The 57,671-nt window shown below is 72.8% G+C and carries 35 protein-coding genes (1 of these 35 running past the window's edge); 23 read left to right on the top strand and 12 right to left on the bottom strand.

Annotated features, from left to right (window positions below):
• On the bottom strand, window positions 1-1,233 hold the 5' portion of the coding sequence (locus BL253_RS29980; RefSeq protein ID WP_076820672.1) for an NtaA/DmoA family FMN-dependent monooxygenase. It extends 153 nt beyond the left edge of the window; only the first 1,233 of its 1,386 coding nucleotides appear in the window; it begins with the start codon at window positions 1,231-1,233; its stop codon lies off the left edge, out of view.
• 194 nt (window positions 1,234-1,427) lie between these two features.
• Window positions 1,428-5,402, bottom strand: a complete 3,975-nt coding sequence (locus BL253_RS29975; RefSeq protein WP_076820671.1) for a sacsin N-terminal ATP-binding-like domain-containing protein — start codon at window positions 5,400-5,402, stop codon at window positions 1,428-1,430.
• 137 nt (window positions 5,403-5,539) lie between these two features.
• On the opposite strand from BL253_RS29975, the gene BL253_RS29970 reads away from it, so the two are divergent.
• From BL253_RS29970 to purM, 3 genes are all read left to right on the top strand, one after another.
• Window positions 5,540-6,385 carry a sterol carrier family protein gene (locus tag BL253_RS29970; protein WP_076820670.1) on the top strand — a complete coding sequence of 282 codons (846 nt, stop codon included), beginning with the start codon at window positions 5,540-5,542 and terminating at the stop codon, window positions 6,383-6,385.
• Between the two features lie 317 nt (window positions 6,386-6,702).
• The gene (purF, locus tag BL253_RS29965; RefSeq protein WP_076820669.1) at window positions 6,703-8,469 is read left to right on the top strand and encodes an amidophosphoribosyltransferase; all 1,767 of its coding nucleotides are present in this window, start codon (window positions 6,703-6,705) and stop codon (window positions 8,467-8,469) included.
• Window positions 8,466-9,656, top strand: a complete 1,191-nt coding sequence (purM, locus tag BL253_RS29960) for a phosphoribosylformylglycinamidine cyclo-ligase (RefSeq protein ID WP_081438830.1) — start codon at window positions 8,466-8,468, stop codon at window positions 9,654-9,656. The genes purF and purM overlap by 4 nt, the downstream gene beginning before the upstream one ends.
• Before the next feature lie 389 nt (window positions 9,657-10,045).
• Here the strand turns inward: purM and BL253_RS29955 are convergent, their stop codons facing one another.
• Together BL253_RS29955 and BL253_RS29950 are read right to left on the bottom strand one after the other, a co-directional pair.
• Complete coding sequence (locus BL253_RS29955; protein WP_076820668.1) at window positions 10,046-10,261, bottom strand: DUF3073 domain-containing protein; 216 nt, start codon at window positions 10,259-10,261, stop codon at window positions 10,046-10,048.
• Window positions 10,262-10,550: 289 nt separating this feature from the next.
• Window positions 10,551-11,672: a Glu/Leu/Phe/Val family dehydrogenase gene (locus tag BL253_RS29950; protein ID WP_076820667.1), complete on the bottom strand. Its 1,122-nt coding sequence runs from the start codon at window positions 11,670-11,672 to the stop codon at window positions 10,551-10,553.
• A 135-nt stretch (window positions 11,673-11,807) separates the two neighbouring features.
• Between BL253_RS29950 and BL253_RS29945 the strand changes: the two genes are divergently transcribed.
• The 3 genes from BL253_RS29945 to BL253_RS29935 all read left to right on the top strand — a co-directional run bounded on the left by BL253_RS29945 (window position 11,808) and on the right by BL253_RS29935 (window position 14,994).
• Window positions 11,808-12,638, top strand: coding sequence for a DUF8083 family protein (locus BL253_RS29945; RefSeq protein ID WP_076820666.1), 831 nt, complete (start codon window positions 11,808-11,810; stop codon window positions 12,636-12,638).
• Between the two features lie 151 nt (window positions 12,639-12,789).
• Complete coding sequence (gene bldC / locus BL253_RS29940; RefSeq protein ID WP_076820665.1) at window positions 12,790-12,996, top strand: developmental transcriptional regulator BldC; 207 nt, start codon at window positions 12,790-12,792, stop codon at window positions 12,994-12,996.
• 603 nt (window positions 12,997-13,599) lie between these two features.
• The gene (locus tag BL253_RS29935; protein ID WP_076820664.1) at window positions 13,600-14,994 is read left to right on the top strand and encodes an EAL domain-containing protein; all 1,395 of its coding nucleotides are present in this window, start codon (window positions 13,600-13,602) and stop codon (window positions 14,992-14,994) included.
• Window positions 14,995-15,045: 51 nt separating this feature from the next.
• Here BL253_RS29935 and BL253_RS29930 read toward each other — a convergent pair whose 3' ends face one another.
• The 4 genes from BL253_RS29930 to BL253_RS29915 all read right to left on the bottom strand — a co-directional run bounded on the left by BL253_RS29930 (window position 15,046) and on the right by BL253_RS29915 (window position 24,220).
• A complete protein-coding gene (locus tag BL253_RS29930; protein WP_076820680.1) occupies window positions 15,046-15,618 on the bottom strand; it encodes a hypothetical protein in 573 nt (190 codons plus the stop codon).
• A gap of 113 nt (window positions 15,619-15,731) precedes the next feature.
• Window positions 15,732-19,970 (bottom strand): serine/threonine-protein kinase, encoded by a 4,239-nt coding sequence (locus BL253_RS29925; RefSeq protein WP_076820663.1) that lies wholly within the window; start codon window positions 19,968-19,970, stop codon window positions 15,732-15,734.
• A 469-nt stretch (window positions 19,971-20,439) separates the two neighbouring features.
• A complete protein-coding gene (locus BL253_RS29920) occupies window positions 20,440-21,459 on the bottom strand; it encodes an LLM class flavin-dependent oxidoreductase (protein ID WP_076820662.1) in 1,020 nt (339 codons plus the stop codon).
• 685 nt (window positions 21,460-22,144) lie between these two features.
• Window positions 22,145-24,220: a hypothetical protein gene (locus BL253_RS29915; RefSeq protein WP_076820661.1), complete on the bottom strand. Its 2,076-nt coding sequence runs from the start codon at window positions 24,218-24,220 to the stop codon at window positions 22,145-22,147.
• A gap of 594 nt (window positions 24,221-24,814) precedes the next feature.
• On the opposite strand from BL253_RS29915, the gene grpE reads away from it, so the two are divergent.
• From grpE to BL253_RS29880, 8 genes are all read left to right on the top strand, one after another.
• Window positions 24,815-25,360 (top strand): nucleotide exchange factor GrpE, encoded by a 546-nt coding sequence (grpE, locus tag BL253_RS29910; protein ID WP_076820660.1) that lies wholly within the window; start codon window positions 24,815-24,817, stop codon window positions 25,358-25,360.
• Between the two features lie 113 nt (window positions 25,361-25,473).
• The gene (locus BL253_RS29905) at window positions 25,474-27,090 is read left to right on the top strand and encodes an Hsp70 family protein (RefSeq protein WP_076820659.1); all 1,617 of its coding nucleotides are present in this window, start codon (window positions 25,474-25,476) and stop codon (window positions 27,088-27,090) included.
• A 139-nt stretch (window positions 27,091-27,229) separates the two neighbouring features.
• On the top strand, window positions 27,230-29,899 hold the full coding sequence (locus BL253_RS29900; RefSeq protein WP_076820658.1) for a fibronectin type III domain-containing protein: 2,670 nt from the start codon (window positions 27,230-27,232) through the stop codon (window positions 29,897-29,899).
• A 3-nt stretch (window positions 29,900-29,902) separates the two neighbouring features.
• Entirely contained in the window at window positions 29,903-31,090 is a 1,188-nt protein-coding gene (locus BL253_RS29895; RefSeq protein WP_076820657.1) for a TRAFAC clade GTPase domain-containing protein, read from the top strand.
• Window positions 31,091-31,107: 17 nt separating this feature from the next.
• Window positions 31,108-33,747, top strand: a complete 2,640-nt coding sequence (locus BL253_RS29890; RefSeq protein ID WP_076820656.1) for a GTPase-associated protein 1-related protein — start codon at window positions 31,108-31,110, stop codon at window positions 33,745-33,747.
• 70 nt (window positions 33,748-33,817) lie between these two features.
• Window positions 33,818-35,416 carry a TRAFAC clade GTPase domain-containing protein gene (locus BL253_RS29885; protein ID WP_076820655.1) on the top strand — a complete coding sequence of 533 codons (1,599 nt, stop codon included), beginning with the start codon at window positions 33,818-33,820 and terminating at the stop codon, window positions 35,414-35,416.
• Between the two features lie 56 nt (window positions 35,417-35,472).
• On the top strand, window positions 35,473-35,619 hold the full coding sequence (locus tag BL253_RS42530; RefSeq protein WP_158230449.1) for a hypothetical protein: 147 nt from the start codon (window positions 35,473-35,475) through the stop codon (window positions 35,617-35,619).
• A gap of 121 nt (window positions 35,620-35,740) precedes the next feature.
• On the top strand, window positions 35,741-36,502 hold the full coding sequence (locus BL253_RS29880; protein WP_131831610.1) for a VWA domain-containing protein: 762 nt from the start codon (window positions 35,741-35,743) through the stop codon (window positions 36,500-36,502).
• A gap of 222 nt (window positions 36,503-36,724) precedes the next feature.
• Here the strand turns inward: BL253_RS29880 and BL253_RS29875 are convergent, their stop codons facing one another.
• Window positions 36,725-37,117, bottom strand: coding sequence for a hypothetical protein (locus BL253_RS29875; RefSeq protein WP_131831609.1), 393 nt, complete (start codon window positions 37,115-37,117; stop codon window positions 36,725-36,727).
• A gap of 274 nt (window positions 37,118-37,391) precedes the next feature.
• Entirely contained in the window at window positions 37,392-41,882 is a 4,491-nt protein-coding gene (locus BL253_RS29865) for a CHAT domain-containing protein (protein ID WP_131831608.1), read from the bottom strand.
• A gap of 508 nt (window positions 41,883-42,390) precedes the next feature.
• Here BL253_RS29865 and BL253_RS29860 point away from each other — a divergent pair.
• The 8 genes from BL253_RS29860 to BL253_RS29825 all read left to right on the top strand — a co-directional run bounded on the left by BL253_RS29860 (window position 42,391) and on the right by BL253_RS29825 (window position 51,731).
• A complete protein-coding gene (locus BL253_RS29860; protein ID WP_076820650.1) occupies window positions 42,391-43,239 on the top strand; it encodes a hypothetical protein in 849 nt (282 codons plus the stop codon).
• On the top strand, window positions 43,236-44,945 hold the full coding sequence (locus tag BL253_RS29855; RefSeq protein WP_076820649.1) for a hypothetical protein: 1,710 nt from the start codon (window positions 43,236-43,238) through the stop codon (window positions 44,943-44,945). Before BL253_RS29860 ends, BL253_RS29855 begins: the two co-directional genes overlap by 4 nt.
• A gap of 86 nt (window positions 44,946-45,031) precedes the next feature.
• On the top strand, window positions 45,032-45,667 hold the full coding sequence (locus tag BL253_RS29850) for a DinB family protein (protein ID WP_241835275.1): 636 nt from the start codon (window positions 45,032-45,034) through the stop codon (window positions 45,665-45,667).
• Between the two features lie 98 nt (window positions 45,668-45,765).
• Window positions 45,766-46,707 carry a hypothetical protein gene (locus BL253_RS29845; RefSeq protein ID WP_158230448.1) on the top strand — a complete coding sequence of 314 codons (942 nt, stop codon included), beginning with the start codon at window positions 45,766-45,768 and terminating at the stop codon, window positions 46,705-46,707.
• Window positions 46,704-49,244 carry an FtsK/SpoIIIE domain-containing protein gene (locus BL253_RS29840; RefSeq protein ID WP_076820646.1) on the top strand — a complete coding sequence of 847 codons (2,541 nt, stop codon included), beginning with the start codon at window positions 46,704-46,706 and terminating at the stop codon, window positions 49,242-49,244. Before BL253_RS29845 ends, BL253_RS29840 begins: the two co-directional genes overlap by 4 nt.
• Window positions 49,245-49,281: 37 nt before the next feature.
• Window positions 49,282-50,013, top strand: a complete 732-nt coding sequence (locus BL253_RS29835; protein ID WP_076820645.1) for a hypothetical protein — start codon at window positions 49,282-49,284, stop codon at window positions 50,011-50,013.
• Window positions 50,014-50,039: 26 nt separating this feature from the next.
• Complete coding sequence (locus tag BL253_RS29830; protein WP_076820644.1) at window positions 50,040-50,975, top strand: hypothetical protein; 936 nt, start codon at window positions 50,040-50,042, stop codon at window positions 50,973-50,975.
• Window positions 50,976-50,993: 18 nt separating this feature from the next.
• Entirely contained in the window at window positions 50,994-51,731 is a 738-nt protein-coding gene (locus BL253_RS29825) for a hypothetical protein (RefSeq protein WP_076820643.1), read from the top strand.
• A gap of 73 nt (window positions 51,732-51,804) precedes the next feature.
• Here the strand turns inward: BL253_RS29825 and BL253_RS29820 are convergent, their stop codons facing one another.
• The gene (locus BL253_RS29820) at window positions 51,805-55,977 is read right to left on the bottom strand and encodes a CHAT domain-containing protein (RefSeq protein ID WP_076820642.1); all 4,173 of its coding nucleotides are present in this window, start codon (window positions 55,975-55,977) and stop codon (window positions 51,805-51,807) included.
• Window positions 55,978-56,455: 478 nt separating this feature from the next.
• Between BL253_RS29820 and BL253_RS29815 the strand changes: the two genes are divergently transcribed.
• Window positions 56,456-57,163, top strand: a complete 708-nt coding sequence (locus tag BL253_RS29815; protein ID WP_241835276.1) for a hypothetical protein — start codon at window positions 56,456-56,458, stop codon at window positions 57,161-57,163.
• Between the two features lie 92 nt (window positions 57,164-57,255).
• Here BL253_RS29815 and BL253_RS29810 read toward each other — a convergent pair.
• A partial coding sequence (locus tag BL253_RS29810; protein ID WP_158230447.1) for a transposase occupies window positions 57,256-57,671 on the bottom strand: 416 nt, incomplete at its 5' end.

The following is a 57,671-nucleotide window of genomic DNA, read 5'->3' as shown; positions in this document are numbered from 1 at the left end:
CCCGCCCGGGGTGACATGCGGGACGAGGATGAAACCGTCGGACGCGTCCGCCTGGACCAGGTCGTTGATCGCCCTCGCCACGGTCGCCGGTGAGCCGACGAACGTCTGCCGGCCGGTCACCTCGATGATCAGCTCACGGCTGGTGAGGTTCTTGGCCTCCGCGAGCGCCCGCCACTGGTTGGCGATGGCGACCGGGTCGCGGAACATCCGCACGCTCGCCCGGCCGCGCGCGACGGTGTTCTCGCCGACGACGGGGTCGGCCGTGGGCAGGGGGCCGTCCGGGTCGTGGCTGGACAGGTCGCGGTTCCACAGCTGCTCGAGGAACTTGATGGCCGTCTGACCGCTGACCTGGCTGAGCCGGACCTCGTGGGCCAGCTCGGCCGCCTCGGCGTCGGTGTCGCCCAGCACGAAGGTCGCCGCGGGCAGCACCAGCAGCGAGTCGCGCGCGCGTCCATAGCGGGCGAGGCGTCCCTTCACGTCGGCGTAGAACGCCTGCCCCGCCTCGAGGGTGGCGTGACCGGTGAAGATCGCGTCGGCGCTGGCGGCGGCGAACTCGCGACCCTCCTCGGAGTCACCGGCCTGGAAGATGACCGGGCGTCCCTGCGGTCCGCGCGGCACGTTGAAGTGGCCGGAGATGTCGAAGTACGCGTCCTCGTGGCGGAACGCGCCTGGCAGCGGCCGGCTCAGGAACCGCCCCGCCTCCCGGTCGGCGACGATCTCGTCGCCCGTCCAGGAGTCGAACAGCTCGAGCGCCGTCGTCAGGAACGCCTTCGCCCGGGCGTAGCGCTCCTCCTGCGGTAGGTAGCCGCCCCGGCGGAAGTTCTCGCCGGTGAACGCGTCCCAGGAGGTGACGACGTTCCAGGCCGTGCGGCCGCCGGAGAGGTGATCCAGGCTGGCGAACTGCCGGGCGACCTCGTAGGGCTCGTTGAAGGTCGAGTTGATCGTGCCGGTCAGGCCGATGCGCTCGGTGACGGCGGCGAGCGCGGCCAGCACGGTGAACGTGTCCGGCCGGCCGACGACGTCAAGGTCGTAGATCAGCCCGTTCTGCTCGCGCAGCCGCAGCCCCTCGGCCAGGAAGAAGAAGTCGAACTTGCCGCGCTCGGCGGTCTGCGCGAAGTGGCGGAACGAGGCGAAATCGATGTGGCTGCCGGCAGCCGGGTCACTCCACACGGTGGTGTTGTTCACGCCGGGAAAGTGGGCCGCCAGGTGGACCTGCTTGATCGGCTTGCTCATCGTGGGCCTCTCTCGGTGACTTGCCTTCTCGACGTCAACGATCGGAATGAGGGGTATTTAGTCCACGGAACGCCGCGCGCCTGACAGTCAGGATCGCCCAGTCGGGCCGCTCCGTCGCGGATTCCGCCGGAACGGCGCCGCGCCGGGTGCGTTCCGTGGCCAGGTCGGAGCATCCACGTCGAGGGCGGGCTCCGTCACGAACTGGGCGGGGCGCTCCACAGAGGGGCGATCGCCTCGTCGTCGAGGTCGTCCTCGGCGTCGCGGAAGGCCGTGCCGTCGGGGTCGCGCAGGGCGGCCGCCAGGGCGTGCCGGCGGTGCCAGGTGCCGGCCCGCCAGGCGAGCGCGCGGGCGAGCGCGTCGGTGCCGGCCTCGGCGTCGACATGGATCTCGCCGCCGATGCCGCCGACCACCCGCCAGGGCGTGTGCGTCGGTCGACCGGCGAGGTCGGCGACCACCAGCCGGGCGTGCTCGACGTATGGCGTGCCGTCCGGGGCCTGCCGCTCGGCCGTGTTGTAGGGGCCATCGAGCACCGGGCAGTCCGCGGACGCCGACGCGAGCGGCACCCCGAGCACGCGGCCGATCTCGGCCGCCCGGTCGAGTGGCACCCGCAGCGGTTCAGCGTCACCGAGCAGCGTGAGCAGGTCCGGGGCGTCCAGGACGACGGCGTCGCGGGCGGGGACGACGCCCCGCGGGGTGCGTACCGTCAGCGGCGGGTCCAGCCGGCCGTCGGCGAGCCCACCGCCCGGCTCCCCGTCCGGGCCGGCGGCGAGCCGGGTCACGGCGGTCACCGCGGCGACGTAGAGCGCCCTCGCGGACGGCCACGGAACGTCCCGGTCGACGTCGCCGAGCCGGTCGAGCAGGTCGAGCACACCGGCGACGTCGCCGAGGACGTCGCTCAGGGTCAGGCGGCAGCCGAGCGCGCGCAGCAGCTCGGCGTCCACTCCGGGCAGCGGGGCCGCCGGGGCGAACAGCCCCGCGAGCAGCGGATCGGCGCCGGGCAACCGCAGCTCCGCCGGTGGCAGCCGGACCGTGCCGCCGCGGCCGCCGTCAAAGCCGAAGCCCTCCCGGGCATACCGGTGCCGGTCGTCGTAGTCGTCCTCGCCAGCGCCGCTGCCGCTGCCGGCGTCGGCCGCCGCGTCGATGTCCCGCGGGCTCGCGACCGGCAGCAGCGCGTGCCGGGCGAGCCACCAACGGGTGTATGACGGCTCGTCGTCGAGCACGACGCCGCGCAGCGGCGGCTGGGCGAGCTCGGCGAGCGCCTCCGGCCAGGCGGCCGGATCCACCAGCTCCAGGTCGCGCACCGCGGCGAAGCTGGAGAGCACCACCGGAACGCCGCGGCCGCCCGCGCGGGCCGCCGCGGCCCGCGCCGGCGCGAGCGCCGGCGACTCGACAGCCTCCTCGACCCAGGTGTCGCTGTCGTCGAGGTCGAGCAGCACGGGCTCGTCCGGGTCGAGCGTCACGTCGCTCGCGTAGAGGACGCCGAACGTGCGCAGCACGCCGACGGCCTCCAGCACGCCCGTCGACCAGGCGTCGGCGATCTCCGGAGCCAGGATGCCGAAAGGCGTGTCACCCGCGACCAGGCGGTCCAGCGGACCGTTCGCGATCAGCAGTTCGGCGGACGGGACGAACTCTCCCTCGGTGTCCGGCAGGAGCAGCTCACCGAGCCAGTCGAGCCCGGCGGCCGTCTCCGCCGGGGTCAGGTCCGCGTCGCGGACCAGCGCCAGCACGGCCGCGGCCAGCGCCAGCAGCTCCTCCGGGTCGTCGTCGGGGTCGGAGTCGACGACCGCCTCGTGCACCGCCGGGTCGCGCAGTACGCCGGCCGGCGTGCCCTCCACCGCCCCGAGGGTGCGCAGCGCGTCCCTGGCCGTGCCGAGGCAGGCGTCCGGATGCACGACCCGCAGCGGCAGGCCGGAGGCGGCGAGCGCCAGCACGTCCAGCCCCTCGGTGGGCAGCAGCACCCCGCGCGGCCCGGTGACCATCCGCACCCGCAGGGCCGGCCGCTCGTCCGCGCCGGCCGCCGCGCCGTCGGGATCGTCGTCGCTGTCGCCGTTGGCGACTGTCGCGACCGGCACCGGCAGGGCGCCGAGGGCGTCCCGGTCCGGCGCCGTGATCAGAGCGGCGTACAGCGACGACCACCAGGCCGGGGGCCTGCGCAGGCCCGCGAGCACGTCGACCAGGCCGGCGCTGTCGAGCCGGCGCACGCCGAGCGCGTCCAGTGCGCGCCGCCAGTGCCGGGCGGCGTAGCGCGCCGGGAGCAGCCCCGAGACGGGGTTCTCCCGGGGATCCTCGGCGCCTGCCCCGGAACCCTCGGCTTCGAGGACGGCGCCGGCGTCGAACTCCGAGTCGGCCAGGTCCTCGCTGGAGGCGACGCCACGGTCGGACACGTCGGCCCCGCCGGTGGCGGGGGAGAGCAGGGCGGTCACGGCGTCGGTGGCCGGGCCGAGGTCGCAGACGACGCATTCCCGGCCGAGTCGGCCGCCTGGCATCATTCCGACCTCGGGCAGCATCCGGGCCACGGCGTCGCGCAGCCGGCCGTCCACGGGACCGGCGGGCAGCCCGGACGGCACCAGCTCCAGCGCCGCCAGCGGGTCCGGCGGGATCACGACCTGCTCGATCGCCGATTTCCCAGATGGGCTTCGCCCGTCCGGCAGGGACCCTGCCGTCGATCGAGCAGGAACCTCTGGGTCGGCGCTGATCGGCGCGGGACCGTGCCTGTCGTCAGTGGTCGGGCTCGACGCCGCGAACATGGCGAACAGGTCCTCGCCGCGGCCTTCGCCGCCGCCGCCCGGCGCGGGCGTGCCGTCGGGCGCCGCGTCGGCGTCGGCGCCTCCCAGGTGGACGGCGAGGGCGACGACCGCCTCGGCGAGGCGGTCGGTCAGCCAGTCGCGCAGGGGCCCCGCGACCGTGTGCCGGCGGGAGGGCTCCAGCGGCAGCTCGACACTGGCCAGTACCGGCAGCGACAGGGGCTCGTCGGTCGGCTGCGGCGCGCGGACCACCTTCGGGACGGCCGCCGGCCAGCCGCGGTCGCGCACCATCGCGCGAGCCGCGTAGCCGGTCCTCGCCCGCTCCTCGACGGGCCTGTCCGCGAGCAGCGCCGGCGGGATCGTGCCCCGGCGCACGCAGCCGCGCCAGCGTTCCCCGTCGAGCAGCGCGATCTCCAGCGCGGCGTCCAGCGGCATGTCCGCGGGGTCGGCCGGGTCGCCGTGGTGGGCGTCGGCGATCGCCGCCGGCGCCTCGCCGACCGACTCGTCGCCCGCGGTGTACTCCCAGTGGCAGGTGTGCGTCTGGATGTCGCCGTCCAGGTCGAGGACGGCCTCGACCAGGCCGGGCAGGACCAGCAGGAGCGTGGGGTCGAAGGCGGCCAGCAGCTCGCGGGCGGTCGCGGCGGCCTCGGCGTCGCGTAGCGGGAGCCGGACGACGGTGTCGTAGCCATCCGGCGGCGGCCGTTCGTCCACCGCGGCGAACGGCAGCCGCAGTATGGGTGCCGCGCCGTCGCGGCGGGCGAGCTCGGCGCGCAGCCCGGCGGCGCCGATCTGGTGGACGGCGGCGACCGTCCAATCCTTGGACCAGCGCACGCCGCGCGCGGACGCCGGCGATACCCCCTCGGACGGGCCTTCCGCCGGGCCTCCCGGAGCCTCGTCACCACTCCCGGCCGCGGCCGGGTTCCGCGAGACGATCGACGGCTCGTCGCTGACCGCGAGCACGGAGGCGAACCCGGCGCCGAACCGGCCGATGGCGCCAGTGTCCCGTTTGGCCGAGGCGCGCAGCGTGCTGAGCGCCTCCACGCCGGCGGCGGTCAGCGGCGCGCCGGTGTTCGCGACCTCCAGGTGGTCGCCCGTGAGCCGGATCAGCACCCGGCCCGCGACCCCGGCGACCGCGGCCGCGTCCACCGCGTTCTGCAGCAGTTCGACGACGAGGCGGTCGCGGTAGGCGCCCAGCGCCGCGTCCTCCTCGGCGTTGGCGTCCTCCCGGAAGCGGGCCGGCGACGCCGCCCAGGCGTCGAGCACCCGCCCCCGGACGGCCGCCGTCCCGAACGGGTCACCGGCCTCCCGACCCGGCGGAGCCGAGCTGGGAGGAACGCCGGGGTTCGCCGGCTGGGCGGCCGGCCCAGCCGCCGCGGCGGAGCCAACCGCCGACTCGTCGGCCGCGTCCAGATGCGTCGCTTCCACTTCTCTATCTTCGCCACTGCCCGGAGCAGGGCTGACATTGGTTCGGCTCCGTCCGGGCGTTCCGCTGGAACGTCACCGATCCAAGCCAGGTAAGTGGACCGGAGCGCCGTCCGCACGGAGTGGGTCAGAATCGGAGTATGGGACGAGCAGGCGGCCGGCCGGACGATCCTCGGCTGACGGAGGCCTTCACCCGGCAGTGGGATCTGATCGTGGCCGGCGTCGATGCGTTGGATGACGCGCGTTTCGCCGCCTCCAGCGCGCTGCCCGGCTGGACGACAGCCGACCTGGTGGCGCACTGCGCCCGATCCGGCGGGGCGCTGGCGCGCGCGCTCATCGACACGTCACCCACCCCGGCGGCCGGCGCCGGTGCTGGCCGAGGGGAGGCCCGCGCGAGCGACGCCAGCGTGGCGAACGCCGTCGAGTATCTGGGCGGGGTCGGTGCCCGTGCCGAGGCGATCGCGGACACCGCCCGCTCGGACGCCGCGGGCATGTCCCCGCATGACCTGCGCTCCCTGCTGCGGTCGGCGGTGGCCGCGTCGCGCGGCGCCCTCATGGCCGCGACCGCTGACCAGCCCTCCGGACAGGCGGCCTGGGACCGGGTGGTGACGTCGCCTGGCGGCCCGATCCGGCTGGGCGACTTCGTCGTGACCAGGTGCGTCGAGGGGGTTGTGCACGGCCTGGACCTCGGGCTCACGCCGGATCGAGAAGCGCTGCGTGTCGTGACGCGCACGCTCGTCGATCTGCTCGCCGCTCGGGCGCCCGGCCGGTCGGTCGAGGTCCGGGTGCCGCCGTTCGCCGCCGCGCAGGTGGTCGAGGGCCCCCGGCATACCCGTGGCACCCCGCCGAACGTCGTCGAGGCCGACCCGGTCGCCTTCGTCGCGGTGGCCGCCGGGCGGCTGGACTGGTCGGCGGCGCTGGCCGACGGCCGTGTCACGGCCAGCGGCGAGCGTTCGGACCTGCGTCCCTACCTCCCGCTCTTGTAGTTCGTCTCTGTAGTTCATCTCACTCTTGCGGCGGCGAGTGACGGCCTTCTGGCTGCTGGGCGGCCGGGCCCGTGTGGGAGCTTGGTGGTACTGCTCACGGGTACGTCCCGAGCGAAATGCCCGCTAACTCGGCTGCTGTTAGCGTGAGTGACGGTGGCTGTCGACGGCGAGTCCATGGCGGGACGGTTCGTCAAGATCCCAGTCAAGGCGGGTTGGCCCGTTGGCTCCCGCGTGGGCGGCCTGGCAGGGTGGCCCGTTGTGTCAGCCCGGGGGCGAGCCCGGATCCCGGACGGTGACAGGCGAGGAGAACTGGTGCCATGACCAAGGGGACGGCCGCCGCTTCCAGCTCGGATGACCCCCGTTCCGCCGGTCAGGACCAGAACTGGGACCTCGAGCTGCGCGACGCCGCCGGGCCTCAGGACGCCTGCGGCGTGTTCGGAATCTGGGCGCCCGGCGAGGATGTCGCGAACCTCACCTATTACGGCCTGTACGCCCTGCAGCACCGCGGCCAGGAGGCGGCCGGCATGGCCGTCGCCGACGGCCGCGCGATCCTGGTGTTCAAGGAGCTGGGGCTGGTCGCCCAGGTGTTCGACGAGCGGACGCTGTCGAGCCTGTCCGGGCACATGGCCGTCGGGCACACCCGCTACTCGACCACCGGCTCGTCCACCTGGGAGAACGCCCAGCCGTCGTACCGCACCGCCCGGCTGGGCGACGGCGTCGCGCTCGCGCACAACGGCAACCTGACCAACATCATGGAGCTGGCCGAGAATCTCGGTGACGACCGGGACGCCGGCATGCACGCCACCACCGACTCCGACCTGATCACCGCGCTGCTGGCCAACCATCCCGGCCCGACGCTGGTGGACGCGGCGCTGGACATCCTGCCCCTCCTGCGCGGCGCGTTCTCGCTGGTCTTCTCGGACGCCTCGACGCTGTACGCCGCCCGTGACACCCACGGCGTCCATCCGCTCGTGCTCGGCCGCCTCGACAGCCGCGCCGACGAACAGGCCTGGGTGGTGGCCAGCGAGACCTGCGCGCTCGACATCGTGGGCGCGACGTTCGTGCGTGAGGTGGAGCCGGGCGAGCTGGTCGTCATCGACGCGGACGGGCCGCGCTCGCTGCGCTTCGCCCCGGCTGACCGGCACGGCTGCCTGTTCGAGTTCGTCTACCTGGCCCGCCCGGACACGACGATCGCCGGCCGCTCGGTGCACGCCACCCGGGTCGAGACCGGGCGGACCCTCGCCCGCGAGGCACCGGTCGACGCCGACCTGGTCATCCCGGTGCCGCAGTCCGGTGTGCCGGCCGCCGTCGGCTACGCGGAGGCGTCCGGCATCCCGTTCGGCGAGGGCCTGGTCAAGAACTCCTACGTCGGGCGGACGTTCATCCAGCCGTCCCAGACGATCCGCCAGCGGGGCATCCGGCTGAAGCTGAACCCGCTGCGCGAGGTGATCGAGGGCCGGCGGCTCGTCGTCGTCGACGACTCGATCGTGCGCGGCAACACCCAGCGCGCGCTGGTGCGGATGCTGCGCGAGGCCGGGGCCGCCGAGGTCCACATCCGCATCTCGTCGCCGCCGGTGCGCTGGCCGTGCTTCTACGGCATCGACTTCGCCACCAGGGCCGAGCTGATCGCCAGCGGTGCAGGGGTGGAGCAGGTGCGGGAGTCGCTCGGCGCGGACTCGCTCGCCTACGTCTCGCTGGACGGCCTGGTCGCCGCGTCCCGGCAGCCGGCGGGCGAGCTGTGCCGGGCGTGCTTCGATGGCATCTACCCGGTGCCGCTGTCCGACTCCGACCGGCTGGGCGGCAAGCACCAGCTGGAGGCGATGGGCAGCGGCGCGGCCACCAGCAAGGCGCTCGCCGAGGCGTTCCGCCGGCAGGTCGTGGCCGGCATGAACGGCGCTGACCCGTCACCCGACGACCTCGACGAGCTGGCCGGCATGGACACGTTCGAGGCCATCGAGGACCTGGCCCGCTTGGACGCGTCGGCATCGGCGGCGGCAGCGTCGCCGGCGGCTCCGGCGATGCCGGCGGGGCGCACGGGTGGTTCGGGTGCCGGTGTCGCGCCCGCCGGGAGCGTCCGGCCGTGACCGCCCCCGTGAGCCCCGGTGGCGGCCGTCCCTCCTCGTCCAGCGGTACCGGTCCGGGCGGCGCCACCGGCGGCGTCTCGTACCAGGCCGCCGGTGTGGACGTCGCGGCCGGCGAGCGGGCCGTCGAGGCGATGCGCGGTCATGTGGCGCGGGCCAGCCGGCCCGAGGTGGTCGGCTCGCTCGGCGGTTTCGCCGGGCTGTTCGCCCTCGACACCAGCCGTTACCGCAAGCCGCTGCTCGCCTCGTCGACCGACGGCGTGGGCACCAAGATCGCCATCGCCCGGGCGCTGGACGTCCACGACACGGTCGGCATCGACCTGGTCGCGATGGTGGTCGACGACCTGGTGGTCTGCGGCGCCGAACCGCTGTTCCTGCTCGACTACATAGCCTGCGGCTCGCTCGATCCCCGTCGGGTGGCGCTGCTGGTCTCCGGTGTCGCGACCGGCTGCGAGCAGGCGGGTTGCGCGCTCGTCGGCGGGGAGACCGCGGAACACCCTGGCCTGATGGGCGCGGACGACTACGACCTGGCCGCGACCGGCATCGGCGTCGTCGAGGCGGACGAGGTTCTCGGGCCCGAGCGGGTCCGGCCAGGGGACGCGCTGATCGCGATGGCGTCGTCCGGGGTGCATTCGAACGGGTTCTCGTTGGTGCGTCACCTGCTGTTCGGCCAGGCTGAGGCGGGCTTTCCCGGCGGGATCGGCCCGGACGGCCTGGCGGCGCTGCGGCGTGAGGAGTCAACGCTCGGCACCACCCTCGGCGCCGCCCTGCTCACCCCGACCCGGATCTACGCGAAGGACTGCCTGGCGCTCGCCGCCCAGACCGAGGTCCATGCGTTCGCGCACATCACCGGCGGCGGGCTGGCCTCGAACCTCGCCCGGGTGATCCCGGCAGGCCTCATGGCCACGCTCGACCGTGCCACCTGGACACCCCCGCCGATCTTCGCGCTGCTCGCGGAGCGCGGTCCGGTGGCGGGCGAGGAGATGGAACGCACCTTCAACCAGGGCATCGGCATGATCGCTGTCGTCGCTCCGGCCGCGGTCGACGACGCCCTCGCGGCCCTCGCGGCCCGAGGCCTCCCCGCGTGGCTCGCCGGCCACGTCACGGCCGCTGACGACCCCGAGCCGGCCGAGACCGGCGTCGCCGGGGACCGCCTGACAGCACGTCTCATCGGAACCCACCCGGCGTAGGTAGGCCTGCCTCGCGCCGTCCAGCGCGCCTGATCGCTACGGCACCAGGCTCATGCCGGGTTCCGGAACGTTCCAGCGGCGGGTGACCGTGCTGGGCGCGGAGGCGCGCCTCGCGGAGGCCTGGCCATGGAGCGAAGCGATCGGGGTCGGGCCGCAGCGAGGTCGCCGGAGTGYCCGTGAGCGTAGGAGGACGGCGTGCGGAGGTCCCTTGGGAGCGAAGCGAGTAAGGGGCCGGAGCGCGCCGCCCGGACGGAGCGAACCGGCAACAACCTTCCCGCCCGGCCCGGGCCGACTACGACCTCGGATCCCGCCTAACGATCCCGTCTGGGAGCGAAGCGAGTAAGGGGCCGGAGCGCGCCGGCCGGACGGAGCGAACCAGAGACAGAGACTCAGCGGTCTCGGTCGTCTTCGTCCTCGTCGAGGTACGCGCTGTAGTCGTCCTCGTCATCCGTGTACGGATCGTCGTCCTCGGTGGTGGTGTCCCGAGTGGTCGATCCAGAGACGCCCAGATCCGCCTTGAGCCGATCCAGATCCATCGACGGYGAGTTGTACTTGAGCTCGCGGGCGACTTTCGTCTGCTTGGCCTTCGCTCGGCCGCGCCCCATGGCTCGACCCCCTCGAACATGACGACGGGGACCCGCCCCGGTGCTCTAACTGTCTCGTGCTTACCGAGACTACAGGGATCGCGGGCCGGTCGGCACGCCAACCCGACAGTTGACTGTGGCGGTCGCTCGAAGGGTCGCTGAGCGCGCCGTTCGGGCCTCGCCTGCCGGACGCTCCGCGCCCGACCTGCCTGGTTTCCGACCCAACGGCGTGACCCGCGTGGCGTCGGAACGGTCGGTCGTACGTGGCCGACGGACGTCGGACGGGCGGTCGCGGCGATCGGCGGCGCGGCTAGGGAAGCAGGATGCGTCGTAGGCGGCCAATCCCCGCGATCCGGCGCTCGGCGAGGGTCACGGCGGCGGCGCCCGGGGTCTGTCCCTCTGCGTCAGCCAGCTCGAAGACGTCGTGAGTCGTCGTGAAGATCCGGGATGCGGCCACCCTGGCCCGCTCGGCCCGGTAGCCCTCGATCTCGTCGGCGACCTGGATCAGGCCGCCGGCGTTCACGACGAAGTCCGGCGCATAGAGGATGCCGGCCTCGGCGAGCAGCTTGTCGATGCCAGGGTGGGCCAGCTGGTTGTTGGCCCCGCCGCAGATCACCCGGGCGCGCAGCCGCCCGACGGCCGCCTCGGTGAGCGCGCCGCCGAGCGCGCACGGCGAGTAGATGTCGGCTGGTGCGCCGATCAACTCGTCCGGATCGGCCACGATCTCGACCTCGGGATGCGCTTCGTGCAGGTGCGCCAGCGCTGCCGGGTTGACGTCGGCCGCGAGCACCTTCGCCCCGTCCTCCAGCAGATGCCCGACGAGCCGGGCGCCTACCTTGCCGACTCCGCTGACCGCGACTGTCCGGCCCTCGAGGCTGGGGCTGCCCCACAGACGCGTGGCACAGGCCCGCATCCCCTCGAAGACGCCGTAGGCCGTCATCACTCCGGAGTCCCCGGACCCGCCATGCGTCGGCGAGCGGCCGACGACCCACCGGGCCTCACGGGCGACGATGTCCATGTCGGTTGGATAGGTGCCGACATCGCAGGCGGTGATGTACCGGCCGCCGAGCGAGGCGACGAACCGTCCGTAGGCGCGCAGCAGGGCCTCGGAGGAGTCCGTGGCAGGGTCGCCGATGATGACGGCCTTGCCGCCGCCGAGGTCGAGGCCGGCACAGGCGGCCTTGTACGCCATCGCCCTGGACAGCGCCAGGGCGTCGGCGAGCGCCGCGGACTCGTCCGGATAGGTGTGGAACCTGGTGCCGCCGAGCGCGGGGCCCAGCGCGGTCGAGTAGATGGCGATGATGGCGCGCAGCCCGGAGGTGGGGTCGGAGCAGAAGACCACCTGTTCGTGCTCGGCGCCGGCGTCGAAGACCGAGGAGATGACCGCCGTCGCCTTGATCAGATTCGACCCGGACGCAGACACCTGTGTCATGGCCGAACCCTACGGCGCGCCGTAACTGTCGGCGCCGTGACGCGGGACCGACCGCCCTACCCCTCGCCGCCTTCGCGCCCTCGTCTGACGGGATAGCCTCGCCTCGGCGGATCGGCCGGGAGGGGGGTTGGAACGGTGCCTGTCGTCTCTCCAGCGGCATACCTGCGGGTCTATGAGCCGCTAGCCGCTTTCTCGCCGGCCGAGCGGGTGCGCTGGCAGCGGTACGCGGCCACGGCTCCGCCGTCACGTCGCGCGGGTGCCCGCAGGGAGCGCATGGTCGCCCTGGTCGCGACCGTGCGCCCGACGTTGGACGTCGCCGGCGAGTCCGCGTTCGTGCAGATGGTCGACGGTCTGATGTTCGTCTGCCCGTGGTCGACGCAGCTGCGGGTGTGGCAGGCGGCGATGGAGTTCCGCGGAGGGATGCCCGAGCGGATCGCCGATGTCTTCCTGCCGCGCCGGATCGTCGACCCGGCGGAGACCGAGCTGGACCGCTGGCGTGCGCGCCGGCCGGAGCTGAAGGTCCATATCCAGACCTCGACGTGGTCGGTGCCCACGTCCTGGTTTCTGCTCTTCGACTCGGCCGAGCGGATGCTGGTCACCGGCGACACGGCCGAGCGCTCCATGGTCTACCGGACCGAGATCGGGCTCGCCCGGCGGCGGATGGCCGAGGCGCTCGAGACGCTGGCGGCCATGCGCGAGACCATGCCGGACGCTTCCGCGGTCGAGGGCGTGACGGAACTGGCTCGATGGCTGGAGACCTTCCACCCGCGCAGCAGGGTCGAGCTGGACTACGACGGTCTGGTCGAGTTGCTCGATGACGAGGTGCTGCGCGGTGACAATTCGGTCGAAGACCTCACTGAGGCGGTCCGGGCGTTACGCCAAGGGCGAACGGACCGGGCGGTAGAGGCGTACGAGCGCGTGCTGGTCAGGTGGCGGCCCTTGCAGACAAGGGAATCCGCGAGCTGATCGACRCCGTTGCTAACGCTGAGTCGCTGCTCGCTTCGGACGAGCTGTGACTAGTCAGCAGATGGTCCCGACGTGCCATGTCCGAAATGCCCCCGAAGGATGCACGATCTGTATGGGACGGAGCGACGCTCTGTGACGGGAGGCCAACACAATGACGACGAGAACGCCGGACGCCGAGCCCCTGCTGACTCCGGCCGAGGTGGCGACGATGTTTCGGGTTGATCCGAAGACTGTCACCCGGTGGGCCAAGGCTGGGAAGCTCACGTCGATCCGCACCCTCGGTGGCCACAGGCGCTACCGGGAGGCGGAGGTTCGGGCCTTGCTGAAGGGGGTCCCCAGCATGGGTAGTGACCTCTAGGCATCGACCGTTTCGGTACATGGTGTCCTGTTTGCCACCCTTCGGGTGGCTTCCCGTGAGCCCGCGTGACAACGGGCGCGCCGTGTACCGACGGGGTGGGTGTCCGGTACGGCACGCCGATCTGCCAGCACCGACGACCCCGGCCGAAGGGCCGGGCCGTCGGGCTATTCGGCGTGACGCACCGGCAATGTGCTCGCCCGTCCCACCGATTCGCCAGACCTCGCCAGGGTTGTCCGGCCAGGTCGACGCTGCCGCTTCAGGCAGACGGATCGGCGGGACCCCGGGGCGCCTGGCAGGTGCCCCGGTGGCCTGCGAATCTCCAGGCGTTCGAGGGGTGCCCGGCCCGGCCTTGACCGGCCGCCGGGCACCCAGCTCCCCGCTCCTGTCCCTGCTTCTGAACGACGCGGTCTGACCCACGCGACCCGCCGGGCCGATCATCGGTCCAGAACGCCGGGCGCGTGCCGGTCAGCTGTTCGGCAAGGCACCACACGGACGACGGGCGGCGCGCCCCAGGCGCGCCGCCCGATCTCGTCTACCGGCCGTTCCTGCCGAGAAGGTGGCCAACCCGGGCACCGGGGGAATGCTGCCTCACGGGGGTGAGCCGTGCCCAGTGAGCGGAGCTGGACGTTCGGGCCGATTCTTGATGTCCCGGCGCCAGACCGCACCATCGCCGACCTGCTGGAGGCAGTCCGGCTCCGGCTGCGGATGGACGCCGCCTGGCTCGCTCGTGCCGAGGATGACCTGCTGGTCATCGAGGCGCTCGACGGCGACGGCGAGTCGTTCGGTGTGATCCCCGGGGCGACCCTCCGCGGCGCCGCCAGCTACTTCGCGCTGGTCCTGGCGGGCGAATGCCCCGACATCATCCGTGATGTCCACGCGCAGATGCCCGCCGAGACGCTGCCGGCCGGCGGTGAGCTGCGGGCCGGCGCGTACGCGGCGGTGCCCGTGTTCGAGCGTGACGGGTCGTTCTACGGGGTGCTCGCGGCGCTGTCCCATACCCCGCGCCCCGATCTGCAGGCACGCGACGGACGGTTCCTGCGCCTGGTCGCGGAGGTGGTCACCGACTCCGTCTCGGATCTGCACCGGGTCTGGGAGCGGCGCACCGCGTTCTGGGACCGGGTCAGCGAGGTCATCGACAGCGGCGGCCCCACCATGGTCTTCCAGCCGATCGTGGACCTCGGGGACGACGGCCGGATCGTGGGCGTGGAGGCGCTGGCGCGTTTCCCGTCCGACGTGACCGAGACCGCCGGCACCGACGAGCCGGACGTGCGGGCCGACGCGGCCGTCCGCGAGGGCCCCCGGACGGACGGGGATGCGCCGGCGGGCGTCTCGGCGGCGGCGCGAGCGGCCACCATGACGGTCCGGGACTGCTCGACCGGCCGGCAGGAACTCGGTGAGGTCGACGTCAGTGAGCCGGAGCAGTGGTTCGCCGGCGCGGCGGCTGTCGGGCTCGGTACCGAGCTGGAGCTCGCCGCCGTGCGTGCCGCGCTCGCCAACCTGCCATTTCTACCGCCGGACGTGTTCATGTCGGTCAACGTCTCCCCAGGCACCGTTGGATCGGAGCTGGTCGAGCTGCTCCAGGACGTCGAGCCGAGCCGGTTGTTGCTGGAGATCACCGAGCACACCCGGATCAAGGAAGACTCGGAGGTGTTCCGCACGCTCGCGGAGCTGCGCGCGCGGGGGGTGAGGATCGGCGCGGACGACGTCGGCTCCGGCTACGCGGGCCTTTCCCGGTTCCTGGCGTTACGACCCGACCTGGTGAAGATGGACCACTACCTCACCCACGGGATCGACGCCGATCCGGCGCGCCGAGCCGTCGCGAACGCCCTCATCCAGGTCGCGGATGAGATCGGCGCCAGTGTGCTCGCGGAGGGCATCGAGACCGAGGCGGAACTCACCACCCTGCGCGCGACCCGCGTCCAGCTCGGTCAGGGCAACCACATCGCGCGGCCGGCGGCGCTGCCCTTGAACCCGCGGCGGGCGCCGAGAGACCCATGACCTCTCGGCGGACCTCCCAGCGGACGTCCCCGAGGCGGGGGACGATGCCGTTCAGACGCCTATCGGCTGGTAGTCGGCCACCCGGACGGTGCCCAGCGCGAGGTCGCCCACTCCCAGGTGAATGCCGTCCAGGGCGATCCAGCCGCCGTCCGTCTCGGCGAACGCCGCCCAGGCCGGCCCGTGCTGGCGGACCCGGAACGGCAGCTCCACGTCATCGACCGGGAGTGGGACCGTCACCCAGTCCTCGGCATCCAGGTTGCCCGACAACCAGCCAGCCAGCTCCAGCTGGTACCGCCACCATTCCTGCCGGTCCGGTGAGTCGGCCGGGAACTCCGGGGCCACCGCGTGCAGCATGCTCTGCTGCGCCCAGCCGATAGCGTCATCGACCACCGTCGGGGCGTGGCGGACCTCGCCGAACCGCATCGCGGGCAGCCGGGGCACCGTCGTCACGATCACTCGCGGCCCCAGGTGGGTCGCGTCGCCATGACCGAGGCAGACCCGCCACACCTGCTCCGAGTGGGGCCGTCGGGTGTCCCACAGCTCCAGCCAGCGTGGCTCGAGGAGGCCAGGCAGCAGACCGAAAACGGGGAAACCGGCGGATAGGGGCAGCAGCAGTCCCGGCATCGCAACAGTGTGCAGCCTGGCCGCCCTGTTCCGGGAGCCGGTCCCGACCGTATTCAGGCCAATCCGTCCCTGGATGTCCGTCACGTCCTCGGTGTATGTGCGCGACACGCGCGTCACTGGCCCCAGGCCAGGACGGTGGGACCGAGGCCGRCCAGGTTGCGGGCGGCCAGAGTGACGCGGAAGTAGGGGTCGGYCGGGCCGGGCGCGGTCCGGGTGTAGCTGTGACCGCTCACGCTGACCGTCTCCGAGGTGACACCGGACGGTCCGGTCCGGTAGATCGTGAGGTCGTAGGTCAGCGAGATCTGGTTCCCACCCACGTTGGCCGGCGTATCCCAGTTGATGATGAGATGGCCATGGCCGTCCGGGATGGACAGCAGTCCTCGCGGCTCGTTGGGTGGCACGCAGCCACGGGCCTTCACCGGCGACGACGTCGGGGAGGAACCGCCTGGGCCGATCGCCTGCACCGTCACGCTGACCTCGGCACATCCGTCGACCGAGACCTGGAAAATGCCCGGCTTGGCCAGGCTGCGCACTCCGCCAGGGTTCGTCGTCACCCGGTAGGACGTCACCGAGCCGCCGTCGAACGGCGCGATGACCGAGACGGTCACGCCAGCGGACACCGACTGCAGCCACAGCCCCGGCACCCCCGGCCGTGCGTTCGCGTCGGGCGGTGCCGCTCCGGCCGCTCCAGCCGGGCCGGTGGCGGCTGCTGGCGGCTGTGCGGCGGAGGCCACCGGCGCCGGAGAGGGGGTACCGGCCGCGGCCGTGCCGCTCGCCCCCGGCGCGCCGACAGCCGGCGCCACGGAGGAGGCGGGTGATGCCGGTACCGCGTCGGCCGTGTCGACCGTCGCGGCGCCGCCGGTCGACCGCAGGGCGAGTGGTACCAGCGTGGCCAGCAGGGCGACGACGGCGGCGACGACGATCGTGGTGATCCGCCGTCGGCGGGCACCGCGACGAGCGGCCCGAGCGCGTGCCCGGGCACCGGGAGCCCGTGCGGAGGCGTCGGCCGTCTCCGCGGTGGCGACCGTCGCGTCGTCCATCTCGTCCGTCGCCGTGTCGGCCGACGAACCAGCGGCGATGGCCTTCTGGGCCGGCTCGAACGCCCCGCGACGGGGAGCGGCCGTCGCGGCGGCCAAGGGGGCCAGCGCCGTAGAGGACTCCGGTACGGCCGGCGCCGTCGGCGAGGATGCCGCGAGTTCGCCAGCCGGCTTCGACGATCCTGAGGCGATCCCGGGGTCGACCAGGGAGGCGTCCGGCCTCAGGGCCAGCGCGGTACCGGCGGTCTCAGTGATCCCAGTGGTCTCGGCGGTCTCGTCCGCCGGGTTGTCGGCCGGGTCGAGATCGACCTCGCCGTCCCAGAGCGTGTGCAGCTCGGCGATCCTGATGGGCTGGAGTGCCGGTTCGGGCCGGCCGCCGGTCTCCTGTATCCACCCTGGCCCTACGTCGATCACGCCGTCGACGTCGATCTCCGTCGCCGCGGCGCGGGCGGCGAGGACGTCGGGAGGCAGCAGCTCCGTGATGGCTGTCACCGGGTCGTAGCGCGGCGCGAGCATCAGCTCGGCCCCGGTGGCGGCGGGGCTGCCCAGGTCGGGAGCGGCCACCTCCGTCCGCGCCTCGAGCTCCTCGTCGTCGGGGAGCGCTGCCTCGTCGTCGGGGAGCGCCGCCTCGTCAACGACCCGGCTGTGCGCGAGCGGCCCGTCGTCCGGCGTCTCGTCGTCCGGCGCGCCGCCCTCGACCACCGCCGGCTGAGCGGCGGGGTCGGTGACCTCGGCCGCCGTGATCTCGGCCGCCGTGACCTCGGCAACAGTGACCTCGGCCGCCGTGACCTGGGCGACGGTGATCTCGGCGACGCCCGGGATGTCCTCGAGGTCGTCGAAGGCGATGTCGACGTGCCCGAGGGGCTCGGCGCTGACGAACGCGTCCCGCCCCGGCGGTGGCGTCGACGCCACGTCCACCAGATCGTCCGCGCCGGCCGGGCTGGTCGCCCCGGCCCCGGCTGGGAACGGTTGCGCCGTATCGCCGGGCTCCGCGGTGCCGCGGGCCTCCACCGTGTCGCCAGACCGCGGCGGGTCCGTCGGTGACAAGGCCGGCGCGCCGGCGGTGGGCCGCCCGGCGAGCGGAAGATCCCTGACGGGGGCCGTGGACCTTGGCGGGGGGATGTCCAGGACGGCCAGTGCGACCAGGTCCTCCATGGCCGGCTCGGCGGCTGACTCGGCGGTCGGTGGCGCGTCCGAGCGGATCTCGAGGAGGTCTCCGAGTCCCAACGGGTCCGTCGGCGAGATGTCCAGCGGGTCGTCGACGTCCGGCCCGATGGGCGGCGGGTCGACGATCGGGTACTCGGCCGCCGGCATGGGGACGTCGCGGACCGTGGGCACCACGAGGCCGTCCGCGGGCGGCTCCGTCGCGGTATGGGGACTCGGCGGGATCGCCTGCGCCGTGTCGACCGCATCGTCCACGCCCGGTTCCGCGACTGGTTCGGCGGCCGGCGCCGCCTCGACGACGGCGGCGGCCAGGACGGCGTCATGGCCCGGCGGAGTCATCGGCGCGGCGTCCACCTGGTCGTCCGTCGCCGGCTCGGCCGGTGTGAGCAGGTCGACGACTGGCTCGGCGGTGACACCCGACCCGTGCGTGGGCACGTCGGGGGCACCGTCGACGACCGACTCCACCCAGATCGGCCCGACTCCGGCCGGTGCGACGGAGCTCGATGCCACGGCGGACGCCGCGTCCGGGGAACCGACCTGAACCGGGTCGGGCGTCGCCGCCGGGTCCACAGCCACCGGGTTCAGGAGGTCCGCCGGCGGCGCCGGAGCACCGGCCAGCGTTTCCGCGGCCACGAGTCCGGACGGCTCGGACATCCAGGCGGGGACATCCGGCGCCGAGACCAGGAACCCCGGACCGGAGATCGACGGGGCCGGCGGGTTCGCGGCTGCCTCCAAGAACGAGGGCGCCATGGACGTTTCGAGGCTCGCGACCGGGACTTCCACCGCGGGCGGCGCCCCTACGGCATTCTCGGGACCAGTGGGGGCCGCTCCGTCCTTCACGGTGATCGACCCTTGGGCCGCCGGATCCGGGTGACTGTCCGACGAGTCGTCCGCGGCCGGCAGCGCGAGTGGTATCTCCGCCAGCGGCGGCAGAGCCAGCGGCGGCAACGCGAGCGGCGGCGGGGGAAGCGGCGGCAAGGGAACCGAAGGCGCGACCGGCCGGGCGCGCGCGGGTGGTGGCGTCACCGCGGCAGGCGGCGCGCTCGAAGCGCGCGCCGCGGGTGTGGAGGCCGACGGGCCAGACGGCCGGGCCGAGCCGGACGGGCCAGGCAGGCCAGATGAACTGGCGGCCGGGCCGATGGCCCTGCGCCGCTCGGCGGGCCGGGGGGCGGGCGAGCGCTGCTCCGCCGACTTCTCACCCATCAACGTGAGAAGAAGGTCGGCGGCCGAGGGGCGGTCCAGGGGGTCCTTGCTGAACGCCTTGCGCACCAACGGGACCAGGTCGGAAGGCAGCGGGCCCAGGTCCGGGTTGTCCCGGGCGACCCGGCGCAGCAGCTCCTCCGGCGAGCCCTCGCCGAACGGCGGCGCCCCGCTCGCCGCGAAGGTCATGACGGCCGCCCAGGCGAACACGTCCGCCGCGGGTCCGACCTCCTCGCCCTGCGCCTGCTCCGGGGCCATGTAGCCGGGGGTACCGATCTGGGCCGCGTCGTGGGCATGCCCGCGCCCGCGGCCTCGTCCCCGCCCGCGGCCGCCGCCGCGGCCGTTGTGGCCGGCCGCCGGGCCGGCGAAACCGTTGGCGATGCCGAAGTCGATGACCCGCGGACCGGACGGTCCGAGCAGGACATTGCCCGGCTTGAGGTCGTGGTGGGCGATCCCGGCGGCGTGGATGGCGGTCAGCGCGGCGGCCATCCCGACGGCCAGGCGCGCGAGGTCGTCGGCCTCGAGCGGGCCGCCGGCCGTCACGGCGGCGCGCAGCGTCGGCCCGGGGACGAACTCGGTGACCAGGTAGGGCAGCGCTGCGTCCGGGTCAGCGTCGAGCACCTCGGCTGTGTAGAACTCCGAGACCTGGCGGGCATGCGCGGTCTCGGCGCGGAACCGTTCCCGGAACTCGGGATCCCGGGCGTACTCGGACTGGATGACCTTTACCGCTACTCGCCGGCCGTCGACCGCCTCGCCCAGGTAGACGGTTCCCATGCCGCCCTCACCGAGCAGGCGAAGGATTCGGTAGGAGCCGACGAAGGCGGGGTCGCGGGGGCGTAGCGGCGCGCCAGGCTGCGGTTCGATGATCGCGATCGCCGAACTCGAGCCCTCGTCCGGCATGGTGCCTCGGGTGGCGGGCCGCGAGGAGCCAAGCCGGGTCAGCAGACCCACGAGGCCATCCGGTAGCTGGCCTGCGACACCCAGCCGCGGGCGGAGTCGGTGCGGTCGGCAAGAGCGCCGATGTCGCGATCCCGACGTCGCATAGGTTCCTCCCCAACAAGGCGCGGAACCGGCGGTCGCACTCGACCGCGCCGCCGGTCCACCCCGCAAGTCGGAGCGGACGCCGCACGCCTCGAATGACCCGATTTTGCAGCAGAGCGGTGCGGACCCGGATAGCCCGCCCCGCTATCGTGGCAGCATCACCAGGCAATGCCAGCAATGTTGTGCCGGTGGAGTTTCGTTCGCCTCGGCCGGGCGTGCTGGCGATGTGTGTCAGGTGAGATGTCGGCGTCAGGTGGGGGCCCGGGTATCCGAATCCCCCACGCGCAGGGCGGAAAACCGATCGCCGTGGTGCTGCCCGCTGATCTCGGTGGCCCCGCCGGATCGGACGGCCGGGGACCACGATCCGGCCCGGCCCGGCCTACGCCGCCTGGCGCCAGGCGGCGGCCAGCGCGGTGAAGCTGGCCCGGCGGCGGGCCCGGTCCAGGCTCGGGGTGACGACGACGATCTCGTCGACCTCCGCTTCCTGCTTCATCTCCAACAGCCGTTCGGCGACGGCCTTCGGCGCGCCGGTCACCATCCGGCTGTCGTCGCGACGGACGGCGCGGAACTGCTTCGACCGGGCGAATTCGTGGACGTCCTCCGGCCGCAGCGGCTCGCGGATCCCACGGCTGATGTTCTGGATCGTCAGGGTCCACGCCGCCTCGAAGTCGAGCGTCGACTCCTCGTCATCGCTGGCGAAGGCCAACACGGACATGGCGGAGTACGGCGTCGCGCCCTCAATCCGGGCGGTGAACTCGCGCCGGTAGGCCCGCAGCGCGCTGATCGCCAGGTCCGGGCTCATGTGATGGGCGAACACCGCGCTCAGGCCGTTGACGGCGGCGAATCGGGGGCCGTACGGACTCGACCCCAGCACGAACAGCTCGGGCCGCTCGTCGAGCACCGGCGCGGCCACCAGCCGCGCATAGGGATGATCGGCCGGGAAGCCATCGCCGAGGAACGCCAGCAGCTCGCCGACCTGCCCGGGGAACTCCGTGCCCGCGTCGGCGGACAACCCCCGGCGCAGCACGTGCGCGGTCAACGGATCGGTCCCCGGCGCCCGACCGAGCGCGAGGTCGATCCGCCCGGGGTACATCGCGAGCAGCGTCCGGAACGTCTCGGCGACCTTGAGTGACGTGTGGTTGGGCAGCATGATCCCGGCCGCGCCGACCCGGATCCGGGACGTGTGCGCGCCGACGTGCGCGGTCAGCAGCTCCGGGGCGCTGCACGCCAGGCTGGTCATGTTGTGGTGCTCGGAGACCCAGTACCGGCGGTACCCGGCCGCCTCGACGGCCTGGGCGATGGTCACGGCGCCGGCGATCGCCGCGCTTGGACTCTCACCGTGCTCGATCCCGACGAAGTCAAGCACCGCCAGCGGAAGCGAACCCTCGACGTCACTCACCTCCGGCTCAAGGCCACGCAGGCTGGGCGCATTCCCCGCACCTCACCGTCCGCGACGGGAGCGGGTACGTCACCGCTGATCGAACTGGCCCGGCCGCCGGGCAGGCAGTCAGGCGTCCGCGCGGCGCGTCGCGCTGGGCGCCGTCGTGATCCCCGGGCGAACGGCTGGCCAGGGCGGGAGCCCGGGACTCGCTCCCGCCCTGGCCTACGCCGAGGTCATCGCTCTCACCGGTGCTGAGCTGCGCGAACAAGCCGCTCTCGATCGATGTCCCGGAGCGGTAGAGGCGTCAGCTCCGGTCGCCGGGACGTGCCTCCGGCCAGGCTGGCGGTGTCCGGTTCGAACTACCGACGGACGGCCGCCAGCCGCGGCCGGTATCAGTCGTTGGCGTCGTCGTCGCCGCCGATCTGCTCGCTGCTGATCACGGTGCTCTCCCTCCAGACCGGGGCCGGGCGCCGCGGCGAGGGCGGGGGTCCGCCTGCCGGCCCGACACTGGGAGGGCGTCTGGTCGGTGCCACGGGCTCGGGTGACCGCGAGCGGGTGACGAATACCTGGCGGCAACGGCGCAACACGGGCCCACAGACAGGTCCGGCGGCCGCGGAGGCGGCCGCCGGTAGGGCGAGCGGGTGAAGCGAGTGAAGGGGGTGAGGGGGGTGAGGGGGGTGCAGCTAGGGAGAGCGCGCCGCGGTCAGCCAGCGCGGAGCCGGTCGAGCCTTCCGGCCAGAGCGTCGATCTCGTAGCGTCGAATGAAGGTGCCGGGCACAGAGGCTGCCCAGTGGCGTGCTCCGGTGAGCAGCCGGTCAGTGTCCGCGAGCGCCCTGGTCTTGTCGTCGACGACGCCGTGTTCCACGGCGAGGAGCAGGGCGGGTGCCGCGCRCAGGGCGAAGCGGGCCGCGTCCTCGGTCCCCTCGTCGACCAGTGCCCAGGTACCGGGGTGCGCGAGTGCCTTGGCGATCCAGACGTAGCCGAGTGTGGCCCAGCTCTTGGCGGCGCTGTCATCACCCACGGCGATCGCCAGTCCGGTGAGGCCGGTGGAGGCCGCGGTGGCCATCTGCAGGGTGGTACGCAGCGGGTCGAAGATGCCGGTACGTGCCACGAACCGTTCCCGTGCCGGGAGCACCACGTCGCGAAACAGCACCAGCGCGGCTGTGAGGTCGGGTTCGGACTCCGGGTGGTTCGCCAGGAAGGCCGCGTAATTGTGCAGGTGGTACCCGAGCAGATCGGGCAGCTCGCCGCTGGCAAGCCGGTCCTCGTCTGCCTCGACCATCCGAAGGTAGGCCTGCCACTGGTCTCGGATGAGGGTGTCGAGGCCCACAATGTCGATCTTCGTGACCGCCGCCGGATGATCCGCGCACGCTGCCCGGTCCGCGGCGGCACGACGGACCGCGTCCAGCTGCCGGTTGACGGCCGAGACGATCTCGGCGGCGGCGCCACGGTCGAGCGCGCCGACCTCGAACAGCCTCACGCAGTGCCGGCCGGATCGGGTGAGTGTCTCGAGCAGCTCGTCCGCGTTGGAGTTCTCGTCATGCCGGATCAGGTCGAGCCGGGTGAGGTCGATCCGGCAGACCAGCATGGCCCGCATCGGGTCGCCGTCCGGTAGCGCCCGTTCGGCCAGGCCGCGCAGGCGGCCCAGCCAGTCGCTGGCCGCCGCGCGGGCATGCTCGCGGGCCGGTTTGGACGTGAGCACCACGCGGACGGCCCCGAACAGTGCCAGCAGGGTCGTGCGACGCGCCAGGAGCGGCCGGGCGAGGAGCTCGTCGGCGCCGGGAACGGCCGGCAGCCGGTCGCCATCGGTGCGGGCGCTCTGTCTCTCCCGCCGGTAACCGTCCGGGGGCAGCAGCGAGCGCAGCGCCTGGTCGACGAAGCGGTCGACGATGCTGGCCGGGGTGAACAGCGCTTCCACGACGAGCTGGCCGGGCGCCCGAGCGGAGATCCACAAATGGCTCGCGTCGCGGAGCGTGCCCACGTCGAGGAGCCGGTGCAGCAGCTGGGCGATGACGGTTTCCTGGCGTGCGTCCCGCAGCACCGGTCCGTCGTCCGGCGCCAGCAGGCCGAGGCCACCGAAGGTGGCGTCCACCAGATCGAGGTCCCGCGGCAGGACCGAGGTGGGCGTGGTCAGGGGGGCGCCGATCTCGCAGCGGGTCAAGGGCTCGGCGGCGGCGCTGGGCGCGAGCGGGACGTCCCAGGCCGCGATCAGCGGCCGTTGGATCGCCCGGGCGCGAATCCCGGCGGCGACCAGCGCCGGCTGTGACCGGAAGACCTCGACGACGACGGTGGCCCAGGCCGCGAGGCGAGGCCCCGGCGGCAGCGGCTGGCCGTCCTCGCCGAGGAGCAGGACGACAGCCTCCTCGAGCGCGGCTCGCAGCGGCTCCAGTAGCCGGTTGACCGCGACCAGGACGACCGCGGCCTTGGTGTCCGGCCCGTAGCGGTTGAGTGTCGCGTTGGCGATCTCGAAGGGTAGCGATGCGTGGCCGGCAGTGACGGCGATCCGGTCGATGATCGCCCAGCTCTGATCGACCGGGGCGGCGCCGGCGAGCGCGGCCGACCGGGCCCGGGTCGGCAGCGGCGCGCCGCGCGCGATCTCGGCCAGCGTGACCCGGGTGAAGTCGGTGACCCAGGTGACAGGCCCCAACGGGCTGGGGTCGCGTGCGCTGTCGGGCCAGGGGACGCCGAACAGCGGCGCCACCTTGCGGGCCAGTCGGGCAGCCACCACCTCCGCCCGTGCCTCCGGAACCGCCGGTACCTCCGCCGGCAACAGGGCCAAGGCCGATACCTCCTCGCGCTTCCGGGGGTCGATGCCGACCTTAGTCTCTTCGGTCCCGATCCGCGTTGACAGATTTTTATACCTGACAGTGGATTACATGTGGACAACTTTGATCCCTTGAGGTACAAACTCGGAATGAGTAGTAAGTTGCTGGATGCGTGATCGCGCCAGCCACCACGGGGGGTGGCTGGCGCGACGCGGACCGACGGATGGCGGCTCCCGTGCGCCTGTGGTGTCGGTGCCGGGGCGCGGCGGATGACCTCGCCGCGGTACTTCTCATGGGCCCTTGCGTAGGTTCGTGGCGACCGTTAGGTTGCAACCAAACCGGGGGGTTGACTTGAAGTTTTTTTGCGCGGCCTTGGCTACTGTGTGTTTGCGTCCTCGTCCTAGGAAAGGGCGGGCATGAGGCGACCTGACTTGGACGAGCCGGTTCTCCCGGCGGAGAATCTGGACGAGGCCGTTCCGTCGGACCACGGGGCCGACGACGGGTCCCGCGACGCCGCTCGCGTGCCGCCCTCCAGCTGGATTCCGCATGGCGATGGTGACCCCGCTGAATTTCGGCGGGAACCGCTTCCAGCACCAGAGCCGGATTCCGTGGCCTGGGCCGAGGTGACGGCCCGGCTGGCGGCGATCGAGGCGGCGGTCACCGGCTTCCAGGACCGCTCGGCACACCGGGAATCCGTCATTGACCGGCTGCACGAGGAACGCGTCGAGCACCGTGCGGGAATTCGGCGGACCATTCTCGACCCGGTGGCCACCGACCTGATTCGGCTGTTCGACGGCCTGGCTGGCGAGGCGCTGCGGCTTGCCGCCCTCGGTGAGGCCCGGCTGGCGGAGCTGCTGGCGAGCTTCGCCGACGACGCGGAGCTGGCGCTGGAGCGCTGCGGCCTGGACGCGCTGCGCCCCGCGCCCGGCGAGACCTTCCAAAAGAGCCTGCACGTCCTCGCCGGTTCGGAACCGACCGACGAACCGGCGGCGCACAACACCATCGTCGCCGTCGTCGAACCGGGCTTTGTCGACCGTGACCGTGACCGGCCGCGTCGGCCGGCGAAGGTGAAGGTCTACCGACTGCGCACACCGTCGAGCGCGGCCACCGCGGACGGCCCGTCCGCCGGTACGCCCGCGACCGACGTGCCCTGAAACCGGCACTCACGCAAACCGGCATCGCGCGGAGCCCCGCCTCGTCGCCAGGCGCGGCGCGGATCCCAGCGGTGACGTCATCCGCGCGTCCGGCTCCATCACTGCGAGGAATCATGACCACTCTGGGTATCGATCTCGGTACTACCTACTCCTGTGTCGCCTACATCGACGACACGGGGCGCCCGGCGATCGCGAAGAACCGGGACGGCGACGACACGACCCCGTCGGTGGTCTACCTGGAGACGCCGGAGAACGTCATCGTCGGCAAGACCGCCAAGCGAACGGCCGCCGACGAGCCCGACCTGGTGGTCGCGCTCATCAAGCGACAGATGGGCCAGGACGTCGAGCTCGAGTTCCACGGTGTCTCCTACAGCCCGCCGAAGATCTCGGCGCTGATCCTGCGCGAGCTCGCGCAGGCCGCCGCCGAGTTCACCGGTGAGGAGGCCAAGGACGTCGTCATCACGGTGCCGGCCTACTTCGGGATCGCCGAGCGGGAGGCGACGAAGAACGCCGGCACGATCGCCGGGCTCAACGTGCTCAACGTGGTCCCGGAGCCGGTCGCGGCGGCGCTGCACTACGAGGTGGTCTCCGGCGGCGGCGACAGCACGGTGCTCGTCTACGACCTCGGGGGCGGCACGTTCGACATGACGGTCATCCGCATCTCGGAGAACGACATCCGGGTCGTCTGCACCGACGGCGACCACCACCTCGGCGGCGCGGACTGGGACGAGCGGCTGGCCCAGCACCTGCTCGAGGCGTTCCTCGCCGAGCACCCGGAGTCCGAGGCGGACAACAGCGAGGAGTTCCTCCAGGGGCTGCGGCTGGCCGCCGAGGACCTGAAGCGTGAGCTGTCCAGCGCACAGACCCGCCGCCACAACATGCGGTTCTCGGGCGACACCTCGAAGGTCGAGGTGACCCGGGAGACGTTCGAGCAGATCACGTCGGACCTGCTCGAGCGCACGCTGACGATCACACAGCGCACGCTCGACACGGCACGCGAGAAGGGTGTCACCTCCTTCGACGAGGTGCTGCTCGTCGGCGGGTCGACGCGGATGCCGGCGGTCCCCAAGGCGCTCGCTGACCGCTTCGGGTTCGCGCCGCGGGTGCACGACCCGGACCTGGCGGTCGCGAAGGGCGCGGCGCGGTTCGCGCTGATCGAGTCCATCAAGATCGCCTTGCCGGACGCGGCGGATGGTGACCTGGACAAGGTCTCGATGGCGAAGATCCGAGGTATCGCGGACGGACTCGGTATTCCCGTGGAGGAAGTCCAGGAGCTCGCCAAGAAGCGGGTCGCGGTCACGACCCCGCGCGCGTTCGGCGTCAAGGTCATCGACGGGAACGACCCGGCGAAGAAGCGCCTCATGGTCAGCCATATTCTCGACGCGAACACCGAGCTCGCCGCGTCGAGGACCGAGCAGTACTACACGGTCGAGGACAACCAGACGGGAATCGAGGTCGAGATCTGGGAGCAGAAGGGCGACCGCCCCTCCCCGAATCTCGAGGACAACGCGCAGATCGCGAAGGGCCTCATCGACAAGCTGCCGCCGCTGCCGCGTTCGTCGCCGATCGACGTGACATTCGACATGGACCCGACGGGCCGGCTCGCCGTCCTCGCCGTCGAGCTGAGCACCGGCAAGGAGCTGCGCATGGTGCTGCAGATCGAGGGGCTCAGCGAGGAGGAGGTAAAGAACGAGGCCGCGCAGGTCGGCCGCCTTCTCGTCAGCAACTAGAGCCTGCCCAGCACGAAGCCTTCCCGGAACCAGAGCCTTCCCGGCGCGACCCATGCCGGCGAACGAAGTCCGTCATCACCGGTGGGTGGCCACGTGCCCCCGCCGGGTCCAGTCGCGGCCCTGACGAGAGGGGGATCCCATGTCTTTCGACGCCACCGCGTACCAGAAACGCGTCGTCGACCCGGCGCGCAAGGACAAGACGATCCCGGCGGACCTCTGCGAGCGGTACGCGATGGACGACGCGGCCCTGCGCGGCGCGGAGGCGTTCGACGCACGGGTCGCCGAGGTCGTCAAGTTCTGGCGGGCGCTGAAGCAGAAGATCACCTACGCGAACACCTCGACGGCGCTGCTGGCCGCGCACTCCGCGCTGGAGAAGGCGGGTCAGCTGACCCCCGAGCATTTCCGCGGCCAGCGCGAGACCGTCCGCGCCGAGGCGGCGGGCAAGGTCGACGCCCTGCTCACCGGACTCGCCGCCGGCGGGCCGTGCGTCACTGAGGCCATGGTCGACGCGCTCGCCGCCAGCCTGCGGGGCGTGGCCGACCGCGGGGCGGTCGTCGTGGCGCTCGGCCGGCACAAGCTGCGGCTGGTCACGCCGGGCTGGAAGCTCCCGGACCGTCCCCCGGTCGGGAGCGCCGCCACGCTGCGCGCCAACCTGGCCCAGCTCGGCCTGCGCCTGTCGGCGGAGCTCGTCCTGGACGAGGGCACGGTCCGGGCCGGCTTCCAGCTGCGCGACGGCTTCCGGGCGAAGGCCGGCGCGGCGGTCAGCGCGGCACGCGCCGAGCAGGTGCGCAAGGACTGGGAGAACCGCGCCAACGACGAGCGCAAGACGGCCGCCATGAACGTGCTGGGCACCGTGCTGCCCGTGCTGCGGGACGGTTCGGGCGGCGGCTACCAGGCGCTTATCTGCTGGGAGACCGCCGAGGCCCTGCGGGAGCTGGCCACCGCCGGCCTRCCCGCGCCCGCGCTCACCAGCCAGGCCGTCGAGCTCGGCCTGGTCCGCGACGAGGCCGAGGAGCTCGCCGTCCTCGTCCTCGACCTCGCGCGCGCGGGAGGCGGGCAGCCCTCCGGAGGCCCGCTCGACGAGGTCGTCGAGGCGATCGCGCAGCGGCGGCTGCGCACGGCGAGGCAGTTGCTCGTCGAGGTGCCCGCGAGCGACGAGCGGGCCGACGCCGAGAGGCGCGTCAACGAGGCGCTCGCCCGGGCCGAACAACTGGCCCGGCAGGGGGACCAGGCGTTCAGGACGCGGCGCTTCGAGGACGCGGCCGCGTCCTTTGCCCAGGTCCTGGAGATCGTCACCGACGACGAGGACCTCGCCGCCCGACTGCGCGGCATCGCGCCGCCGCCGCCCACCGACCTCACCGTCACGGCGCTCGACGGGAAGGTCACGGTGCGGTGGACGCCGAGCGCCGCGCGGACCGGCAACGTCGGCTACCGCGTGGTCCGCAGCCGTGGCACGGCGGTCCCCGGACCGGACGGCGGCGAGCGCCTCGAGGAGCTCACCGCCAACAGCACTGTCGACGTGGCGCCGCCGGTCGGCGAGCCGGTGCGGTACTCGGTGTTCGCCGCACGGACGGAGGGCATCTGGTCGGCCGCGGTGTCGTCGGCGCCGGTGCTCCTCGTACCGGACGTCGCGGAGCTGGCACTGACGGCCGAGGAGCACCTGGTACGTGGGACCTGGCGGCCGCACCCGAAGGCCGACGGCATCGTCGTGACCCGGCGCCAGAGCGGCGACCGGGCTGAGACCGAGGTCCGGGCCGGGCGCGACGCGTTCACCGACGGTGACGTTCGGCCCGGTGTCACCTACGAGTACACGGTGCGCGCCACCTACCTCGGCCGGGGCGGTACCCGGCAGACGGCGCCCGGGGTGGCCGCCACCGCCCGGCCGCAGCGGCCCGCGCGGCCGGTCACCGACCTGGCGGTCGAACTGCCCAGCTCCGGCGCGTACGCGGGGCGCGTCGTCGCCGTCTGGACGCCGCCGCCGGTCGGCACCGTCGAGATCCGGCTCGGTGGGAAGCCGCCGGTGTGGGAGCCCGGGGCACAGGTGCCCGCCGCCCGGGCCGGCCAGCTCGGCTCGCCCCAGCCGGGCACGCCCGAGCGGCGGCCGGACGGGCGGATGATGCTGCCGCTGGCCGCGAGCCGCGGCTACCTGACCCCGGTGTCCACCGTGCCGTCCGGGGCGGCGGTCGCCGTCGGCAACACGGTGCCGCTGGCGTTCATCGATCCGGTCGGCGGCCTCGCCGCGGACCGGTTCGGCGACCTGGCCCGGTTGCGCTGGGAATGGCCGGCGGGCATCGGGCATGCCCGGGTGGAGTGGTGGCCGGCCGGCGCGCGTTCCGGGCGCGGGAACCACCCGATCACCATCGGGCTGCGCCGCTACCAGGACGACGGTGGCGCCCAGATCACGGTCGGACCGGCGGCGGTCACCGTCGGGGTGCGCGCGCTGGCCCGGATCGACGGCATCGAGACCCTGTCACCGGCCGTCACCATCGACGTGCCCGGACGGGCCGTCAAGGTCAGCTACACGGTCGCGGTCAAGCGGAAGTCCGTGCTGGTCACGCTGACCGCCGAGCAGGACTGCGACCTGCCCACGCTGGTCGTCGTCGGCCGGGCCGACGGCATCCTGCCGCTGAACCGGTCGAGCGGTACGTCCCTCGGAACACTGCCGGCCAGCCGGGCGCCGGGCGGGCAGCCGCTGGTCCTGAAACTGGACGCCGCCTGGAAGAACGCGGGCGGGCTGGCCTGCTTTGTCGACGCCGCGAACCCCGGCACGTCGCCGGTGACACTGGTTCGCCTACGTGGAACGAGGTGATGGGTGAGCCTCCTGGTTTGCCCCTACTGCTACGGCCGGTTCAAAGAGAAGGCCATCGGTTTCCGGTGCACCGGGCGTCCGGGGAAAGGAGGGAAGCCGCAGTGCAAGACAGCGCCCGACCCCGTGCTGAGGAAGCGCCTGGGGGATCCGCGGCCCTATCCGCCGGTGTTTCAGGCGAACGGGGCCAAGCTGAGCGCGCACCACGTCGACTGCGGCCTGGAGACGACGAACCGAGTGTGCCCGGAATGCCACAGCCGGCTGCCCACGCACTTCGGTAAGAACGAGAGCCGCCTCATCGCGCTCGTCGGCGCGAAGTACTCCGGCAAGACGGCTTACATGACCGTGCTGCTGCATGAGCTGAAGAATTCCGTCGGCGCGCGCTTCGGCTCGTCGCTGCTTGGCGCGGACGACGAGACCCGCAAGACCTACCGGGACCGGTACGAGGACGCGCTTTACGGCAGGCACGAGCTGCTGCCGCCGACGCAGACCGCCGCGGCCCGCGGCGTGAGCCCGCCGCTGGTGTTCAACTTCGCCCGGGCCGGCGACGGGAGCCTGCGGGCGACCGAGAGGCGCACGGTGCTGTCCTTCTTCGACACCGCGGGTGAGGACCTGAACACGGTCGAGGGGATCGAGCAGAACGTCTCGTACCTGGCCAGCGCCGATGCCATCATCCTGCTCGTCGACCCGCTCAGCATGCGGGCCACGAAGGACCTCACCGCGCCCGGTGCTCCGCGCCCGGATGCCTCGGACGTGGAGTCCCCCCTCGACGTGCTGACCCGGATCACCGAGCTGCTCATCCCGGAGCTCAAGGTGAAGCCCGGCGGGAAGATCGACCGACCGATCGCGCTCGCGTTCTCCAAGATGGACGCGCTGTGGGACAGCCTGGGCGAGGAGTCCGCGGTGCGCCGCCCGGCGCCGACGAGCCCCCAGTTCGAGACCGACGACAGCCTCGAGGTCCACGACTACATCCGGGCGCTGCTCGACGACTGGGACGGCTCCGGCATAGACCTCGCGCTGCAGCGCTACTGGGCGAAGTACCGGTATTTCGGTCTGTCCGCGCTCGGTGCGCCGCCGACCGATGACGGCCGGCTTTCCACCGGGGTGGTGCAGCCGCACCGGGTCGCGGACCCGTTCCTCTGGCTGCTCAGCGAGTTCAAAGCCATTCCGAAGAGCAAGCCCAGCAAGTCCTGACCGGAGGTCGACGGGGGATGAGCTTTCAGCAACTGTATTACACCTCGTGCGCGCGTGGGATCTCCGGTTTTCCCGGCTTCCAGTTCAACGCGGCGAGTGACGACGTGCCGCCGGAGGTGATGCGCCGGGTCGAGGGTCTCACCGCGTACACCCCACCGAAGTCCGTGCCCTACAACGCGGACGCCGCCGCCATCGCGGTCTGCCCGGTCAACCTGTGCTTCGAGCCGGCGGACGACCATTCCGTGCTGGCCAATGTCGTTTTTCTCGGCAACGACTACTCGAAACGCTTCGGGAACTACTTCGCGCATGCGCTGGTGAGCACGGACATCGCGGGGCAGCTCGGCGAGGCGCTGCCGATCGAGCTGTGGCGCTCGCCCGCCTGGACCCACCGTGAGTCATCCGACACCCACCTCGACGATCTCCCCGCGCCGCCCCTGCTCGGCCCGCTCGACCGGGCGGCCGCGGCCGAGTTCCTGGAGGTGGACCCGGACCGCGTCGACGTGCTGTCGGCCCTGCTGACCGCGGTCGCCGCCGGGATGACAGCGAGCGAGCGCCGCTCCACGATCCTCATCGAGGAGACCAGCGAGCTGGCCGCGCACTGGGTGGCCCTGGTCAGCTACCTGCTGCCGCCGGCGCTTGCCCGGCGGATGTCGTTCGCGACCTACCACAGCCGCCCGGCGTTCTGCACGCTCGACCTCGTCGCCACCGTGCCGGAGACCGAGGTCGAGCGCGACAGCGCGGCGTTCACCACCTACGTCCAGTTCGACGTGCCCGGTGGACGGTCCAGCGACGTCGCGGCGGCGGACTGGGCCGAGCTGCTCGCCTGGTTCGGCCCGCGCGCGGCCGGCGAGCTGTGGGCGGCGGCGCGGGACCTGGCCGGTGAGCTCCCGAGCGTGCCGGACCGGTGGGCGGCCCTGCTGTCCGCCGCGCTGTTCAGCGCACCCAGCCTGCGCGCGGCGCTCAGCGAGGCGGAGGCCGAGACCGTCGCCGCGGCCGCCGCCGACTGGCTCGCCACGGAGGGCGCGGCGCGCGGCGGTCGCGCGGTCGCGCGGCTCGGCCCCACGGTCCTGACAGCCGTCCCGGCTGGCGCGGACGGGCTTCCCGTCCTCGCGAACCTCGTCGCCGCGGCGAACGCGGTGGGCGCCGCCGACCTCCTCCTCGCGGCCGAGAAGGAGACGACCGATCGGTGGATCGCGGTCCTGCGGGACGGGCCGGCGGGCGAGCACGCCACCGCGGCACCGCTGCCGCGCACGGCGGCCGGCCGGACGTACGCCGGCGAGGAGCTGGCGCGAGCATTCCGCGGCCTGGCGGCGAGACGTGTGCTGGAGATGCTGACCTGGGCCGCGACCGAGGCGTTGCCGTTGCCGCCCACGCTGCTGGGCACGCTGGGGCGCAAGCTGGTCGCGCCGCTGGCTGTGGACGGCCGCGCGGCCCCGGAGACCGTCACGCGGCTGGTGGGCGCCTGGCCCGAGCTCAGGGACGGTGTGCTCGACGAGGTCGCCGCGGGCGCCGCCGACACGGCGCTTGCCACCCTGTCCGGCCTGCTCACCGGCCCCCTCGCCCGCGTGGCGGAGGAGGCCGGGCTCGATGCGTGGCCGGCGCTCGACGCGGTCTGGCGGCTTGTCCGGCCCGACGGTGACGCGGACCCGGTGGACCGGCTCGTGCGCTACGCGCTGCTCGGCGGGCACGGCGGGCACGGCGCGGGCGGGCCGGGCGGGCCGGACGGGCCGGACGACGGCTGGGTCGGCGCCCACCGGGCACGGCGGCCGCTGCTCGATGCCGACGTGCTGCGGCTGCTGTGGCCGGATAGTCGCTGGACGGCCGACGAAGCCCGCCGGGTCGTCACCGAGCTGAGCAAGAGACCGGGCGCGCTGGCAGGCCCGCCGCTGGCCTGGCTCGACGCCGTGCTGACCCGTAGGGAGCGCGACGCCGACGGCGACTACCTGGAGGACCTGGACGCCCTGTGCCATGCGGTGCGGGATGCGGGGCTGCGGCTGTCCGAGCCTGCCGACGAGGTCGTCATGCGGCACCTGAGCACCGAGCGCAAGGCGGCCGCGGCCAGGAAACGCGGGCCCGTCCAGGAGGCCAAGGTGCTGTCCGCCCAGATCGGCGGTCTTGACCCCGTCGACGCGCAGGGCCCGCAGCACAAGCTCAACCGGCTGCTCGAGGACCTGCACCGAGAGCCGGACCGGCTGGTGGCGGCGCTCTCGGTGCTGGTCTCCCGGGCGCTGGACAGCTACCTCTACAGCGTTGACCGCCATCTGCGCCCCGACTCCGTGGCGCGGCTCGACATCGCCGTCGACCTGTACTACGCGCAGTACGTCCTGAGTGGGAACCCGGCGCAGGCCGCGCGGGACACCGCGGATCGGATCTTCGAGTTCCTCGAGCCTCGGCTGGTCGAGTGGCCCCTGGGACGGCTCAAAGGCGTCGAGGCCGGACTGGGCCGGCTCGACGCGGGGGCCGCCAAGAACTTCGCGGACTGGCGAGACCTCAGCGCGGGCGGCTGGACGCGCCGCAAGTTCGCCGAGCGCCGGCTCCGCAAGGAAGAGGAGCGCGAGGAAGAGGCGCAAAAGGCCGCGCAGGCCGCGAAGGCCGGCAAGTCACGCAAGGGCGGGCCCGACAAGTCGGGCAAGGGCCCCAAGGGCGGCGGCCGCTGATGCGCGCCGCCGCGTCCCCACACTCGCGGCGGTCTGCCGCCACCCGCTCGACACGCAGGGGTAGCTACCGATGATCGTCCTTCACGTCATCTTCCTGCTCTTCCTTATCTCGTTCGCCTTCTGGTTCGTCTCGGCGGTCCTCTCACTCCCGAGGCCGGTCCCGATCGTCGTCTTCGTGGTGATGGTCGTCGCCTATTTTGAGGGTTTCGCCCAGAACATGGGTGTCGGGAAGCAGCCGTCGACGGCGCTCGCCGTCCCGGCTCCGCCGTCCCGCCGGGACGGCGACAAGGAGCCGGCGTACGCGCACTACCTGGTGGGCCAGGCGCGGCGCGACTTCCAGCACGCGCAGAAGGCCGGCTGGAAGCGGATGCTCCGGCAGTGGAACCGCCAGCGCGGCGTCATCATGGTCCGCTGGTTCGGGAAGTTCTCCAAGGCGGCGCCCGACCTGCAGCCGCCGATGCACCAGCCCGGCGGGCTCCGGAAGCTCCTGGGCGCCATCCGGATGGCGGGCGTCCTCGTCGGTGGCGGGTTCGCGATCGGCGCCATGGCGGTGGCCGCCGCGGCGCAGACCGCCGTGATGGTCCTCGCGCGGCTCGCCGCGCTCGCCACGATTGCCGTGCTGCGTGCTCTGGACTCCGCGCTCCTTCGGATTCGCCGCGTCCGGATTCACTGCACGGACCCGAAGTGCTACGAGGCCGGCATCTACCCGGCCTACGCGTGCACGGAATGCCAGACGCACCACCGGGACGTCCGGCCGGGCCACTACGGTGTGCTGCGCCGTACCTGCRCCTGCGGCGCCAAGATGCCGACGTCGATCCTGCTTGGAAGCACCAGGCTGGACGCCTTCTGCCCGAACTGTGACCGTCCGCTCGTCAAGGGCGCGGGAGAGGCGTCCGAGATCGTGCTGCCCGTGTTCGGGGCGACGTCCGCAGGCAAGACCCAGCTGATGGTCGTCCTCATGATGGCGATCGAGGGACTGACACGGCGCCGCGGCGGGRCTGCCGAGTTCCGCGACGACAGCAGCCGCACCGAGGAGGAGAAGTCGAGGCGCGAGCTCGCCGAGCGCGGACAGGTGAGCGCGACGTCGCGCGCGGACGGCCCGCGGCGCAGCCACTCGATCTACGTCAAGCCACGCCGTGGTTCGGCCCGGTTCGTCCACGTCTTCGACGCCGCGGGTGAGTTCTTCAACCAGACCGACGACCTGCAGGACCTGCAGTACCTGAGCCTGGCGGACACCTTCCTGTTCACCGTCGACCCGCTGTCGATCGAGCCGTTGTGGAAGAGGCTCGGTGGCGCCGAGAAGACGAAGTACGAGGCGCTACGCGCGAAGCGCGACCCGGAGTTCGTGTTCGGTCAGGTGGCCTCGACGCTGACCGAGATGGGCGTGAAGACCTCCAAGGCCCGCCTCGTCGTCGCGGTGACCAAGAGCGATCTGGTGACCAAGGTGCTCGCGGACGACGGAGTGCAGGCCGACGACCTGTCCGTGCAGCGCTGGTTCGGCGACACGCTGGAGCAGGGCAACCTGCTGCGCGCGATGAAGCTCGCCTTCGGCGAGGTCCGGTTCTTCCTCACGTCCGCCGTCGTCGACAGCCACGGCGACGTCGACGACAGCGTCGAGCGGCTGGCCGGCTGGACACTCGGGCAGCATGGTCTGCGCCTCGCGGCCTAGGTTCCCGTTTTCTTCGGCATCCCTCTGCCACCCACCTTCCGGAAAGGCTGCGCCGCATGGCGACTCTCGCTAGGGACCCGTACCGCTCCTGGCGGCGGGGAATGTTCTGGACCACCTTCGCCGTGGGCGTGACCCTAAGCGCGGCACTCCTGCTCGCGCTCATCATCGGGGCCATCTCCGTTGCGGTCCAGCTCGCCCACTGACCGCTCCGCATTCTCAACTAACCGCTCCGCGTCCCATGGCCACGCACGCCGTCTCGGCAGGTTCTCACCAGTACCGTCCAGGCCGGCGGACGACTCAAAGGGGGTTGATGTGGCGTTCGGTATGAAATCAGGCCCCGCGCACACGGCTCGGCTCATCTATGGCGCCGGCGCGGCGGTCGACGTGTCGTCGCTGCGTTCCGCCGGCCACGGCATGCTCGCTTCGCGGGCCGACGTCGCCGGCGAGTCACTGGCCAGACGCGGCCTGACCGGGATCCGCGCCCGGTGCGTCCTCATGCTCGACCACTCCGGTTCGATGGGCCATTACTACAGGTCCGGCGCGGTTCAGGAGCTCGTCGAACGGGCACTCGGTTTCGCCCTGCAGCTGGACGCCGACGGAAAGATTCCCGTCATCCCCTGGGACTCCCGGCTGCGTGACGGCGCGGTTGTCGGCGTGGCCAACTACCGCGGCGTCGTCGGCAGCGGCGGGCGGCGCGGCCTGTGGCAGCCCAGGGACATGCAGGGCACCGCGCTCGACCTCGCCCTGGCCCGGATCCGCTCCCAGGCCTCCGTCAGCGACCTGCCGCTCTTCGCCATGGTGGTGACCGACGGCGAGCCCGACAGTCAGTCGAAGGCTGCCAGCGCCTGCGCGGAGACCGCCCGCTACCCGGTGTTCCTGAAGTTCCTCGCCCTCGGCCGTGTCCGGTTCCTCGACCAGCTCGAACGAGGACAGCCAGGCCGCCTGGTACCCAACGTCAGGGTGACGACCTTCCCCACGCTCGCCATGTCCGACGCCCAGTTCGCCGAGGCGATGGCGGACGGGTGGGAGACGTGGGTCGCCGCGGCGACCACGGCGGGAATCCTCCGCGCCGACGCCGCCCGATGACTCGCCGCGCGCGAGGAGCGCCTCTCGTGCCGGGCCTGCCGTGACTCCCCTCTGGCCCGGGCGGCGCGCCGGCGGCGACCGCCACCGAGAGGGGCGACGCGATGGTGCACCGAGGAAGGACCACGGAAAGGCGCTCCGCAATGCCGAGGAAGCCCTGGCCAGCCTCGGCATGAGCAGGCCGCACGCGCGAGAGGCCGAGCCACGCTTTCAGGAGGGGCTGGCTCAGGGGTTCGCCGTGCCCGACGACGTGGACCCGGCCCGACCCGGGTTCGTCTCGCCCGGTCGCCGCGCGGGCCTGGCAAGCCTTGGGGCCGCCGACTCGCCCACCGTCAGGGGACCGGCTTGGGAGAGACGCTCCACGAGCAGGGGAGCCGCCACGCCGACCGCCAGCGCGGCGACCGGAGTGGCGATCTGGCCCGAAGCCGCGAATGCCCAGGCCAAGCCCGCACCGATGATCAGGCGGACCAGCTCCGCGCTCGCGTAGACGAGGAGAGACGGTCCACCCCTGGCGCGCCAGGGCCACGTGACCTTGTGCCGGACCGCTATGTAGAAACCCAAACCCTCCGCGCAGAACCCTCCGAACAGTCCCCAGATCGCGGCAAAGACCCCCGTCATGACCACATCCCTCAGACACCGACGCGGACGCGGCCGGTCCAGCCGGCCGAGTCGTCGGTGGACCGGCCATCGCGGGCGTCCATCAGCTCGTCGGGAATGAATACGGATAGCGGCCCGCCGGGGTCGAGAGCCCACCGCTGGGCCCGGTGCGGCGCGTCGGCCGGAGGCTGCCTCTCGGCCGAGTAATGGTGGGTCATAAACCCTATCCGGGACGTCAGCACGCCGAGGACATTTCCACGGCGGTCCGCCGATGGTGCGTTTCCCGCCCCCGCCCTCAGACGCCCAGGTGGACGAGACCGGCCCAGCCAGCCGGGTCGTCGGAGGCGCCGGTCTGCGCGACGAGCAGCTCGTCCGGCATGGTCGGCAGGAACTCGCGGTCGGGGTTGAGCGACCACAGCTGGGCCCGGTGCAGCGCCTCGGCGGGGGAGCACCCCTCGGCCAGGTAGTGATGGACCGCGAACATGATCCGCGAGGTGAGGTGGTCGGGCACGTCCCACATCGACCCGAAGACGGTCCGGGCGCCGGCGGCCAGGAACGCGGTGGCGACGCTGAACGCCTCGTCGTAGTCCAGGCCGCTGACGTTGCTCGAGCAGGCGCACAGGACGACCCGCTCCACCGGGGTCGCCTCGGCGGGCAGGTGGGCGAGCAGCTCGCTGGTGGCCAACGGGCCGCCGGCCAGCACCAGGCGGGAGCGGGTCGGCTCGGACGGTTCGGCCTGGCCGTGGCAGGCCAGGTACAGCAGGCGGCGGCCCGACGCCTGGCCCCGCAGCCAGGCCAGTACCTCGGCGGGAGTCCCCTCGCCTTCGGGCTGTGCCTGGCCGGGCATCCCGCGGCCGTAGAACGTCGCGCCCCTGTAGAAGGCCTGGCGCACGGCTCGCGCCTCGAGAGCGGCGCCGCGCAGGCTCTTCCTGCCCGCGGGATTGCCGACGATCAGGGTTTCGCCGGTGGTGACCGGCCTAGCGCTGACCGCCCGGCACAACAACCGGGCCGACGGGATGTACGACACGACGGCCCGCGCAGCCAACGGCGTCGGTGTCCCTCGGCCGTCGTCGCAGACCGCGGCGTGCCAGGGCACCAGGGCCAGCGGGCCGACCGGGACGAGTACCAGGCGGGGGCAGCCCGGGTCCGCGGACCACGACCTGGCCGCCCTGAGCAGGTCGGTGCCGACCTCCCGGCCGGCCCAGGCGAGCAGCGTGGACAGCTCGGCGCGCCAGGCCTCGAGAGCCGCCTCGGTCTCGGCCTTCGGCAGGCCGCCCCGATGCCGGGCCTGGTACCTCTCGGCGTAGCGCTCCAGCGGCGTGCCCGGCCCCACGACCAGCCTGGGCAGCGGCAGTATCTGCAGCGGCGCCGCCTCGCTGGCCGGCACGACGACCGCCCGGCCCGGCCGCGTTCCCCCGTCCTCGAGCGGCCCGCCCGGTACCAGATAGACAAGCGCGTCGGAGCCGTGGTCCTGCAGGGCGGCCCGGATCTGGTAGGGGCGCGGCGGCTCGAGCAGGTCGCCGGCGCCGGAGGCCAGCGCGTCGAGCACCCTGCGGCGCAGCTCGCCCTGGACCTTCACGTTCAGCCCGATGTCGACCCGCTCGTCCCCGCCGGCCTTGGCCCAGTCGGCGGCGAGCTTGCCCGCACCCAGGTCGGTGAGGCGTTCGGCCGCCGAGCGGGTCGTCACCGCCGCGTGCAGCGCCAGCCCGCGGCCGGCGTCGAGGGCGAGGATCAGGTCGGCGGCCTCGCGGTCCTCGGCGCACCAGTCGGCGACGGTCAGCGCGTCCTCGATCGCGTCCCGGGCGGCGGCCAGGGCGTCGGCGGTGCCTGACTGCAGCAGCACGCGCCAGGTGTGGCATCTCAACGCTGACAGCCCCAGCTCTCGGGAGTGCTTCAGGTCATCGCCCGACCGGCGCAGGCGGCGGCCCTCCGCGGCGATCAGGGCCATGCCCGCCCAGTCCGGGTGCTGAGGGCCTTCCAGGGCGGTCAGCGCCCGGTCCGCCCAAACGACGGTCTGCGCCGCGRCCTGGCGGTCGCCGGTCTGGACAGCGAGCTGCCAGTTCCCGATCGCGATCGCGCCCGGGTCGCCGGTTCCGGCGAAGCGCGCGGCCTTGTCCAGGATCCCGCGGCGGGCGCCGGCCGGGTAGAACGGTATGGCCGCCGCAAGAGTCGCCTGCGCCAGCGGCAGGACACCGGACAACGCCGACGTCAACGGGTCGGTTGCCGGGGCGTGGCCGGCCCCCCGGCGCCCGTGCCCGGCGCGGCCGCGGGCCAGGCTGGCGGCCCCGCGCATCAGCGACGGAAGCAGGCGCGCGTACTCGCGCGGCGAGACCTTCCCGCCCGTCTGAGCGCGGCTTATCATTCTCAGCAGTCGCACCGTGGGCAGCATGTCGCTGTTCATGAGGCGGGCCGCCGGATCGCCCGTTCCGAAGTCCTCGATGGTCTTCGCGACGCGGTCCAGGACGGCGGTGATGTCCTTCCCGTCCCAGAGAGCGAGCTGAGTCTCGGCGAGACCGGAGACCAGACGGGCCTCCGGGGATTCGAGATCCTGGACCAGCGTGAGCGCATCCTGCATGCGCGCCCGCTCACCGCTCGCGTGGGCCCGCAACATCTCCTGGTAAGCGACCATCGGGACCAGCTGGTCGGGAATCGGCGCGTCGCCGAACACGTCGCGGGCCCGGGACTCGCTGTAGGCGGGCACGCCGGCCGGGCCCTTGCGGACGAGCCCGTGCAGCATGTCCCGGACGAGGGCGAACGTGCCCAGCACGGTGGGCCAGTGGGCCGGCGGCGCCGGGTGGGCCCGCAGCGCCGCGTGCAGCTCGTCCAGCCGGGCGACGTCGAAGTCGAGGTCGCGCACCATCAACGGCAGCAGCAGCGGCGTCAGCGCCCCGGCGAGCTCGGCGCGAGCGACGGCGCCCAGACGGCCGTCGGCCAACAGCGGCCACGCGGCGTCCAACTCGGCGGCGGCCTCGCCGATCGCCGCGTCAGGGTAGCCATCGGACTGCAGCCGCGCTCCGAGGGCCATGGCCAGGTGGCGGTGGGCAAGGGCGGCGAGGTTGGGCTCCAGATCGACGAGCCCGCCCCGGAGAGCCTTTCGGAGGTAGTCTCCGGCGCTTTCCCGCAGCCGGTCGTCGCCGGTGCGGCCCCCCTGCTCGACGCGGATGAGCCCGACGACGCACCAGGCGACCGCCGCCGGCTCGACGCCTTTCCTCAGCGCGGCGTCCAGCTGGCGCAGCGCCGCCTGGAAGTCATGGTCCGAGCCGGTCTGGGCCGCCTGCGTGACGAGCCGCAGACCGGCCAGGAACTCGACGTTGCCCGGTTTGGCGCCGTCCATCGCCGTCGGGTCCTGAGTCAGCCGTGCCAGCAGTGCTTCCAAGGCGCCGAGGTCGTTGCTCTGACCGGCCCGAAGGAACTCCTCGAGCCGGTCAACCGCGAGGAGGTCGACCTCCTGGGGATGGCCGTCCGGTGGGGCCACCCGGCGGGCGCGGGTGAGCGCGGCCAGGCCGTCGCCGAACCGGCCTGTCCGGCCGCACCACCCGGCGTAGTCGAGGAGGACCCCGGTCAGCAGTGGCCAGTCGTCGGGTACGTGCGGCAGCGCGCCGTCGAGGCGGGTCATCGCGTCGGCGTGGTCCTTGGCGGCCCGGTCCGGCACCAGCTCCGCGCGGACCAGCCGGGCGGCGGCGGCGTAGTAGTCGAGTGCGACGGGCCCGAGGGAGCCGGCCGGGCGCCGCGGCACCCGATCGATCGCCTCGACCAGCTGGTTGACCGCCTCTACTCCCGGCGCGGCGAAGTAGCGCTCCACCAGCAGGACCACCAGGCTGATGGTTACCTCGTCCGGATCGACGTCGTCGTCCGGCCGATCGAGGACGGTCTGGAAGCACCCGGCCGCGGTGTCGAAGAGGGCCGGATCACCGAGGATCTCCGCGCGTCGCAGGTGGGCCAGGCCGAGCAGGTACCAGGTCCCAGCCGACTGGTCTGTGTCCGCGTCCAGGGCCGCCGTCAGCCACCGGGCCCCGAGCGCGAGGTCCTCAAGGGAGCCCGTGCGGTCGCCCCGGGTGGCGAGCAGCTGACCATAGCGCTCCAGGGCGTAAGGGGTCGGGTCCGCGCGCTCGACGACCCGGGCGAGGACGCCGACGAGCGCATCGGCGTCCCCGGCGTCGTTCGCCTGGAGCAGCCGGCCGTCGAGCAACCGCGCCTCGACGAGGTCGATCTCCGCCGCGAACCCGTCGCCGAGCGTGGGCCCGTCGAGATCAGCGTCATCGCCGTCATCGCCGTCATCGCCGTCATCGCCGGACGGCTCCGGCAGGGCCTGGGCCCGGGCCCGGACGACCGCGGCCAGACCCACCGCGTAGCGCTCCTCCTCCGCGCAGATCTCGGCGTACTCCAGCAGCGTCTCGAGCAGCAACGGCCAGTCGTCGGGCACATCTGCCAGGACGGCGTCCAGCAGCGCGCCGGCCTGCTCCCGGTCGTCCCGGTTGTCCCGGTTGGGGTCATCCCGCGACCGCGCGCGGCCCAGCCGGGCGACGGCCCGGTAGAAGTCGACGGCGACCGCGGCCGGGGACGTGGCGGTCGGCCGGGGCAGCGTGTCCAACCCCTTGACCAGACGGTCGAACTCGGCGACGTCCGACCCGGCGAGGCAGCGTCGAACCATCGTCCACACCAGGTCGGTGATGACCTCGTCGGGGTCGACGGCGGGGTGTGCCGGCCCGGCCAGTGCCCGGCGCAGCCAGGCGACGGGCTCGTCCCAGTCAGCCAGGCCGTCCTCAGCCAGCCATGCACCGGTCACCCCGAGCCGATGACACCACAGCGGCGCGTTCGCACTGCTCGGATCCCGTTCCATTGCCCGGGTGAATAACCGAACGACCTCGCCGGCCCGGGCCGTATCGTCGGTCTTCTCCATGACCGAGAACAGCTCCTCGGCCCGGGCTGCCCAGTAGCTCGCCAATGTTGCCCCCCGTCGAGCGCCGCTGGTGAGTGTAATACCTGGGCCAGCTGGTGGCACGAAGGTGGAGCGGGTGGCTTCTTTCTYGCGGCCCTTCCCGGGCTTTCCGCTGGTTGGAACGTCACCGGTTGGTGTCGTCACCGCGGCCCCGGATGGAAGCTCTCTTCTCCGAGGCAGGGACTGGCGCGGTGGACTAAGGTTCGCCCACCGGCCCGGCACCCGGAGGACCGTCGACGCAAAGGCGTGGCCAAGGTGTCCGCGAGGCGCTGACGAAACCAGGCAGCGGCGGCGGTACAGTGATTGCCAGCCACCACACCGGGGGGAACGCAATGGGGGCCGAGGTGAATTCTTCGTGGCCGTGACACCGTGGGACGGCCACGTGCGGGTCGATTACGTGCCGGACCTTTCATCGCTGCAGGTCACGCTGGCCACGGTGTGGCCGATGAAAGTGGCCGTGTTACGACGGGGGCTGCGCGCCGGCTTCGCCCGCGACGATCCGGACGGCCCGCCGGCCTTCGTCGAGGTGAGGGCCGAGGGCGGCCAGGTTCCCGCTGACGTGCGGGACTTGCTCGGTGACCGCCTCCTGGCCGAGATCCAACAGGTCGTCGCCGGGCCGAGCCGTTCGCGGTGGCTGCGGATCAACCTGCGGGCCGTCGACGAGCTCGCCGAGGCATGGGCGCCCTATCGGCGCTGGATCCTCGCTGACGAATCGCCGGCACCCGCTGCCGCCGCCGCCGAACCGACGCCGGTACTAGGGCGGCTGGCTCGTGGTCTGTGGTCCTGGCTGGGAGTGGGCGACCTGCGCGATGCGCTCTCCCTACCACCCACGCGGGATTTCGGGTTCAGAAGCGCCGGAAGCCTTGACGATGACGATGACGACGACGAGGACATCGCCGACGAGCCCAGCCCGCCGACGGCCTCGGGCCGGTGGGCGCTGCCCGTGGAGTTGGCCTGGCGCACCGGCGTCGAACGTGACCTGGCCTGGGAGGTGTACAGCGACCGCCGGATCCACCTGATTGCCCGGCGTGCGGTGACGGCGAGTTCTGACCCACCTCCGCTGGAGGTTGCCTTCGACGATGGCACCGAACGCTGGACCCGCTTCGTCAGTGCCGAACCGGGGGTACTGCGAACAAGCATCGTCAGCGCCGCAGACCCGTCCCGTCTTCCCCCGATCAAGGTTCGTACCAGGAATCTGCCATGACCCCCGATCACGAAAAGCTGGCCCGGATCGCTCGCCTGGTCCTCGACCAGCTCCACCCGGTCGATTTCGACCGGGTCCGGTCCAAGTTCGCCGCGATGGACGACCTGACCGAGGCCAAGGCCGAGATCGTCAAGACCATGGTCAAACGGGCCGAGTCGATGCTCACCTCGTTGAGCGAGGCGGGAACCGAGGTTCCGCCGGAACAGCTCGAGCATTTGCTCGGCTCGACGCTGACATTCGGCGACCAGCGCAGGGGCGTTCACGCGCGCAACGACCACGCGTTGGCGAAGTTCGGCGTGATGACCCGGTGGCCGGACCTGCCCGTCGCCGTGGCCGTTCTCCTGCGCGCCGACGACTCCGAGGTGCTGGTCAGGGCATTGGTCGCGGCCTACCGCCTTGAAGCAGGCCTGGCTGCTGAGTTCTCGGCGGTACCGCCGGAAGACCGGCGCATTGTCGCGGCGGCGGTCGCCGCCAATCCCAGACCAGCGCCGCCGGGTGCCAATCCGCTCGACACCGCCGCCTGGATTTTCGGCCGGGCCGGCGAGCTGGCCGCCTACTGCGAGGCGGCTGGAATGGCGCCGGAGGCTCCGCCAGGCGCACTGGGCAACGTCCTGTTCCTGCTGATCATTGCCGGCTACGCCCGTGCGGTCACCGAACTTGTCGATCCAACCTCCGCCGCTGCCGCGGATGCGCATGGCGATGTCCGCTGGCGGGCCGACCGGCTCGCGACGGCACTGCGCCACGCCATGCACGACACCCGCAACCCGTACTACGGCGGCCCGGACGAGCCGGATGTCCTGGGCTTCTACACGGTCGCGGCCGAGGCGGTGGGCGGCGAGCTCGCCGCCAAGGTGTTCGAGCGGCTCGACCGCGAGCTGTGGCGGCACCGTCTCCGCCGGGACGACGGTACCTTCCCGGTGGAGGTGGACGTCCTCGATCGCGGCGGTGACACCCCAGAACTCGGCTCAGCGTTCGAGCAGGCGGACGAGCTGGCTCGCCTGATGGCGGCGCTGCTGGTGGAGGACACCGTCGCCGCGAGCCGGCCGGTCATCGTCGCCTGGATACTCGGGCCCGGATCGGAAGCCGCCGCCGAAGACCTCTATCTGCTGCTCGGCTGCCTGCGGCGGGTGATGCGCGGTGTGTCTGGCGGGCGGGTCGCGCCGCTCCCGGACGACCTGGCCGTCCAGGACGCCAAGAAACTCGAGTCCGTCCTGATRAGCCGGCTTACCAACGAGGCCCGTCGGGACCCGCACCGTGGTGCCGCCGAGATGGCCGCCGCGGTGCTGCCCGAGCTGTGGTTCCGGCGCGACACGGCGGTCAGGGCTCTCACGCAGAAGATCAGAACGGACCTGGGCTCGAGCGCGAGCAAGATTCCGCTAGCGAAGGTCCTGGCCGCCGCCGTCACGCGTGGTCCCGGTCAGGTGTTCGTCCCGGCGCAGACGGCCCAGCATTGGTCCGACCCGACCCATCCCACCTGCGAGACCGTGACCACCGCGGCGGACACGGAACGCTGCGTGAAGCGTGTCAGCGGGCCCGGTCCGAGGGGCCATGAGCTGTGCCCGGCCCGGCCCTGGGGCGAGACCGGCTTCGTCGACAGCTACCAGACGCTGGCGGACACCTTCCCGACAAGCCTCGACGCACTCCGTAAGCGGCTCAGCCGCCATGAGGGGATATGGGCCCCGCTCGCCTGGCCCGGCCGGCCGTAGGCAGAGAAGCTCCGGTAGGGCCCGCGTGCCGACGCCTCCCCGTACGGCACTCAGGCTGGGCAGAGGGTCTGGGTACGATGTGGTTCATGATCGGGAAGCGGGCTGGCGCGCTGCTGGAGGTGATGTACCCGATCGAGCGCCGCACCCTCGCCCGTGCCTGGGAAGGTCTGACCGACGACGAGTTCTTCTGGGAGCCCTTCACGACGACGTGGAGTATTCGCTGGCGAGGTCAGTGCTCGACAGCGAACCCGTTCGGAGCCGGGGAATGGGTGGCGGACTTCGAGATCCCTGAGCCGACCCCGGTCCCGATGACCACCATCGCCTGGCTGTACTGGCACATAGGGTCGTTGCCTGGCCGTCTGTGCGCCGTCGACTTCTTGGGCGGGACGCGCACCATGACCAGCGGCTGGACCTCCCCGTACCTGTCCCATCATCCGATCTTCACCAGTGCCGCCGAGGCCGTCGCCGCGTCGCGGGAGGACTGGTGGAGCCTCCGCGAGGYGATCGAGCGGGCCGATGACGACCAGCTCGACGTCACGACCGCCGGGTACACCTATGCCCCGGAGCCGCCAAGTGGCGGCTTGTGCGTCGCCGGCCCGCCGGGTCCCACGCACCCGGCCACCCACTTCGTCGCGGGCGCGCTCACCGAGATAGCTCATCACGGTGCTCAGATCGGCGCACTGCGCGATCTATACGCATGGCGACAGACCGACCACCGCTGACACGGTGGTACGTCCAGGGCGGATCTGCTGGGCCGCCGCCGGGTGCCTCTTACGGCGCAGCGAGGGCCGACAGCGGTGTCGGGGACGTACAGGAAGGCATGCATAAGGTGGCCCCTGCCTGGCGGCGGCGTCCGCCTGACAACCGGATCAGCTCGGAGTTGCTGGCCGACTTCGGCAGGTATCAGTTTCTCGATGAGCAGAGCGGCCTGCCGCCGAACGACATGTACGAGCTCCTGATGCCGCTCCACCAGCTCGTCTTCACCCAACGCGCCCGGGACCGCGCTCTGGTCGTGGCCGAGCTGCGCCGGCACGCCGCGCACGGGCCGTGGGAGAAAGTGGGCGCCTGGAAATACGTCCGCGACATGCTCGACGCCGCGCCCGACACCCAGGACCTGATCGACAACGGGCTGCTGGCTGTCCGCGACATGCGGGTGACGAACCTCGCGTGGCACCTCTCGTCAAGGGACACGGACAGGTATCGGGAAATTACCGGGGGGCCCGTCCCCCACGACGGTTTCTTCGGTCCGCCCGCCTTCGACTCGGCCCATGGCCCCTCGCGGCAGTACTACTTCGACGATGCCGTCAGCCGGGCGGCGGCGCGGCGGCCTGTGCGGGTGCCCTCGGCACCGGGTGTCGAGCCCGGTCCGGTGGACGACGCGGCGCGTGCCATGTGGGACTTCGGCCTGTTCGTCCATCGCGGCCCGCTTGTCGTCTCACGGGAGATCTCGTTCGAGCCGAACGTCCTGCGGCCCGCCATCGCCGCCGCGTCCAACGTTGACCACGACCGTTTCGCGGAGCTCCTCGCCGCGAAGGTGACCGAGCCAGGAGGGCATGGCCACAACGTCTGGCCCACCCTCGGCGCGGCCCGTTTCATGGAGGAGTACCTCGCCCCGGGGACGGTGCGCACGGCGGCCTTCGCCCGGATGCTCGACGAGGGCCTGAGGCTCGCGCTGCCCGAGCTCGACGTGTCGTTCCCCGCCGAGGTCCTGACGCGGCGCGCGGCCGATCGCCTGTGCCAGCTGCGAGGGACGGGCACGTGAGCGAGGCCGGCGCCGAGGGCGGGCCGGCATCGCGGCTGTACGCGTCGGTGGCTCGGCTGCGGGCCTCCTGCGCCGCCGATGTGGGGGAGCGGGAACGGCTGTTGGACGAGCGCGCGGCCGTCGCGGCGACGGCCGCGCGGGATGCTCGGGAAACGGCGGGCCAGGACATCGCGGCCGCCGGCGGACTGGCAGAGCCGACCTCGCTGGGCGGCCAGCTGCGCGGCGTGCTCGCCGCCCTGCCCGGTGTCGAGGTCCGGCACCCCGACGCAGGCGGCCAACCAGCGACGCTGACGCGGACACTCGACGAGTGGCGGGAGCTCGCGCCGGCGGCGAGCGACCAGGTCGCCGCCATCGTCGCGGCGCATCGCGCCTGGAGTGCTACGTGGATCCGGCGGTCCAGCTCGATGCCCCGCGTCGGCGACGACCTGTGGCGCGACCTCGAGCGCCTGGACGTGCTGCACCAGTCCGTGCGCCCGCTGCTGGCCGCCGCGGTCGCGGCCGCCGTGCGGGCGGCCCAGGCTGCCGTCGACACCCAGATCGAGGCCACCGTCGCCCGCCAGACAGCGGCGCGGGCCGCGCAGGCCGCCGCCCTGCGCGGTGCCGCCGACCGGCTCGTGGCCGCCGCCGGTCTCGCCGCGACGCCGTGGGAGGACCGGCGCTGGGACGCGCCCCTGCCTCCTGCGCTGCCCGAACGGCTGATCCGCCTCGGTGAGCTGGAAACCGGGCTGCCCGAGGCGCTGGAGCTCGATCTCGTCCCGGCTTTTCTCGATTTCCCGCTGGACGCGGGCCTCGCGGTCGGGTCCGACGCGGCCGGCCGGGACGGCGCCATCCGGCTGCTGCGGGCACTCGCGCTCCGGCTCATCGCGGCCGTCCCGGCCGGGATGATGATCGTCGACGCGGTCGCGTCGGTGTCGTCCGGACAGCCCGCCCATGCCGGCGAGAACGACCGGTCGCCGCTCGGCGCACGGTCCTGGAGGACGGGAAATGACGTCGACAGCGTCCTGGCCGACCTCCGCGAGCAGGTTGAAATCCGTACCTCGCGGTACCTGCGCGGCCGATTCGCGACCATCGACGAGTACAACGCATCCGCGGGCGGTCTCGCGGAGCCGTTCCAGGTCCTTCTCGTGTTCGACTATCCCGGCGGTTTCTCCGCCCGGGCCCGCGCCCAGCTGCTGCATCTCGCGCGCAGCGGGCCGCCGTGTGGCATCTACCCCCTGGTCCAGTTCGACACGGACGCGCTCCAGGACGGCCTGTTCCCGGCCACCCGCGAGCCGCCGCGGGCTCGGGAGGTGGACTGGAAGGACGGCCCAGTCGACCCCGTGCTGCGTGCGCTGCGCCAGGTCACGACGCGGCGGCTACCCCCCGACGGGACTGGCCTCCGAGCGGCGGCCTGGGACATCCACGACCCGGCCATCGGCGAGGCGGCCCGCGGCCTTTCCCCGGACGACCCGCCGCCGATCACCTTCAGCGCGACGGGCGAGCCGCGGACGGGCGCCGCGGCGCTGCTGGCGCGTGTCGGTGCCGCCGTGCGCGAGCCGCCTGCCCATCCACCCGCCGTGACGCTGGACGGCCTCTTGGCCGCGGCGGACCGCGGCGGCGAGGCGACCTCCGAGGGCATCTGCGACCTCGGCGCGGACGCCGGCATGCTCACCGTGCGGCCGGAGACCTGGTGGCGTGGCTCGACAGAGCGCCACGCCGTCCCGCTCCTCGGCCGCGGCGGCACCCGCGACGTGGCGCGCCTGGTTCTGGCATCCGGGCCGGACTCCGGCGGGGGACTCGTTGTCGGCGCCGCGCGCACCGGGAAGACGAACACGCTGCACGCCGTCATCCTCACGCTCGCGTTGCGGTACCCACCGACTGAGCTGAGGCTGCGCCTCGTCGGCGACGAGTTCGCCGGCTACGAGAAACTGCCGCATGCCTGCGTGACCCGGATGCACGGCGACCGAGAGCCCGCGCTCGCCGTGCTGCGTGGCGCGGAGGCCGAGGCACGGCGCCGAGCGGACCTGATGACGAGCTTCCTGGTCGAACTGCCGGACATCGCTGAGTACCGCAGGGTCCTGAACGAGCGGCTGGCGCGCGTCATCGTGGTCCTCGACGAGGCGCACAAGCTGCTCGGCTCCGCGGACGAGCTTGGCCGCGCGCTCACGCGGTCGGTCGCCGAGATCGCGCGCCGGGGACCGTCCACCGGTATCCACCTGGTCGCGGCGGCACGGACGGTGTCGGGCCTCCCGGCCGCGAGTCGCGTCGCCCTGCTGACGCTGCCCCAGCGGGTGGCGTTCCGGTGCGACGGGGACGACGCCGACCTGGTTCTCGGAGCCGGCAACAAGGCCGCCGGTCAGCTGACCGGCGCCGGCAACGGCGTCTTCAACGCGGCGCGAGGGGAGGAATCGAGAAACCAGCCCTTCCGGGGCCTGTTCCTGCCGGCCGACCGGCGCGAGTCGATCGTCGAACGGCTCGGTGAGCACGTGGCGCAGGGACCCGGCGACCAGTGGCAGAACGTCACCGCAGGCCTTCCGATGGCGCCGCCTGCTTCATAGTCCTGAGAAAGTACGAATGAACGGGGGGCGGGATCGTATGGGCTGGTTTTCCGGTGGCCGCCAGCGGCTACCGAGGACGACCTACGGCTACCAGCCGCCGCCGGACGCCACCGCGCACGGCTGGGAATGCAACAACCCGGGCTGCGGGACGGGCAACTCGCCCGCGCCGGCACGCTGGCCAGCCACCTGCCCGACGTGCGGTGGGCCGGTCGACCCTGATTTTGATGAGCCATGGCACGAAGAGGCCCGCGGTTTTCGGCTCCAGATGCTGATCGACCGTGAAGGCRACGAGTATGGCGTGTTCGGCGGTCACCTCCGTGAGTGGACCTACGGCCGAGCGCTGGCCCGTGGCGACCTACGGGAGGCGGAGCGCGTTCGGATCGAGACCGAGCAGCGGCTCGCGACGCAGCCGAGGTCCTACAACGACGTCAGCATCCGCGCGGCCATGATTCGGCACGCCGTCGATCACGGCCTGACCGACTCGGCGGCCCGGCAGCTGGCCAGCTGGCTCCGGCGGGTCGACGCCGACAACTTCGACATCACCCACCTGGGGGAAAACAGCACCGAGGGCAGCACGACGCGCGGTACCGCCTTCAGCCTTGTCCGGCTGGCGCTGGACTTCCTGGAGACATCTGCCGGCCAGGCCCACGCCCTGGCACCCGCGATCAACGCGTCGGCCCGCCACCTGACGGACGCGACCCAGCATGAGATGACCGCGCAGGACCGCGACCGGGCACGGGCGCTACTGAGCTCCCTCAAGATCGGCTGACGCGACGGCGCAGGAAGGGCGTGCGCATGGTGGCTCTCGTCCGGCGACGGCGTTCGCCTGACAACAGGCTCAGCTCGGAGCTGGTGGCCGACTACGGCCGGTGGAAGTTCCTTGACGAGCAAAGCGGGTTGACGGCCAGTGGCATCTACGCGCGGTTGGTGCCGGCCGAGGAGATCGCTTTCGTGGGGCGCCCGGAGAACCGCCCGGGAATCATTGCCGAGTTGCGCCGGCACGCCACCCGCGGACCGTGGGAGAAGGTGGGCGCGTGGCAGTACGCCCGCGAGTTCCTGGACGCCGCGGACGACACCCAGGACCTGATCGACGGTGGGCTACTGGCGGCCCGGGACATGCGTGTGACGAACCTGAGGATCCACCTCTCCATCGTCGACACGGCGCGATACAAGGAGCTGACCGGCGGCCCCGTCCCGGACGACGGGTTCTTCGGCCCGCCCGTGTTCGACTCGCCCCACGGCCCGACGCGCCAGTTCTACTTCGACGAGGCCGTCGCCACGGCGGCGGCGCGCCGGCCCTCCCGGGTGCCGGCGGCCCCCGGCGTGGAGCCGGGCCCCGTCGACGACGCCGTCCGTGCGCTGTGGGACTTCGGGCAGCTCGTGCATCGGGGCCCGGTCCTCTCCGCCCGTCACCCCGCGTTCGAGTCGACGGTCGTGGGGCCCGCCGTCGCCGCCGCCCGGGACGTCGACCACCAGCGGTTCGCGGACCTCGTCCTCGCGAAGATCACCACCCCGGGTGCTCTGTCGTACAACGTGTGGTCCGCGCTCGGCGCCGCCCGGTTCATCGAGGAGTATCTCGACCCGACCGTGGTGCACGGCACGGCGTACTCGACGTTGCTCGGCGCGGGACTGGCCTGCGCGCTGCACGCGGGTGACCTGGACCGGACCTTCCCCGCCGAGATCCTGACACCGCGTGCGGCCGCGCGACTCCGCGAGCTGCGCGGCCGTTGAGAAGGGAGTGTCGCGGGCATGGGCAGGTTCCTGGGGCGCCAGCGGCTGCCGAGGACGACCTACGGCTACCAGCCGCCGCCGGAGGCCACCGCGAGCGGCTGGGTCTGCAACAACCCCGATCACGGGACCGGCGGGTCACCCGCCCCGGCGAGCTGGCCGGCCACCTGCCCGGGGTGCGGCGGCCCCCTCGACCCGGACTTCGACGAGCCGTGGCGGGAGGAGGCACGCGGACCGGAGCTGCAGTGGCTCATCGACCGCGAAGGCGGCGACGACACGGTGTACGGCAGCTTTCTCCGCGTGTGGAGATATGGCCGGGCGCTGGACCGTGGCGACGCCCCGGAGGCGGACCGGATCCGGATCGAGACCGACCAGTGGCTCTCGGCCCGGTCCCGGAACCACCCGTATCTCGACGACGCCGGCACCCGCTCGTACTTCATCCGCCATGCCCTCGACCGCGGCCGGACCGACGCGGCAGCCCGGCAGCTGGCCGCCTGGTTCCTGCGGGTGAACGTCTACCACTACGACACCTCTCACCTGGGCGACGCCGGCAGCCCAGGTGGCACCGTGCGTGGCACGGCGTACAGCCTCATCGACCTGTCGGTCAGGCTGCTGGAGACGCCCGCCGGCCGGGCTCACGCCCTGGCGCCCGCGATCTACGAGGCGGCCCGTCACCTCACGGACGCGACCCAGCACGAGATGACGGCCGAGATGCGGCGCCGCGCCTACACGGAACTTCGGKCTCCCGACGCCGGTTGACCACGGGGGTCAGGGCCGCCCGTGTTCTGCCACCCACCAGCGGGGCCTCGTCCGGGACGTGGCGGCRCCGGCGTCAGGCGCCCAGGTGGACGAGACCCGCCCAGCCGCCGGGGTCGTCGGAGGCCCCGGTCTCGGCGGCGAGCAGCTCGTCTGGCATGGAGGCCAGTGGAGGCCGATCGGGAGTGAGCGACCACAGCTGAGCCTGGTGCAGCGCCTCGGCTGGGGAGCACCCCTCGGCCAGGTAGTGATGGACGGCGAACACGATCCGCGAGGTGAGCTCGTCGGGCACGTCCCACATCGATCCGAAGACCGTCCGGGCGCCGGCGGCCAGGAACGCCGTCGCCAGGCTGAACGCCTCGTCGTAGTCGGTCCCGGTCACGTTCGTGGAGCAGGCGGCGAGGCAGACGCGGGCCACCGGGGTGGTGGTGGCCTGCTCGGCGAGCAGCTCGCGCRCCGTCAGCCGTTCCCCGTCCGCCAGGATCAGGTACGACGACGACGGATCCGACGGCTGCGCGACCGCGTGACAGGCCAGGTGCAGCACGCCGCGCCGGGCGTCGCGGCGGCGCAGCCAGGCGAGAACCTCCGCCGCCGTGCCGCGGCCGGCGGGCCGACGCCGCGGGTCGGAGGCCGGCGGGCGCCCGAGGAGCGTCGCGTCCGGGTAGAAGGCGTCGCGCAGCGCCCAGGCCTCCTCGGCGGCCGCCATCGGGCGGCCGCCGCCCGGCGGGTCGCCGACGATCATCACCTCGGCGTCGCCGTCGGCGGGTGCGTTGGTGGCGGTCCGGCACAGCAGCCGGGCGGACGGGATATAGGACACGATCGCGCGCTGGGTGAGCCGCGTTGTGGGTCCGTCGGCGGGGCGGCCGTCTTCGCCCGCCGCACCGACCAGGGCGGCGTGCCAGGGCACCAACGCGAGCGCCCCGACCGAGGTGATCGTGATCCGGGGCCGGTCCGGGTCGACGGCCCAGCCGGCCACACGGGTGCGCACCGCCTGCGCCACGCCGCCGGACCTGGCGGTCAGCACGGCGAGCGCGTCCTGCCAGCGGCGACGTGCCGCGCGCTTGACCGCCTTGGGGACGGACGGGTGCGCCGCGCTGTCCGAGGCCGGCCTGGCAACGGTCACTCGCTGCCAGGCGGCGTATGCCTCGGCATATGTGCCCACCGCCGAACCCCGAGTGACGACGAGCCCGGGCCAGTTCAGGCAGACGACCGGCTCCCGCTCGACCCTCGGGATGATCACAATCCGTCCCGGTCCGGGACCGGCCGGTCCGTCGAGGCCGGGTACCAGGTAGACCAGCGCGTCGGAGCCGTGTGCCCGCAGGGCCTCCCGGATCTCTTGGACGTCGGGCGGCGTCAGCAGATCGCCCGAGTCCGCCGGGCCGCCCCGGCCGGCCGGGCCGACGCGCCGGCGCCGGCGCTCGGGCTCGTCCGACTCCGCCGGCATGACCAGCGCCTCGAGGACCCTGCGGCGCAGCCGTGACCGCGCGACCTGGTCACCCAGCGCGGCCATCGCCTCCCGTAAGACCACCGCGTCGCCGGGCGGCGGATCGGTGCCCGCCCCGGTGGCGTCCGGGCCGGCGGCCAACCATTCCGCCGCCAGGTCGTCGTGGCCGCGGGCAGCCAGCTGCTCGGCCGCCGACCGGGTCGTGACGGCCGCGTGCAGCACCAGCCCTCGGCCGGCCTCCAACGCGGTCACCAGGTCCGCCGCCGCCCGTGGGTCGCCGGTCGCGTCGTCCTCGGCGCACCATTCAGCGACGAGCCGTGCGTCGTCCGCCGCGGCGCGGGCCGCCGCGAGCGCGTTGTCGGTCGCGGACTGCAGCAGCACCTTCCAGGCGTGGCCGCTCAGCGCCCACAAGCCCAGCGTTCGCGCCGCCGCCCGGTCGCCCGGTGACGCCCGCAGCCGCCGCGCCTGCGCGCCGCGCATCGCGAGCGGCGCCCACCACGGGTCGTCGGCTCCGCTGAGGAGGTCCATCGCCTCCTGCGCCGCGAGCGCGGCCTTGCCGGCCGCGGCCCGGTCGCCGAGCAGCCGCGCGGTCTTGAGCCAGCCGAGCGACAGGAGGTCGGCGACCGTCGACTGGTGGGCCGGCTGTGCCGGCTGCCGGGCCAGCCGCCGCTCCACCTCGACGAGCGCGGCGGGCAGCTCCCGCGCGTCTCCGCGGCTCGCCGCGGGACCGGAGATCCTGGCCACCACCGCCAGCAGGTCGGCGAGCACATCCGGCGCGCCCGCCGGGGATGGCTTGGCCCGCGGGCGCGGCGGCTCACGTCGCGACGGCGCGGCGCGGCCGAGGAGGTCGGTGAAGACCATGGTGTTCAGCGTGGCTATCGGGTCGAACAAGGCTGGTGGAGCCATGCCGCGTTCGTCGTCGTCCGTGACCGCGAGATCGTGTTCCGCCCTCGACGATCCGGTCGGGTCGACGAAGGACGTGCCGTCGCGGATCGTGCGCAGCGCCCGGTCCGCGGCCAGCGCCGAGGCCTCGTCGCCCACCTGCTCGAACAGGCGCCGGGCCGTCGCGATCTGGGCGAGGTCACCGGCGTGCGTGCCCGCGTGCATGGTCGTCAGCGCGAACAGGTGGCCGGCCTGGTCCGCGAGTGGCCCGGGCGGCAACAGCTGGTACGCCTGCGCCGCGTGGCTCTGGCCGAACTCGGCTGACGGCGACGGGCCGGTGACGTACATCGTGCGGAACAGCTCCGTGAGGGCCCGCTGGTAGGCGACCGAGCCTGCCCACGAGTCGGGCGCGTCCGGGAACATCGCGGCGTCGACGAGCAGCGCGTCGAGCCAGCCGATGTCCAGGGGCTGGTCGGGCTCCTCGGCCCACAGCCGCAACGCGAGGAGGTTCGTTCCCCGGGACAGCCAGGCTCGGGCCTCGGCATCCACGCCGGTGCGGCCCAGCACCTGCCGGGCCGCGCCGACGAAGAGGCGCAGGTCGGCGACCAGCTCGGGGCCGAGCCTCTCGGCGGCGTCCAGCCGGGCGGCCTCGTGGTGGAGCAGACGCAGCATCGCCTCCGGCCCGACGCCGGATCCACCTCGGCCCAGCCGCAGTGCCTGGCGGTAGCCGTGCGCGGCGGATGCCAGCCGGTCGTCCCCGCCGCCATGGTCGGCCCAGGACGTGTAGACGTCGCCCAGCCGCTTCCAGGTCTCCGCCGGTTCCTCGACGCCCTCGTCCAACGCCGCGTGCAGGCAGCGCACAGCCTCGCCATAGTCGGCGCTGGAGCCGGTGCCCGCGGCGCGGTCGGCGACGCACCCGCCGTAGTTCGCCATGCCCCTGGGAGTCGTCTCGCCCGCGGCCACCATCGGGCCCAGCAGCCGCAGGAACGACTCCCGAGTGGCCGGATCCCGGTCGGCGTCGTAGCAGTAGTGCAGCAGGTCGGCGTAGGCCAGCCGGCCGGGTAGCAGCAGAGTGCCGGCCGTGAGCAGCCGCTCGAACAGGTCGACCGCGGCATCTCGATCCGCCGGATCGGCGCCGTGGACGTAGGCCTTCGCGTGCAGCCTGGCCTGGGAGGTGTCAAGGCCGGCGAACTTCTCGGGCTCGGCGTCGGGATTGGCGTCCAGCAGCGCGCGCGCCCGTCTCACCGCCCGCAGACCGGCCGCGAAGCGCTTCGCGGAGCGGCACGCGTCGACGTGGCGCACGAGGCCCGACAGCAGCGCCGGGGTGCTGTCGTCGAGCCACGGAAGAGCGGACTCGACCAGATCGAGCGCCGCGTCCACCTCCCCGTCGGGCTCCCCGTCGGCGAGCTGAACGGACCGGTCGTGGTCGTCGCCGGCTGCGTGCAACACGGCGAGGCCGCGGTAGAAGTCGAGCGCCTTCGCCGCCAGGGGCGCACCGCCGAGGACCGTCCCGGCCTTCCCGGTCAGGTTGGCGAGCTCTTCGAGAAGGATGTCGAGGTCGATGCTCGTGCGGCGGGATGAGGTTGCGTCGTGGTCTCGCTCGTGACGGATCCAGAGCAGCCCGCCCAGAAGGGTCAGCATTCTGTCCGGATCCACCGCCGGGTGCGGCGCGAGCAGTGCTCGGCGGGTCCAAGTCACCGCGTCGTCCAGGCTGGCCGGGTCGAGCTCCGCGCGCCGGCTGGTGAGCTGCCCGACCGTCGCCGCCCACAGGACGACGTCGGGATGCGACGGTGCCTGGGTGTAGGCCTCGGCCAGGAGATGGATGACCGTGCGTGCGGCGTCCGGGTCACCTGCTTCAGCCTTGTCCAACAGGCAGAAGGCCTCCGACACGGAGGACGCGACGTCAGGCCCGGTCTGGTCCACGTGTTCCCCCCACCGCCACGATGCCGGTGCCCAGGAGCCTAAAGCGCACCGCACCGCCGCCTGGCTCCAGGCCGAGCCCCTTGGCAAGCATGGCGCGGGAGCCCGGGAAGGTGGCCAGAGGTTACCGAACAAGGGAAGCCGATCGTGTGGGCAGGGGCGGGGTCGAACCGCCGACCTTCCGCTTTTCAGGCCGAACCGACCGTGATGTCAGTGTCCGTGGACGTGTGTTGGCATGTGTGGAAGGCCGTCGACGTGCGTGGTCGGTTGCCGCTGTTGCTACACCCGTTGCTACACCTCCTCTCGATCGTCGCGGCGCCCCAGACCATCCCTGGTCTGTGCACGTCAGGTGGATCGCGTCGCCGCGGTCGGTCTGCGGTGGTACCCGGTGAACCCGGCCGGCGAAACCTCGACCACCGTCCGAGCGCGCGGATCTCTGGGCACTGCGGGTCGGGCCAAGACCGGGCATCTGGTTACGGCGATGATCGGGATCGTTGTCGGGTTGACGTTTGCGTTCGGGTTCGGGAACTCGTGGGCGCTGGGTCTGCGGCTGGGTGTGCCGGTGTTCGTGGCGCCGTTGGTGGCGCCGGCGGTCGACCTGTCCGTTGTCGGGCTGCTGCTCGGAACGCGGCACCTGGCGGTGCACGGCGGTCCTGTGGAGGTGGCGCGATCAGCGCGGCGTCTTCTGCTGTTCGCCAGTGTGGTCACGCTCGCTCTGAACGTCGCGGAGCCGGTGATCGCCGGCGAGTACGGCAAGGCCGCGTTCGACGCCGTCGGCCCGCTGCTGCTGATCGGCTGGGGCGAGGTCGGTCCCGGGCTGATCGAGGCCATGCACGCCGCAGACCAGCAGGCCACGGCAACGGACAGGCTGGCCGAACCGGAGCGGCTCCCGGTAGGCGGGTCCGCGGCGCCCGCGCCGGTACGCCGGCGCCTCGGCATAGAGGCGACCGCGCCCCAAGGGCGCGATAAGGCGGCGCGCGAGCAGGACCTGATCCACCGGGCCCGCGCCGAAAACGTGCTGCACTGGCAGCACCATCACCGACCGATCTCCGCAGAAACGCTACGTAAACGCATGCGAGTCGGCTCGCCCACTGCTAGGCGGCTCGTCGCACAGCTACGCAGCGACATGGACATCCACTCTGGGGAAGGCTTGGCGGCGACCGACAGCAAGGCTCAACCAGACGGCTGATGGAGCCAGAGGCGCCATCGGCCGGCGGACCGGCGATTCGAGTCGATCAAGAACGGGCTCTCTCCTTAGAGCCTGTCCTGAATCTTGGTCGGTTATCGGTCGGTGGTCGGTCTGGGCGTCCAGCGCTGGACCGGGCCTCGGCGAGCGAGGCGGCGGGCCATGGTGCGGATCATCGCCCAGTGGATGAAGGTCGCGGAKCTGGCGGGCTGGCGTTCGTAGTCGCGGGCAAGGCGGCGATGGGCGGTGATCCAGGCCAGGGTGCGTTCCACGACCCAGCGTCGTGGGAGGGCTTGGAAGCCTTTCTGGCCGTCTTTCTTGCGGACGATCTCTACTGTGGTCTTCACGATCCGGGCGGCCCAGTCGACGAACTTTCCGGCGAAGCCGCCGTCGGCGAACAGGTGCCGGCAACTGGGCGTGGCGAAGTAGTGGTCGACCAGCAGCTGGCGGGCGCCGTCGCGGTCCTGGCGGCTGGCCGGCATGATGAGAACCCCGAGGAGCAGGCCGAGGG

Source organism: Pseudofrankia asymbiotica (assembly GCF_001983105.1).
In the GTDB taxonomy this organism is placed as follows: domain Bacteria; phylum Actinomycetota; class Actinomycetes; order Frankiales; family Frankiaceae; genus Pseudofrankia; species Pseudofrankia asymbiotica.
The sequence above is the reverse complement of the archived record's forward strand: the minus strand, read 5'-3'. Positions and strand labels throughout refer to the sequence as shown.

Bases quoted from the DNA above. Each gene is read 5' to 3' on its own strand.
- BL253_RS29970 (WP_076820670.1), top strand. From the start codon at position 5,540: ATGGGACGAGCAGGCGGCCGGCCGGACGATCCTCGGCTGACGGAGGCC.
- purF (WP_076820669.1), top strand. From the start codon at position 6,703: ATGACCAAGGGGACGGCCGCCGCTTCCAGCTCGGATGACCCCCGTTCC.
- BL253_RS29950 (WP_076820667.1), bottom strand. From the start codon at position 11,672: ATGACACAGGTGTCTGCGTCCGGGTCGAATCTGATCAAGGCGACGGCG.
- bldC (WP_076820665.1), top strand. From the start codon at position 12,790: ATGACGACGAGAACGCCGGACGCCGAGCCCCTGCTGACTCCGGCCGAG.
- BL253_RS29930 (WP_076820680.1), bottom strand. From the start codon at position 15,618: ATGCCGGGACTGCTGCTGCCCCTATCCGCCGGTTTCCCCGTTTTCGGT.
- BL253_RS29905 (WP_076820659.1), top strand. From the start codon at position 25,474: ATGACCACTCTGGGTATCGATCTCGGTACTACCTACTCCTGTGTCGCC.
- BL253_RS29890 (WP_076820656.1), top strand. From the start codon at position 31,108: ATGAGCTTTCAGCAACTGTATTACACCTCGTGCGCGCGTGGGATCTCC.
- BL253_RS42530 (WP_158230449.1), top strand. From the start codon at position 35,473: ATGGCGACTCTCGCTAGGGACCCGTACCGCTCCTGGCGGCGGGGAATG.
- BL253_RS29880 (WP_131831610.1), top strand. From the start codon at position 35,741: ATGAAATCAGGCCCCGCGCACACGGCTCGGCTCATCTATGGCGCCGGC.
- BL253_RS29875 (WP_131831609.1), bottom strand. From the start codon at position 37,117: ATGACGGGGGTCTTTGCCGCGATCTGGGGACTGTTCGGAGGGTTCTGC.
- BL253_RS29845 (WP_158230448.1), top strand. From the start codon at position 45,766: ATGCATAAGGTGGCCCCTGCCTGGCGGCGGCGTCCGCCTGACAACCGG.
- BL253_RS29830 (WP_076820644.1), top strand. From the start codon at position 50,040: ATGGTGGCTCTCGTCCGGCGACGGCGTTCGCCTGACAACAGGCTCAGC.
- BL253_RS29815 (WP_241835276.1), top strand. From the start codon at position 56,456: ATGATCGGGATCGTTGTCGGGTTGACGTTTGCGTTCGGGTTCGGGAAC.